51 protein-coding genes and 1 pseudogene (1 of these 52 cut by a window edge) are annotated in these 57,493 nt (G+C 58.4%); 11 read left to right on the plus strand and 41 right to left on the minus strand.

The window, feature by feature from the left end:
- Nucleotides 1–135 precede the first annotated feature (135 nt).
- Together oadA and QMX84_RS05870 are read right to left on the minus strand one after the other, a co-directional pair.
- Nucleotides 136–1,944, minus strand: a complete 1,809-nt coding sequence (gene oadA / locus QMX84_RS05865; protein WP_123750586.1) for a sodium-extruding oxaloacetate decarboxylase subunit alpha — start codon at nucleotides 1,942–1,944, stop codon at nucleotides 136–138.
- Between the two features lie 11 nt (nucleotides 1,945–1,955).
- The gene (locus QMX84_RS05870; protein WP_048373732.1) at nucleotides 1,956–3,371 is read right to left on the minus strand and encodes an acetyl-CoA carboxylase biotin carboxylase subunit; all 1,416 of its coding nucleotides are present in this window, start codon (nucleotides 3,369–3,371) and stop codon (nucleotides 1,956–1,958) included.
- 192 nt (nucleotides 3,372–3,563) lie between these two features.
- Between QMX84_RS05870 and QMX84_RS05875 the strand changes: the two genes are divergently transcribed.
- Entirely contained in the window at nucleotides 3,564–4,526 is a 963-nt protein-coding gene (locus QMX84_RS05875; RefSeq protein WP_262124155.1) for a LysR family transcriptional regulator, read from the plus strand.
- On the opposite strand, the gene QMX84_RS05880 is transcribed toward QMX84_RS05875, so the two are convergent.
- From QMX84_RS05880 to QMX84_RS05890, 3 genes and pseudogenes are all read right to left on the minus strand, one after another.
- Nucleotides 4,468–4,680 (minus strand): hypothetical protein, encoded by a 213-nt coding sequence (locus tag QMX84_RS05880; RefSeq protein WP_153336114.1) that lies wholly within the window; start codon nucleotides 4,678–4,680, stop codon nucleotides 4,468–4,470. The two genes, QMX84_RS05875 and QMX84_RS05880, sit on opposite strands and share 59 nt — an antisense overlap.
- Before the next feature lie 192 nt (nucleotides 4,681–4,872).
- Nucleotides 4,873–5,739, minus strand: a complete 867-nt coding sequence (gene hexR / locus QMX84_RS05885) for a transcriptional regulator HexR (RefSeq protein WP_048373728.1) — start codon at nucleotides 5,737–5,739, stop codon at nucleotides 4,873–4,875.
- Nucleotides 5,740–5,895: 156 nt separating this feature from the next.
- A pseudogene (locus QMX84_RS05890) lies at nucleotides 5,896–7,602 on the minus strand (EAL domain-containing protein); the annotation flags it as partial.
- Nucleotides 7,603–8,021: 419 nt separating this feature from the next.
- Here QMX84_RS05890 and uvrD point away from each other — a divergent pair.
- From uvrD to QMX84_RS05905, 3 genes are all read left to right on the plus strand, one after another.
- Entirely contained in the window at nucleotides 8,022–10,202 is a 2,181-nt protein-coding gene (gene uvrD / locus QMX84_RS05895; protein ID WP_262124153.1) for a DNA helicase II, read from the plus strand.
- A 209-nt stretch (nucleotides 10,203–10,411) separates the two neighbouring features.
- Nucleotides 10,412–11,266, plus strand: a complete 855-nt coding sequence (locus tag QMX84_RS05900) for a Tim44 domain-containing protein (protein ID WP_048373724.1) — start codon at nucleotides 10,412–10,414, stop codon at nucleotides 11,264–11,266.
- Between the two features lie 136 nt (nucleotides 11,267–11,402).
- Nucleotides 11,403–11,810, plus strand: a complete 408-nt coding sequence (locus QMX84_RS05905) for an SMI1/KNR4 family protein (RefSeq protein ID WP_048373723.1) — start codon at nucleotides 11,403–11,405, stop codon at nucleotides 11,808–11,810.
- Nucleotides 11,811–11,893: 83 nt separating this feature from the next.
- On the opposite strand, the gene QMX84_RS05910 is transcribed toward QMX84_RS05905, so the two are convergent.
- Nucleotides 11,894–13,654 carry a cation:proton antiporter gene (locus QMX84_RS05910; RefSeq protein WP_048388241.1) on the minus strand — a complete coding sequence of 587 codons (1,761 nt, stop codon included), beginning with the start codon at nucleotides 13,652–13,654 and terminating at the stop codon, nucleotides 11,894–11,896.
- A gap of 287 nt (nucleotides 13,655–13,941) precedes the next feature.
- Here QMX84_RS05910 and QMX84_RS05915 point away from each other — a divergent pair, with 287 nt between their 5' ends.
- Nucleotides 13,942–14,427, plus strand: a complete 486-nt coding sequence (locus tag QMX84_RS05915; protein WP_048373808.1) for an acyl-CoA thioesterase — start codon at nucleotides 13,942–13,944, stop codon at nucleotides 14,425–14,427.
- 109 nt (nucleotides 14,428–14,536) lie between these two features.
- Here the strand turns inward: QMX84_RS05915 and pdxY are convergent, their stop codons facing one another.
- Nucleotides 14,537–15,409 (minus strand): pyridoxal kinase PdxY, encoded by an 873-nt coding sequence (gene pdxY / locus QMX84_RS05920; RefSeq protein WP_048373495.1) that lies wholly within the window; start codon nucleotides 15,407–15,409, stop codon nucleotides 14,537–14,539.
- A gap of 113 nt (nucleotides 15,410–15,522) precedes the next feature.
- Between pdxY and QMX84_RS05925 the strand changes: the two genes are divergently transcribed.
- Entirely contained in the window at nucleotides 15,523–15,930 is a 408-nt protein-coding gene (locus QMX84_RS05925) for a DUF3301 domain-containing protein (RefSeq protein ID WP_262124151.1), read from the plus strand.
- A gap of 223 nt (nucleotides 15,931–16,153) precedes the next feature.
- On the opposite strand, the gene QMX84_RS05930 is transcribed toward QMX84_RS05925, so the two are convergent.
- The 3 genes from QMX84_RS05930 to zigA are packed head-to-tail and all read right to left on the minus strand — an operon-like array spanning nucleotide 16,154 to nucleotide 19,024.
- Nucleotides 16,154–17,128 carry a CobW family GTP-binding protein gene (locus QMX84_RS05930; protein WP_282363404.1) on the minus strand — a complete coding sequence of 325 codons (975 nt, stop codon included), beginning with the start codon at nucleotides 17,126–17,128 and terminating at the stop codon, nucleotides 16,154–16,156.
- Between the two features lie 40 nt (nucleotides 17,129–17,168).
- Nucleotides 17,169–17,819: a DUF1826 domain-containing protein gene (locus QMX84_RS05935; protein WP_048373498.1), complete on the minus strand. Its 651-nt coding sequence runs from the start codon at nucleotides 17,817–17,819 to the stop codon at nucleotides 17,169–17,171.
- The gene (gene zigA, locus QMX84_RS05940) at nucleotides 17,816–19,024 is read right to left on the minus strand and encodes a zinc metallochaperone GTPase ZigA (RefSeq protein WP_153328747.1); all 1,209 of its coding nucleotides are present in this window, start codon (nucleotides 19,022–19,024) and stop codon (nucleotides 17,816–17,818) included. Before zigA ends, QMX84_RS05935 begins: the two co-directional genes overlap by 4 nt.
- 149 nt (nucleotides 19,025–19,173) lie before the next feature.
- Between zigA and folE2 the strand changes: the two genes are divergently transcribed.
- Nucleotides 19,174–20,070, plus strand: coding sequence for a GTP cyclohydrolase FolE2 (folE2, locus tag QMX84_RS05945; protein WP_262124150.1), 897 nt, complete (start codon nucleotides 19,174–19,176; stop codon nucleotides 20,068–20,070).
- Nucleotides 20,071–20,120: 50 nt separating this feature from the next.
- On the opposite strand, the gene QMX84_RS05950 is transcribed toward folE2, so the two are convergent.
- The gene (locus QMX84_RS05950; RefSeq protein WP_048373504.1) at nucleotides 20,121–20,639 is read right to left on the minus strand and encodes a DUF3617 domain-containing protein; all 519 of its coding nucleotides are present in this window, start codon (nucleotides 20,637–20,639) and stop codon (nucleotides 20,121–20,123) included.
- Between the two features lie 133 nt (nucleotides 20,640–20,772).
- Here QMX84_RS05950 and cls point away from each other — a divergent pair, with 133 nt between their 5' ends.
- Together cls and QMX84_RS05960 are read left to right on the plus strand one after the other, a co-directional pair.
- Entirely contained in the window at nucleotides 20,773–22,212 is a 1,440-nt protein-coding gene (gene cls / locus QMX84_RS05955) for a cardiolipin synthase (RefSeq protein WP_262124149.1), read from the plus strand.
- 135 nt (nucleotides 22,213–22,347) lie between these two features.
- Entirely contained in the window at nucleotides 22,348–22,830 is a 483-nt protein-coding gene (locus tag QMX84_RS05960) for a hypothetical protein (RefSeq protein WP_262124148.1), read from the plus strand.
- Here the strand turns inward: QMX84_RS05960 and cfaB are convergent.
- From cfaB to QMX84_RS05990, 6 genes are all read right to left on the minus strand, one after another.
- Nucleotides 22,821–24,002 (minus strand): C17 cyclopropane fatty acid synthase CfaB, encoded by a 1,182-nt coding sequence (gene cfaB / locus QMX84_RS05965; RefSeq protein WP_153334488.1) that lies wholly within the window; start codon nucleotides 24,000–24,002, stop codon nucleotides 22,821–22,823. The two genes, QMX84_RS05960 and cfaB, sit on opposite strands and share 10 nt — an antisense overlap.
- A 116-nt stretch (nucleotides 24,003–24,118) precedes the next feature.
- Nucleotides 24,119–26,032, minus strand: coding sequence for a cation-translocating P-type ATPase (locus QMX84_RS05970; protein ID WP_282363390.1), 1,914 nt, complete (start codon nucleotides 26,030–26,032; stop codon nucleotides 24,119–24,121).
- A complete protein-coding gene (locus tag QMX84_RS05975; RefSeq protein WP_048373514.1) occupies nucleotides 26,029–27,087 on the minus strand; it encodes a protease modulator HflK in 1,059 nt (352 codons plus the stop codon). Before QMX84_RS05975 ends, QMX84_RS05970 begins: the two co-directional genes overlap by 4 nt.
- The gene (locus QMX84_RS05980; RefSeq protein ID WP_282363391.1) at nucleotides 27,084–28,118 is read right to left on the minus strand and encodes a protease modulator HflC; all 1,035 of its coding nucleotides are present in this window, start codon (nucleotides 28,116–28,118) and stop codon (nucleotides 27,084–27,086) included. Before QMX84_RS05980 ends, QMX84_RS05975 begins: the two co-directional genes overlap by 4 nt.
- 11 nt (nucleotides 28,119–28,129) lie before the next feature.
- Nucleotides 28,130–30,067, minus strand: coding sequence for a protease modulator HflK (locus tag QMX84_RS05985; protein ID WP_153328738.1), 1,938 nt, complete (start codon nucleotides 30,065–30,067; stop codon nucleotides 28,130–28,132).
- 133 nt (nucleotides 30,068–30,200) lie between these two features.
- Nucleotides 30,201–30,674 carry an Lrp/AsnC family transcriptional regulator gene (locus QMX84_RS05990; RefSeq protein WP_048388257.1) on the minus strand — a complete coding sequence of 158 codons (474 nt, stop codon included), beginning with the start codon at nucleotides 30,672–30,674 and terminating at the stop codon, nucleotides 30,201–30,203.
- Between the two features lie 140 nt (nucleotides 30,675–30,814).
- On the opposite strand from QMX84_RS05990, the gene QMX84_RS05995 reads away from it, so the two are divergent.
- On the plus strand, nucleotides 30,815–31,441 hold the full coding sequence (locus tag QMX84_RS05995) for a LysE family translocator (protein WP_153334496.1): 627 nt from the start codon (nucleotides 30,815–30,817) through the stop codon (nucleotides 31,439–31,441).
- Nucleotides 31,442–31,450: 9 nt separating this feature from the next.
- Here QMX84_RS05995 and QMX84_RS06000 read toward each other — a convergent pair whose 3' ends face one another.
- From QMX84_RS06000 to QMX84_RS06065, 14 genes are all read right to left on the minus strand, one after another.
- Nucleotides 31,451–32,788 carry a serine hydrolase gene (locus tag QMX84_RS06000; RefSeq protein WP_282363392.1) on the minus strand — a complete coding sequence of 446 codons (1,338 nt, stop codon included), beginning with the start codon at nucleotides 32,786–32,788 and terminating at the stop codon, nucleotides 31,451–31,453.
- 220 nt (nucleotides 32,789–33,008) lie between these two features.
- Complete coding sequence (locus tag QMX84_RS06005; protein WP_153328732.1) at nucleotides 33,009–34,082, minus strand: ABC transporter substrate-binding protein; 1,074 nt, start codon at nucleotides 34,080–34,082, stop codon at nucleotides 33,009–33,011.
- Nucleotides 34,083–34,112: 30 nt separating this feature from the next.
- Nucleotides 34,113–35,171 carry an amidohydrolase family protein gene (locus QMX84_RS06010; RefSeq protein ID WP_153334502.1) on the minus strand — a complete coding sequence of 353 codons (1,059 nt, stop codon included), beginning with the start codon at nucleotides 35,169–35,171 and terminating at the stop codon, nucleotides 34,113–34,115.
- 3 nt (nucleotides 35,172–35,174) lie between these two features.
- The gene (gene metC / locus QMX84_RS06015; protein WP_123750603.1) at nucleotides 35,175–36,389 is read right to left on the minus strand and encodes a cystathionine beta-lyase; all 1,215 of its coding nucleotides are present in this window, start codon (nucleotides 36,387–36,389) and stop codon (nucleotides 35,175–35,177) included.
- A gap of 2 nt (nucleotides 36,390–36,391) precedes the next feature.
- Nucleotides 36,392–37,144: an amino acid ABC transporter ATP-binding protein gene (locus QMX84_RS06020; RefSeq protein ID WP_218580269.1), complete on the minus strand. Its 753-nt coding sequence runs from the start codon at nucleotides 37,142–37,144 to the stop codon at nucleotides 36,392–36,394.
- On the minus strand, nucleotides 37,126–37,929 hold the full coding sequence (locus QMX84_RS06025; RefSeq protein ID WP_153390795.1) for an amino acid ABC transporter permease: 804 nt from the start codon (nucleotides 37,927–37,929) through the stop codon (nucleotides 37,126–37,128). The genes QMX84_RS06020 and QMX84_RS06025 overlap by 19 nt, the downstream gene beginning before the upstream one ends.
- Entirely contained in the window at nucleotides 37,926–38,669 is a 744-nt protein-coding gene (locus QMX84_RS06030) for an amino acid ABC transporter permease (protein ID WP_048373535.1), read from the minus strand. The genes QMX84_RS06025 and QMX84_RS06030 overlap by 4 nt, the downstream gene beginning before the upstream one ends.
- Complete coding sequence (locus tag QMX84_RS06035) at nucleotides 38,666–39,634, minus strand: transporter substrate-binding domain-containing protein (RefSeq protein ID WP_282363393.1); 969 nt, start codon at nucleotides 39,632–39,634, stop codon at nucleotides 38,666–38,668. Before QMX84_RS06035 ends, QMX84_RS06030 begins: the two co-directional genes overlap by 4 nt.
- A complete protein-coding gene (locus tag QMX84_RS06040) occupies nucleotides 39,588–40,466 on the minus strand; it encodes a hypothetical protein (protein ID WP_282363394.1) in 879 nt (292 codons plus the stop codon). The genes QMX84_RS06035 and QMX84_RS06040 overlap by 47 nt, the downstream gene beginning before the upstream one ends.
- Before the next feature lie 59 nt (nucleotides 40,467–40,525).
- The gene (locus tag QMX84_RS06045; protein ID WP_282363395.1) at nucleotides 40,526–43,291 is read right to left on the minus strand and encodes a TonB-dependent receptor; all 2,766 of its coding nucleotides are present in this window, start codon (nucleotides 43,289–43,291) and stop codon (nucleotides 40,526–40,528) included.
- A gap of 120 nt (nucleotides 43,292–43,411) precedes the next feature.
- Nucleotides 43,412–44,092 carry a class II aldolase/adducin family protein gene (locus QMX84_RS06050; RefSeq protein WP_153390799.1) on the minus strand — a complete coding sequence of 227 codons (681 nt, stop codon included), beginning with the start codon at nucleotides 44,090–44,092 and terminating at the stop codon, nucleotides 43,412–43,414.
- A gap of 93 nt (nucleotides 44,093–44,185) precedes the next feature.
- Nucleotides 44,186–45,166: a FecR domain-containing protein gene (locus tag QMX84_RS06055; RefSeq protein WP_282363396.1), complete on the minus strand. Its 981-nt coding sequence runs from the start codon at nucleotides 45,164–45,166 to the stop codon at nucleotides 44,186–44,188.
- Nucleotides 45,167–45,234: 68 nt separating this feature from the next.
- Nucleotides 45,235–45,735: a sigma-70 family RNA polymerase sigma factor gene (locus tag QMX84_RS06060; protein ID WP_053225304.1), complete on the minus strand. Its 501-nt coding sequence runs from the start codon at nucleotides 45,733–45,735 to the stop codon at nucleotides 45,235–45,237.
- Between the two features lie 168 nt (nucleotides 45,736–45,903).
- Nucleotides 45,904–46,269, minus strand: a complete 366-nt coding sequence (locus QMX84_RS06065) for a hypothetical protein (RefSeq protein ID WP_282363397.1) — start codon at nucleotides 46,267–46,269, stop codon at nucleotides 45,904–45,906.
- A gap of 221 nt (nucleotides 46,270–46,490) precedes the next feature.
- Between QMX84_RS06065 and QMX84_RS06070 the strand changes: the two genes are divergently transcribed.
- Nucleotides 46,491–47,402 carry a bifunctional GNAT family N-acetyltransferase/nucleoside diphosphate kinase regulator gene (locus QMX84_RS06070; protein ID WP_282363398.1) on the plus strand — a complete coding sequence of 304 codons (912 nt, stop codon included), beginning with the start codon at nucleotides 46,491–46,493 and terminating at the stop codon, nucleotides 47,400–47,402.
- Between the two features lie 143 nt (nucleotides 47,403–47,545).
- Here QMX84_RS06070 and glmS read toward each other — a convergent pair whose 3' ends face one another.
- The 10 genes from glmS to atpE form a co-directional block, all read right to left on the minus strand.
- Entirely contained in the window at nucleotides 47,546–49,381 is a 1,836-nt protein-coding gene (glmS, locus tag QMX84_RS06075; RefSeq protein WP_282363399.1) for a glutamine--fructose-6-phosphate transaminase (isomerizing), read from the minus strand.
- 9 nt (nucleotides 49,382–49,390) lie between these two features.
- Entirely contained in the window at nucleotides 49,391–50,158 is a 768-nt protein-coding gene (locus QMX84_RS06080) for a DeoR family transcriptional regulator (protein ID WP_282363400.1), read from the minus strand.
- A gap of 347 nt (nucleotides 50,159–50,505) precedes the next feature.
- Nucleotides 50,506–51,873 (minus strand): bifunctional UDP-N-acetylglucosamine diphosphorylase/glucosamine-1-phosphate N-acetyltransferase GlmU, encoded by a 1,368-nt coding sequence (gene glmU, locus QMX84_RS06085; RefSeq protein WP_262124109.1) that lies wholly within the window; start codon nucleotides 51,871–51,873, stop codon nucleotides 50,506–50,508.
- Nucleotides 51,874–51,985: 112 nt separating this feature from the next.
- A complete protein-coding gene (locus QMX84_RS06090; RefSeq protein WP_153338308.1) occupies nucleotides 51,986–52,414 on the minus strand; it encodes a F0F1 ATP synthase subunit epsilon in 429 nt (142 codons plus the stop codon).
- 44 nt (nucleotides 52,415–52,458) lie between these two features.
- The gene (gene atpD / locus QMX84_RS06095) at nucleotides 52,459–53,835 is read right to left on the minus strand and encodes a F0F1 ATP synthase subunit beta (protein WP_017135118.1); all 1,377 of its coding nucleotides are present in this window, start codon (nucleotides 53,833–53,835) and stop codon (nucleotides 52,459–52,461) included.
- A 27-nt stretch (nucleotides 53,836–53,862) separates the two neighbouring features.
- The gene (gene atpG, locus QMX84_RS06100; protein WP_048373555.1) at nucleotides 53,863–54,723 is read right to left on the minus strand and encodes a F0F1 ATP synthase subunit gamma; all 861 of its coding nucleotides are present in this window, start codon (nucleotides 54,721–54,723) and stop codon (nucleotides 53,863–53,865) included.
- A gap of 50 nt (nucleotides 54,724–54,773) precedes the next feature.
- Nucleotides 54,774–56,318 (minus strand): F0F1 ATP synthase subunit alpha, encoded by a 1,545-nt coding sequence (atpA, locus tag QMX84_RS06105; RefSeq protein WP_048373556.1) that lies wholly within the window; start codon nucleotides 56,316–56,318, stop codon nucleotides 54,774–54,776.
- 21 nt (nucleotides 56,319–56,339) lie between these two features.
- Nucleotides 56,340–56,876, minus strand: a complete 537-nt coding sequence (locus tag QMX84_RS06110; RefSeq protein ID WP_048373558.1) for a F0F1 ATP synthase subunit delta — start codon at nucleotides 56,874–56,876, stop codon at nucleotides 56,340–56,342.
- Nucleotides 56,877–56,888: 12 nt separating this feature from the next.
- Nucleotides 56,889–57,359, minus strand: a complete 471-nt coding sequence (locus tag QMX84_RS06115) for a F0F1 ATP synthase subunit B (protein ID WP_262124104.1) — start codon at nucleotides 57,357–57,359, stop codon at nucleotides 56,889–56,891.
- Nucleotides 57,360–57,416: 57 nt separating this feature from the next.
- Nucleotides 57,417–57,493, minus strand: partial view of a F0F1 ATP synthase subunit C gene (atpE, locus tag QMX84_RS06120; protein ID WP_002555987.1) — the 3' portion only. 181 nt of this gene lie beyond the right edge of the window; 77 of the gene's 258 nt are visible here — the last part of the coding sequence; its start codon lies off the right edge, out of view; it ends in the stop codon at nucleotides 57,417–57,419.

Raw genomic sequence — 57,493 nt, forward strand, 5'->3', positions numbered from 1 at the left:
AGCTTGCCTCGCGATCTTTTGATCTTAAAAAGATCGCGAGGCAAGCTCGCTCCTACAGGTCGGGGTCAAATCTCGGGTAAAAAAAAGGGGAGCACATGCTCCCCCGAGGTTTAAAGCGTTTGAATCAATGGCGTATCAGGCTTCGATTTCGATCAGGATTTCGCCCGGGTTGACGCGGTCGCCTTTGATGACGTGGATGGTGACGATTTTGCCGGCGATGGAGGCCTGTACTTCGGTTTCCATTTTCATGGCTTCGGTGATGAGCACCGATTGGCCCGCCTTGACGGTGTCGCCCACGCTGACCAGCACGTCGACGATGTTGCCCGGCATGGCGGTGCTGACGTGGCCCGGCTCGCTGGCTTGTTTGCGCTTGCTGGAGGCCCCGCCGACGAATTCGTTGAGCGGCTCGAACACCACTTCTTCCGGCATGCCGTCGATGGACAGGTAGAAGTGGCGCTTGCCTTCGGCCTTGACGCCTACACCGGTGATGTCGACGCGGTAGCTTTCGCCGTGGACGTCGATCACGAATTCGGTCGGCACGCCTTCGCCGCCCGCTTTGCTCACGCCACCCGCTTCAGGGATCGGCAGCAGCACTTCTGGAGCCAGGGTGCCCGCAGCACGCTCTTCAAGGAATTTACGGCCGATGTCCGGGAACATGGCGAAGGTCAGCACGTCTTCTTCAGACTTGGCCAGTGCGCCAATTTCGCCACGCAATTTGGCCATTTCTGGCTTGAGCAGGTCAGCCGGACGCACGTCGATCAGTTCTTCGTTGCCAATGGCCTGACGACGCAGTTTTTCGTTCACCACGCCCGGCGCTTTGCCGTAGCCACCTTGCAGGTAGAGCTTCACTTCGTTGGTGATGGTCTTGTAGCGCTCGCCAGCCAAGACGTTGAAGAATGCCTGGGTGCCCACGATTTGCGAGGTCGGGGTCACCAGCGGCGGGAAGCCCAGGTCTTCACGCACACGCGGGATCTCGGCCAGCACTTCGCTCATGCGGTTCAGCGCGCCCTGCTCTTTGAGCTGGTTGGCGAGGTTGGAGATCATCCCGCCCGGCACTTGGTTGACTTGTACACGGGTGTCGACGGCGGTGAATTCGCTTTCGAACTGGTGGTACTTCTTACGCACGGCGTAGAAGTACAGGCCGATTTCCTGCAACAGCGCCAGGTCGAGGCCGGTGTCGTATTCGCTGCCTTTAAGGGCCGCGACCATCGACTCGGTGCCCGGGTGGCTGGTGCCCCAAGCGAAGCTGGAGATCGCGGTGTCGATGTGCTCGGCGCCGTTTTCAACCGCTTTGAGCTGGCACATGGCAGCCAGGCCGGCTGTGTCATGGGAGTGAATAAAGATCGGCAGGCCGATTTCAGCCTTCAGCGCTTTGACCAGGTCGCCAGTGGCGAACGGTGTCAGCAGGCCAGCCATGTCTTTGATTGCGATCGAGTCGCAGCCCATGGCTTCCATCTGCTTGGCCTGCGCCACGAACGCCTCGACGGTGTGCACCGGGCTGGTGGTGTAAGCGATGGTGCCTTGGGCATGCTTGCCAGCGGCTTTTACCGCTTCGATGGCCACGCGCAGGTTACGCACGTCGTTCATGGCGTCGAAGATACGGAACACGTCGATACCGTTAACGGCTGCCTTGGCGACGAATGCTTTAACCACGTCGTCGCTGTAGTGGCGATAGCCCAGCAGGTTCTGGCCGCGCAGGAGCATTTGCAGGCGGGTGTTAGGCAATGCCGCACGCAGTTGGCGCAGACGCTCCCACGGGTCTTCTTTCAGAAAACGCACACAGGCGTCAAACGTCGCGCCGCCCCACACTTCCAGCGACCAGTAGCCGACTTTGTCGAGCTTGTCGCAGATCGGCAGCATGTCTTCGGTGCGCATGCGGGTGGCCAGCAAGGACTGGTGGGCGTCACGCAGGATGGTGTCGGTTACGAAAATTTTCTTGGACATTGTTTTATTCCTCACAGGCCCGCGTGGGCGGCAATGGCGGCGGCGATGGCCAGGGCCAGCTCTTCGGGTTTGCGCTTGATCGAGTAGTTGGTCAGTTCTGGATGGCTTTCTACGAAGCTGGTGTTGAACTGGCCGCTACGGAATTCCGGGTTACGCAGGATTTCCTGGTAATACGCGGCGGTGGTTTTGACCCCTTGCAGACGCATGTCGTCGAGGGCGCGCAAACCACGGTCCATCGCTTCTTCCCATGTCAGTGCCCACACCACCAGTTTCAGACACATGGAGTCGTAATACGGTGGGATGGTGTAGCCGGTGTAGATCGCCGTGTCGGTCCGCACGCCAGGCCCGCCGGGCGCGTAGTAACGGGTGATCTTGCCGAAGCTGGGCAGGAAGTTGTTTTTCGGGTCTTCAGCGTTGATCCGAAATTGCAGGGCATAGCCACGGTGCTGAATGTCTTCTTGTTTGATCGACAGCGGCAGGCCAGAGGCGATGCGGATTTGCTCACGAACAATGTCGATACCGGTGATTTCTTCGGTGATGGTGTGTTCCACCTGCACCCGGGTGTTCATCTCCATGAAGTACACCTCGCCTTCGGCGAGCAGGAACTCCACAGTACCGGCGTTTTCGTAGCCCACGGCCTTGGCTGCGCGCACGGACAGGTCGCCGATGTAGGCGCGTTGTTCCGGGGTCAGTTGCGGGCTTGGAGCAATTTCGATGAGCTTTTGGTTGCGACGCTGGATCGAGCAGTCGCGCTCAAACAAGTGCACGACGTTGCCGAAGCTGTCACCGAGGATCTGCGCCTCGATGTGCTTGGGGTTAACGATGCATTTTTCGAGGAAGACTTCAGCCGAGCCAAACGCTTTGGTGGCCTCGGAGATCACACGCGGGAACGCTTGTTCCAGCTCTTCGCGGCTGTTGCAGCGACGAATACCACGACCGCCACCGCCTGAGGTGGCTTTGAGCATGACCGGGTAACCGATACGGTCGCCTTCGATCAGCGCTTCGTGGATATCGGCAACGTTGCCTTCGGTGCCCGGCGTTACCGGCACACCGGCCTTGATCATGCTGCGGCGGGCTTCGGTCTTGTCGCCCATGCGGCGAATGACTTCGGCGGCCGGGCCGATGAACTTGATGCCGCGTTCGGCACAGATATCCGCCAGCTCGGCATTCTCTGACAAAAAGCCATAACCGGGATGCAACGCATCGCAGCCGGTTTCAACGGCCAGGTTCACCAACTTGCGCGGGTTCAAGTAACCGGCCAGCGGGTCTTCGCCAATGCTGTGTGCTTCGTCCGCACGCTTGACGTGCAAAGCGTGGCGATCAGCCTCGGAATAAACCGCTACGGAGCGTATGCCCATCTCTGCGCAGGCACGCACGATACGGACGGCAATTTCTCCGCGGTTGGCGATCAGGATCTTTTTTATCACTTGGATTTTTCCCTAAAGCCCATGGAACAAACGACCTGCTAGACCAGGTCCGCACGTGTCCAAATGTGTCTGAACCGTTGCGTTGTCACACTAGTCCTACGCATGAATAAACAAAAATCAATAATTCTTGGGCCTGCCATAAGCAAAGACTTATAGTCAGGCAACTCACTTGCCTTAAGAGAAATCAATAAAATGCGTAAGTCATTGATGCGTATAACTTTTCGCCAACTTCAGGTGTTCAATGAGGTGTGCGATTTGCGCTCTTACAGCCGCGCAGCAGAAGAAATGTCGCTGACGCAACCCGCCGTAAGTCTACAAATTCGTCAGCTGGAAGAGCTGATTGGCCAGCCTTTGTTCGATTATGTGGGCAAAAAGCTCTACCTCACTGAAGCGGCTGAAGCGCTTCAGCTGGCGAGCCGGGATATTTTCGGACGCCTCGAAAACCTCGATATGCAGCTGTCGGACATGCTGGGCTCGTTGCAAGGCCAGCTGAAACTGGCCATCGAATCGAGCGCAAAATATTTCGTGCCGCATTTGTTTGCCGCCTTCAAGCGCCAGCACCCAGAGGTCAATTTGCAGCTCACGGTGGTCAATCGGGCGCAGGCCGTGCGCAGGCTTTCGGACAACCGCGATGACCTGGTGATCATGTCGATGGTGCCGCTGGACATGGGCCTGGAGTTTCTACCGTTCTTGAACAACCCCATCGTTGCCGTCGCCCCGGCCGGGCATCCGCTGTGCGAGCGTGGCCCGCTGCGTTTGCAAGACCTTGAACCGTATACCTTGCTGATGCGCGAGCAAGGTTCGGGTACGCGCATGGCGTGTGAGGAATACTTCAAGGAAAAGCGCGTGCACTTCAATCAAACCCTGGAAGTGTCATCGAACGAGTCGCAACGTGAGTGCGCAGTGGCCGGGTTAGGCGTGGCGCTGTTAACGCGCCACGCCGTCAGCCTGGAGCTGGCGACCGGCCTGCTGCATGAGCTGCCGGTCGAAGAATTGCCGCTGTATCGCAGTTGGTGCCTGGTGCAGGCCAAAGCCAAACGCCTGTCACCGGTGGCGCATGCGTTCCTGGAATTTATTCGCAGTGAACGCCAACAAATCAGCGCGCTGGTTGAGCGGTTCGACGGCCACTTGCCGACGGGGTCTGCCAGTAATTGATTGCAGCGATATCAGGGTAATCGGCTGTTTCCAGGCGCAGCTGACGCTGGTCCGTAAGGTCTTCAATCGCACGACGAAAGGCCATGCGACGCTGGTCTTCTTGTTGACGGCGGGTTTTGACGGCGCTGTTGCGTTCTTCGTAAGGCTGGGCCATTTCGAGTCTCCCAAGGCGTGTACGGGAGTTTCACGATGGACTTTGTTTGTGACGACTTTGCGAACGTGCAGTGACAGGGGGATGAAACTGTGGGAGCGGGCTTGCTCGCGATTCAGACAACACGGTTTACCTGAATGATCGCAGCGATTCCATCGCGAGCAAGCCCGCTCCCACCGTGGATCTTCAACGCTCTTAATCTTCGTGGCTTTTCAGCGATTTTGGCGACAGGCGCAGGCTGCGAAGGCTGCGTTTAACGCTTTTAAGGTGGTTGACCAGGCTCGGGCCGCGGGCCATGGCAACGCCCATCGCCAACACGTCAATCACCACCAGATGGGCGATACGCGAGGTCAGCGGGGTATAGATTTCGGTGTCTTCGTGCACGTCGATCGCCAGGTTCACCGTCGCCAGTTCAGCCAAAGGCGTTTGGCTTGGGCACAGGGTAATCAGCGTCGCGCCACTTTCACGCACCAGGTTGGCGGTGATCAGCAAGTCTTTGGAACGCCCGGACTGCGAGATGCAAATGGCCACGTCTGTCGGCTTTAGGGTTACCGCCGACATCGCCTGCATGTGCGGGTCGGAATACGCCGCCGCCGTCAGCAACAACCGGAAAAACTTATGCTGCGCATCCGCCGCCACAGCGCCCGATGCACCAAAGCCATAAAACTCCACCCGTTGCGCTTGCGACATGGCGGTCACGGCCTGCTGCAACGCCACCGGGTCGAGCTTCTCGCGCACGTCCATCAAGGTGTGCAGCGTGGTGTCGAAGATTTTCAGGCTGTAATCGGCAACCGAATCGTCTTCATGAATCGCAAACTGACCAAAACTGGCACCCGCTGCCAGGCTTTGCGCCAGCTTGAGTTTTAGGTCCTGAAACCCCGAACAGCCGATCGCCCGGCAAAAGCGCACGATGGTGGGTTCGCTGATACCCACGCTGTGAGCAAGGTCGGCCATGGAACTGTGCATTACAGCCGCAGGATCAAGCAGCACGTGATCGGCGACCTTGAGTTCCGATTTACGTAACAAGTGGCGTGACTGGGCGATATGTTGCAGCAGGTTCAAAAGGCAGGACTCGGTCTGGAAGCGGCGGGCGCCGGGGATGTAGCAATCTTGTAGTTATACTACAAGAATTCGTTTTTTGCCCAACCAATACGTCGTAGTCTCGCAAGCCTTATCAGCAAAATGCCGTGTTTTCAGGGCATGTAGCCTTTCTCACCACTACCAAATGGATACACCCGCCCGCAATAAATCAGCCATGGCCTGAGCGTTGGTCGGGCTGCTGATCAAGTAACCCTGCACTTCGTCGCACTGATGCTCCTTGAGAAACGCCAGTTGCACTTCGTTTTCAACGCCCTCGGCCACCACTTTCAACTCCAGGCTGTGGGCCATGGCAATGATCGCCTTGGTGATGGCATCGTCCTCAACACAGGTGCCCACGCCACGGATAAACGTCTGGTCAATTTTTACGTAGTCCACCGCAAAGCGCTTGAGGTAGCTGAGCGATGAGTAGCCGGTGCCGAAGTCATCAATGGCCAGTTTCACGCCCAATTCATGCAATTGCTGGAAGGTGGCGATCACGTAGTCGACATTTTCAAGCAACTGGCTTTCGGTGATCTCAAGCTCCAGGCAGTGCGGCGCCAGACCGGTATCTTCCAGCACCTGGCGCACCAGGCTGACCAGGTTGCCCTGGCGCAATTGATGCCCCGACAAGTTCACCGACACCCGTATCGGCGCCAGCCCCGCCTGTTGCCATTGCGCGGCCTGACGACAGGCCTCACGCAGCACAAACTCACCGATAAGCACGATGAGGCCGGTTTCTTCAGCCAGCGCAATAAAGTCGCTCGGCGACACGCTGCCCAGCTCCGGGTGATCCCAGCGCACCAAGGCTTCGGCAGAATCCAGACGGCCGTTTTTCAGGCAAAGCTTGGGCTGATAAAAAACGCTGAGTTTGCGTTCGCCAATGGCTTTGCGCAGTTGATTTTCCAACTGCAAACGCTCAAGGGTGCTGTGTTGCAGGCTGTGGCTGAAAAACTGAAACGTCCCGCCGCCCATATGTTTGGCCTGTTGCATGGCTTTGTTGGCCTGGCTGACCAACTGGGCGATGTCTCGCGCACCATCGGGCAACAGGCTGATGCCCATCGATGCGCTGACCACCAACTCGTGACCATCGACCACTATCGGCCGGCTCAGCTTGCCCAGCAGCCGGGTGGCAACCCGCGCCAGGCTGGTCAGGCTGCCGTAGGCATCGAACAGCACGGCAAACTCATCGCTGGAGAGACGCGAAATGGTGTCGGCTTCGGGCAATGCCTTGGTCAGGCGCTCTGCAATCTTTTGCAGCACTTGGTCCGCCAGCTCCGGCCCGAGGCTGTCGTTGAGCAATTTGAAGCGATCCAGGTCGATGTGCAGCAATGCCAGGTTTCTCGACGTGCCTTGGCGAATGCGCTGATTGGCCTCTTCCAGACGCTCTTTAAATAGCAGCCGATTGGCCAGCCCCGTCAGCTCATCAAAATGCGTCAGGTGGCGTACCCGCGCCTCAACGATACGCCGCGCCGACAGGTCGGTAATAAAGGCCACGATATGGCTAACCTGCGCGGCGTCGTCACGCACCACTTTGAGTTGCAGCCATTGCGGGTAGAGTTCGCCGTTCTTGCGGGTTTCAACCAGTTCACCCAACCAGCTGTCGTGCTCTGCCAGCGAGGCCTGAATGATCGGAAAATGCCGCCGCGCATCACGGCTGCAGGCCAACTCATCGACCCGGCGACCCACCAGCTCTGCCACGTCATACCCGCTGATCCGGCTGAACGCCTGGTTAACCGTGAGCATCTTATAGGTGGGATCAAGAATCACGATGCCTTCGCTGGCAGCCTCGAACACCGTCGACGCCAGCCGACGCTGCTCGACCTCACGGGCGAGCTCAGCGTTGAGCTGTTCACTGCGAAAATTGGCGTCCTGCAGTTCTTCGAACACGCTTTTGAATTTTTTACGGCGTACTTTGCGACGCTGATTAATCAGATCAATTCGCCAGACGAATGCCCCCAGCAGAGCCAGAAAAAGCCCGAATCCTAAGCCGGAATAAATCCCCAGGGAGGTAAAACTCTGATTCATCGGCAACGTTCTTATTCAAGGGAGATGAGCCAAAAAAGTCGCCCGAGCATACACAAGCAGCGCCCACGACCAAACGATGAGACGTCAAAAAATAGACGACATTATTGCAGTTAACCAAATCAATGACGTAACAGCCTGTAGACACTCTTTTTTGACGTTTGGCACAACGCCACGACAGACGGCCCAACAGAACTGGATTGGTGTTTGCCCGGTTAGCCCCGGCACCCTAGAATGCGTCGATGCGCGAAGATCTCTCTCTCTTGTTAAATTCCCTCAACGATGCCCAACGTCAGGCCGTCACGGCCAGTATTGGGCGTCAGTTGGTCCTGGCCGGCGCAGGTTCCGGCAAAACCCGTGTGCTGGTGCACCGTATCGCCTGGTTAATCCAGGTCGAAAACGCGTCCCCGCACTCCGTGCTGTCGGTGACCTTCACCAACAAGGCCGCTGCCGAGATGCGTCATCGTATCGAGCAGCTTATGGGGATCAACCCGGCCGGCATGTGGGTGGGCACCTTTCACGGGCTGGCACACCGCCTGCTGCGGGCTCACTGGCAAGAAGCCGGGTTGAGCCAGACGTTCCAGATTCTCGACAGCGACGACCAGCAACGCCTGGTCAAGCGTGTCATCCGCGATCTGGGGCTCGATGAGCAGCGCTGGCCGGTGCGTCAGGCCCAATGGTTTATCAACGGCCAGAAAGACGAAGGCCTGCGCCCACAGCACATTCAAGCCAGCGGCGATTTGTTCCTGGGCACCATGCGCAGCATTTATGAGGCCTACGAGGCCGCCTGCCAGCGTGCAGGCGTGATCGACTTCTCTGAGCTGCTGTTGCGTGCCCTCGATCTGTGGCGCGACCACCCGGGGTTGCTGGAGCACTACCAAAAACGCTTCCGGCACATCCTGGTCGACGAATTCCAGGACACCAACGCCGTGCAATACGCCTGGCTGCGTTTGCTCGCCAAAGGTGGCGACAGCTTGATGGTGGTAGGCGATGACGATCAGTCGATTTACGGCTGGCGCGGCGCCAAGATCGAAAACATCTACCAGTACTCAACCGACTTCCCGGACGCCGAAACCATTCGTCTGGAGCAAAACTATCGCTCCACGGCCGGCATCCTCAAAGCCGCCAACGCCCTGATTGCCAACAACAGCGGGCGCATGGGCAAAGAGCTGTGGACCGACGGAGGTGATGGCGAAGCGATCAATTTGTACGCGGCCTTCAACGAGCATGATGAGGCGCGCTATGTGGTCGAAACCATCCAGAGCGCGTTGAACACCGGTTTGGCCCGCAACGACATCGCTATTTTGTACCGCTCCAACGCCCAGTCGCGGGTGCTGGAAGAAGCCTTGCTGCGCGAACGCATCCCGTACCGTATTTATGGCGGCCAGCGCTTCTTTGAACGCGCTGAAATCAAAAACGCCATGGCCTATATGCGCTTGCTCGAAGGCCGCGGCAACGATGCGGCACTGGAGCGGGTGATCAACGTTCCGGCGCGGGGCATCGGTGAAAAAACCGTCGAGGCCATCCGCGAGCACGCCCGTCACAGCAATGTGTCGATGTGGGAAGCCATGCGCCAGCTGATCGCCAATAAAGCCTTGCCGGGCCGTGCCTCTGGCGCCATCGCAGGCTTTATCGAGCTGATCGAGAACCTCGCCGCCAAAGTCATGGACATGCCGCTGCACCTGATGACCCAGACCGTGATCGAGCAAAGTGGGCTGATTGCCTACCACGAGGCGGAAAAAGGTGAAAAAGGCCAGGCCCGGGTAGAAAACCTTGAGGAACTGGTGAGCGCGGCGCGCAACTTTGAAAGCAATGAAGAAGACGAAGAGCTGTCGCCTCTGGCCGCCTTCCTCGGTCATGCCTCGCTGGAAGCCGGTGATACCCAGGCTGAAGAACACGAAGACGGTATCCAGCTGATGACGCTGCACAGCGCCAAAGGCCTGGAGTTCCCGTACGTGTTCTTGGTGGGCATGGAAGAAGGGCTGTTCCCACACAAGATGAGCCTGGAAGAGCCTGGCCGCCTTGAAGAGGAACGTCGCCTGGCCTACGTGGGCATCACCCGGGCGATGCACAACCTGGTCATGACCTATGCAGAAACCCGACGCCTCTATGGTGCTGAAACCTACAACAAGGTTTCGCGCTTCGTGCGTGAAGTACCAAAAGGTCTGATCCAGGAAGTTCGTCTGTCCAACAGTGTCAGCCGCCCTTTCGGCGGCCAGAAACAAAGCGCCAGCACGCTGTTCGGCGGTTCGGAGATTCCCGAAACCGAATTCAAGCTGGGCCAACTGGTGAAGCACGCCGTGTTTGGTGAGGGCGTGATCCTTAATTTTGAAGGCGCCGGCGCACAGGCCCGGGTACAGGTGAACTTCCCCGACGGCAGCAAGTGGCTGATGATGGGCTACGCCAAGCTAGAGGCCGTATGACACGTTAATAGCCTGTAGGGCGAGCTGGCCTCGCGATCTTTTGAGCGTCAAAAAGATCGCAAGGCAAGCTCTCTCCTACATGTATTACGTGACTTCAGGATCCGTCCTACACCCAATCAGGCAAAAGCCCGAAACATTTCACTGCTAGCCAGTCACACCTCACCTGTGCAACATGGCGCGCGTGTCATCCACAAATGGGAATTCCCTTTATGAAACGTTTTCTTAGCATCGCCATGGCGTTGTGCATCGGTTTAACGATGAGCCTCGACGCGAACGCCAAACGCTTCGGCGGCGGCAAAAGCGCCGGTTCAGCGCCAAGCCATCAAACTCGCCAAGCGGCTCCAGCCGCAGCAGCTCCTGCTGCCGCAGGCGCTGCGGGCGCCGCTGCCAAAGCCGGCGGTGCTTCGCGCTGGCTAGGCCCTCTGGCTGGCCTCGCGGCTGGCGGCCTGCTGGCCTCCATGTTCATGGGTGGCGGCTTCCAGGGCATGCAGTTCTTCGACATCCTGATCATGGCGGTCATCGCCTTTGTGATCTTCCGCTTCATTGCCGCGCGTCGACGCAAGCAACAAGCTGACATGGCGCCAGCTGGCCATGCGCCGATGCAGCGCGAAGTGTTCGAGCAAAAGCCAGCCTTGAACTCGATCTTCGGCGGTTCGGCTGCTCCTGCCGCAGCCCGTCCGGTGATCAACGCACCGGCCTGGTTCAACGAACAAAGCTTCCTGGAAGCTGCGCGTAACCATTTCCAATCCCTGCAACAGCACTGGGATGCCAACGAAATGGACAAAATCGCCGAGTTCGTGACCCCGCAAATGCTTGAGTTCCTCAAGCGCGAGCGTGCTGAGCTGGGCGACGGCTTCCAGTCGACCTACATCGACGATCTGCAGGTTCAACTTGAAGGTGTGGATGATCGCGCCGACAAGACGATCGCCACCCTGACCTTCAGCGGCATCTCGAAGAACTCGCGTTTCGACCAAGGCGAAGCGTTCAGCGAAAGCTGGAACATGGAACGCCCACAAGGCGAGAACCAGCCTTGGCTGGTTGCCGGTATCCGCCAGAACGGCTGATCCCTCAGGTATTACATGCTGTAACCAAAGCCCCGGACTTGTCCGGGGCTTTGCATTTCACGATTGCACTTATAACGAGCTACTGTATAAAGCCCGTCATATAAACCGCGCCATACAGAGCATGAGGATTGAGGTCGTGGAAGAAATTATCGAACAATTACGTGAAGCCAACGAACCGGTACCTGTTCCTCTGGAACTGCCTGACGAGGACCTGCTGGTCGAAATCGAAGAACAATTGTTCATCGATATTCCTTTTGTCTTCCGGGAGTTTTTGCTGACTGTCAGCGACGTTGTCTATGGCAGCCTGGAGCCGGTCACCGTGACCGACCCTCAGTCCCACACCTACTTGCCGGATGTGGCAGCGAACGCCTGGGATGCCGGCGTTGATCGCAGCCTGATCCCCATCTGCCAGGACGGTGACGACTTCTACTGCGTCGAAGAAGACGGCACCGTGGTGCTGTGGTCCGCAGAAGAAGAGCTGGTCACCGAAGAAACCTGGGAGTCGGTTTGGCACTGGGCCCGCGACGTCTGGCTGGAAAGCTGATAAACACCCTGCAGGAGCGAGCTTGCCTCACGATCTTTTAAACGATCAAAAGATCGCGAGACAAGCTCGCTCCTACACAGTTTTCAGTGGCTGCCTTCCTTGTGGTTATCCAGCGTCTCCAGCAGCGCCACCTGCATACGCGTGTGAATACGCACAAACCAGCGCCACAACACCGCCGCAACGCCCGCTGCCACCACGGCAATCACGATCAGCAGTTCGTTGGTCGGCAAGATGCTCGCCGACAAGGCTGACAGCAGCAGAAAAATCACCAGCAACGACAGAATCGGGATCACTTCAGCGATCACCCGACGCACACGCTGTGTGTGCCGCCCGGCCATTTCCGGTTTAACGCCCATCTCGGCCAGCAACATCGACAGCGCTTTGAGCTTGCGATACGCCGCGATCAAAAACGGCAGCGACAGAAGCAAGGCAAGGCCCCAGATCATGCCTTTTTGCCAGCTCGGCTCCAGGATCCAGCCCTGAAGGTAACGCGCGATCCGCGGGGCGAAAAAGCCGCCGGCAAAGAAAATAGCGATCACCAGGGCCAAATTGACGCCCACCTGCAGCAAGATCTTGCGGATCATCGCCGCGAGCAAAGCCCCCTCGCCTTGCGGCTGAATGCTGCGCAGCCATTCCCCATACAACCCAAAGACCCGCGACACACGCCCCGGCACCACATGGGACAGCTTGAGCGAGAGCGGGTCTGCGGCGCGAATCAGGTAAGGCGTCATCAAAGTGGTCAGCACCGATACGGCGACCGCTACGGGGTACAGGAAGCTGCTGGTGACCTGCAAAGTCATGCCCAGCGCCGCAATGATGAAAGAGAATTCGCCAATCTGTGAAAGGCCCATCCCGACACGCAGTGAGGTGCGTCCGTCATTGCCAGCGATAAAAGCGCCAAGCCCGCACGAAAGCATCTTGCCCAGAACCACCGCGACGGTGATCACCACGATCGGCAGGGCGTATTCCATCAAAATGGCCGGGTCGAGCATCAGCCCGATGGCGACAAAAAAGATCGCGCTGAACAGATCACGTACTGGCTCGATCAAGCGTTCGATTTTCAGCAACTGGCGCGATTCGGCCATGATCGCGCCGATCAGGAAGGCGCCCAGCACCATGCTGTATTCCAGCCGTACCACCAGCAGGCAGAAGCCAAAACACAGGCCCAGCACGGTGATCAGGAGCATTTCGTTGCTTTCAAAACGGGCCACATAGGCCAGCACGCGCGGCACCAACAAGATGCCGATGACCAGCGCGACGATCATGAACAGCGACAATTTGCCGACCGTCGAAAAGACTTCTTCCGGGCTCACACTGCCGCTCACGGCGATGCTCGAGAGCAAGGCTATGATCCCGATGCCCAAGATGTCTTCCACGATCAGCACGCCAAAAATCAGCTGCGCGAAGCGCTCGTTTTTCATCTTCAGGTCGTTAAGCGCTTTCACGATGATGGTGGTCGAGGAAATCGCCAGGATCGCGCCCAGGAAGAGCGAATCCATGGTGTTCCAGTCGAACCAGCGGCCAATTTCGTAGCCGATCCAGATCATCAGCGTAATTTCCATAAACGCTGCGATAAACGCGGTGGCCCCGACCTTGAACAGTTTGCGCAGGCTAAATTCCAGCCCCAGGCAAAACATCAAAAAGATCACCCCGAGTTCAGCCAGGGTCTTGATGGTTTCTTCATCGTGAATCAGGCCAAAAGGCGGGGTGTGCGGACCGATAATAAAACCTGCCACGATGTAACCCAGCACCACCGGCTGCTTGAACCGGTGGAACAGAATAGTCACCACGCCTGCGACCAGCATGATGACTGCCAAATCCTGGATAAAGCTGATGGCATGCATGGCGTGACGCTCCTTTATAATTTTTGCCCGGCAACAAAACGACAGACCCAGCTTGATACGCTGCGCATCTCGATAGTTTTAAGTGTAGGAATTGTCCGAACGAAGGACATTTGCACGCTAACAGCGCGACTTCTGGCTGAAAGGCGGTGCAATATATGGAAACAGATACAACAGAGCGTGACGACAGCCAAAGCGACAGCGTCCCGTTATTAACTGTTTCAAAAAATCACAAAGCGTCCGCAGAGATGCCCACTTCACTGCTGCAACACAACCGCGAGCCTGCTGCTATGGAACCCGGAAACTCCCAATTGTCGATGACGGTCTTGATGACCCCGGACATGGCCAACTTCTCTGGCAATGTTCACGGCGGAACCCTGCTCAAGTACCTCGACGAAGTCGCTTACGCCTGCGCGAGCCGCTATGCAGGGCGTTATGTGGTCACCTTGTCGGTGGACCAGGTTATTTTCCGTGAGCCGATTCATGTCGGCGAGCTGGTGACCTTCCTGGCGTCGGTCAACTACACCGGCAACACGTCGATGGAAGTCGGGATCAAAGTGGTCACCGAAAATATTCGTGAACGTTCAGTGCGCCACACCAACAGCTGCTTCTTCACCATGGTGGCGGTTGATGACGACCGTAAACCGGCGGCTGTACCGCCTTTGCAACCATTGAACAGCGAAGATAAACGCCGCTTTATCCAGGGCAAGCAACGTCGCCAGATCCGCCAGGAACTGGAACAACGCTATCGCGAATTGAAAGACGAAACGCTGTAAACCACACCGCCCAACCTCTGTAGGAGCGAGCTTGTCTCGCGATCTTTTAAACGATCAAAAAGATCGCGAGACAAGCTCGCTCCTACAGGGCATTGGCGAAAGTGGCAGCTTACAAACTGATCGGCACCGCCTCAAACCGCACACGCGGGTGGGCAATGCGGTCTTGTGCACGCACCAGTTGCAACTCATAGCTGCTACAGGCCTGGGTTTCGAGCAGCACTTCATGCACCGCTGCCGCCGCGAACTCAAAGGCCGCCACCAAGCTGTCACCCAGCAGCACGCGCGCCAGGAACAACCCGGACGTCAGATCGCCCACGCCCACTGGCTGGCGCGGGAAGGCCAGCAGCGGGCGGCGCAGGTGCCAACTGCCCTCGGCAGTCACCAGCAGCATCTCAAAGCTTTCTGCAGGCTTGCCGGGATACGACAAATGCTTCACCAGCACCGCTTTTGGCCCCCGCGCCAACAGGCTGCGCGCCATCGCCAGGCAATCGAAGAGTGATTGCGGCGCACGGCCACAAAAGCTGTCCAGCTCCAACTGATTAGGGCACAAGAAGTCAGCGACGGCGGCCGCTTCGTCGAGCAAGAAATCACTCACTTCCTGCGGCACGATGCAGCCCTTCTCCGGGTGCCCCATCACCGGATCGCACAGATACAGCGCATGCGGGTTGGTGGCCTTGATGCGGGCCACGCCGCGCAGAATCGCCCGCCCTTGCGCGGCGCTGCCCAAGTAGCCCGACAGGACGGCATCACAGTTGCCCAGCTCGCCAATCGCAGCAATGCCATCAACCAGTGCAGGAATTTGTTCTGGGGCCAACACTTCGCCCGCCCACTGACCATACTGAGTGTGGTTAGAGAACTGCACCGTGTTCAGAGGCCAGACATTCACGCCAACACGCTGCATAGGAAACACAGCTGCGCTGTTGCCGGCATGGCCGAAAACCACGTGGGATTGGATGGCGAGTAAGTGAGGTGTACGTTTCATGCCGGATTCCAGACTGCTAGTGGATTCAAGCCACGCAGTATGCGACTAAACATGACCTGTACGACAGGCTGAAGACACAGTTAAGCTGAACCCAATCTGTTGGAGCGCATTGAATGCTGACCCTGGGAAATATGTTTGTGCTGATGCTGCTGGCAACGGGCGCTGCCTGGCTGTGGCACAACCACGGCCTGCGTGAGCGTGCGCTCGAACGGGTCAAACAGCATTGTCGAAAACTCGATATTGAGTTGCTCGATGACAACGTGGCGCTGAAAAAAATTGGCTTTATCGCTGATGCCAATGGGCAAAAGCGCTTGGCCCGTGTGTATAACTTCGAATTTACGGTCACCGGCGATCAGCGCCATACCGGGACCATCACTCAGTTCGGCGCGCACAGCGCCAAAATTGACCTGCCGCCCTACCCGGTCAGGGCCGAGGAAGAACCTGAGCCAACGGTCGTGCACAGCGCTCAGGTGATTGAACTCAGCCAATGGCGCCAGGAACACAGCAAGACCCGCCACTGAGCCGCCTCTATAACGCCCACGTCTGCCTGCGATGCCTCGCGATCTTCTGGTTGTCCAGATAATCGCGAGTTAAGTACGCCTGTGGATAACTCCGCTGAAACCCTTGATTTAGACGCCTCGCGCAGATTTTTAAGCGTCATAACGGCTGCACACAGTTTAAATTGTAAGACAATTTTACCAGCACAAAATCCCCGTAATCACTGGGCTTTAGGCCCTTCTTGGCTCACCCCTGTTCCTTTATCAGGCAACTTTGCAGCCCGGCGCGGAGCACCTCGAGGTCTTGCGGCTGCTCAAAGATCAATTCCAACCGTGAATCCTGACACCACTCGCTGGGTTTCCAGGATTGCAGCGAGTTATCCACAGAATTACTCGAAAACCAGCCCTCTGAAGCCCTGACAACCAGCTTGGCGCGCCGCCAATCGAGGCTTTTCAACCACTGCTGCAAGCGACTCAAATCAAATTGCCGCGAGGCATGCCAGCGCCACCCCACACTCCAGCCTTCAGGTTGAAGCTGAGCCTGCTGTATAGGGATTCCGGGGTCAGTAAAAATGCTGACAACCTGAATAATATCCTTATAAATCAATGACTTATCCACAGGATGAATATCTTTCATGTCGGCTACAGGCAGCGATTTTAAAGGGATTCGGCCATTCTCGACCCACAAAATCGGGCACCTTGGCAGGCCGTATGCAATCTGCTCACGTTGCTCTTTTTGCATACTATGAGATTTATTCATGACCAATAAACCGGCACTTTTCAGGGCCGTTTGCTGAGTTTCGGGGAGCGTTTTTCCCTGAGCCATCGCCTGTGCATCGAGCACCATCACGCACGGCTGCAACGCCAAAACCCCCAACCAGGGCGCTTCACTGAGCTGTTTTAAAATTTGCGCGGGATGCCCCAACCCCGACGGCTCGATAAACAACCGATCAGGGCGGGCCTTGCGCAAGAGACGGCTCAAACCGATTTGAAATGGCGCACCGTTGACGCAACACACACAACCACCGGCCACTTCAGCAATGGCTATGGCGTCGCTTCCAGCGCCCATCAGGGCCGCATCCAGACCAATTTGGCCGAACTCATTGACCAGTACAGCCCAGCGTTCGTCGGCGGGCTTTTGCGTCATCAGGTGCTGAATCAGGCTGGTTTTGCCGGCACCCAAAGGTCCGGCAATTACGTGGGTAGGAATGTTCTGCAACATCATCGCCAGCTTCTGTTTTGATCGAAAGCAGCAATATGCCTCAGGCCAACCAATCCAGGGTCAAAATCAGTCGCCGTTCACCGTCTGCCAGGGCCGGAGAACGATGAATCAACCCCGCGCCCTCGTTGCCTTGCCATTTCTCGCCCTTGAGCAACGCCACATCACCGGTGTTCACCTGCTCAATACGCGATGGCTCGGCGGGTTCTGCCTGGGCCTGACCGAGATGACGACGGTTCATCACGCCTTCCTGCAACCACTGGCTCCCAAGCCCTGCGTACGTGGTAATAAGCCTTACAGGCACATGGTCGACGTGAAACCGTGGGCACATGGCCTTATCCAAGGCCCTGAGACGCAGGCCCACGCGTTTTGCGCCTAATAAACAGGCGTAGGCACTGACCAGCCAGGAAATATCAGCAATGAAGCCCTCATAGCCGTCCAGATCGTTAAACCGGGAAGCCAAGCCCTTGAGGTTGGGCTGGGCATTTTCATCGCCCATCTCAAGCACCAAGGCATCCGCCAGCGGTTCACCGAGCGAGAGCAACAGCTCTGCAAAATGGCTGATGTGCACTGGTAATTGGCGCTGCCAAATAGCCAGATTGACCTCATCGTCGAGGATTCGCGTCATGGTTTCGGGCGTTTGCCCACTGACATGTCCGACCAACGGCCGGATAAGTCGTACAACGTTACTCATGCCGCCACCTCGTCATACCAGTCGCCGAACGGATCATTCAGTTGCTGCCAGCCCTCTACGCCGAGGGCCATTTCCTGGTCCGTGAGCAGGCAGGCATCCAGCTCGGCCGAAAGCAGGGCAAAGTCGATGTGCTGCCCGATAAACACCAGTTCCTGACGGCAATCTGCAGTCTCCGGCAGCCATTTTTTAAGAATTTCGGCCTTGGTTTCTGCGTCTTGCGGCCATTGCTCACGGGGCACAAATCGCCACCAACGCCCGGCAAATCCGTAGCGCATCAGGCCACCGGCCTGTGACCAACTGCCCGCTTCCTGGTACTTGCTGGCCAGCCAGAAAAAGCCCTTGGAACGCAGCAATTTGCCGTTGGTCCAGGGCCGGTCAATAAAGTTAAAAAAACGCTCGGGATGAAACGGACGGCGCGCGCGATAAGCCGTAGAAGCAATGCCGTATTCCTCGGTTTCAGGCACGTGCTCACCGCGCAATTCTTGCAGCCAACCCGGTGCTTGAGCTGCGCGTTCAAAGTCAAAACGGCCGGTATCGAGGATCTTTTTCAGCGGGATTTCGCCCATCACCATCGGGATGATTTCGGCGTGTGCATTCAAACGCTCAAGAATGGCGATTAATTCCTGGCGCTCGACACTGCTGATCAGGTCAATTTTGCTGATCAAAATCACATCAGCGAATTCAATTTGTTCAATCAGCAGGTCAGTGATTGAGCGCTCATCGTCCTCGCCCAAGGTCTCGCCACGTGACGCCAGGCTTTCTGCGGCTTGATAGTCATGCAGGAAATTCAGGCCATCGACCACCGTCACCATCGTATCCAGGCGAGCGATATCGGCCAGGCTTTGGCCCGACTCATCGCGAAAGGTAAAGGTTTCAGCCACTGGCAACGGTTCTGAAATGCCCGTGGATTCGATCAATAAATAGTCAAAGCGGCCGTCATTGGCCAACTTGCTGACCTCTTCCAGCAGGTCCTCACGCAAGGTGCAGCAGATGCAGCCGTTGCTCATTTCGACCAATTTTTCTTCGGCTCGGTTCAGGCTGACGTCTCGCTGAACTTCGCCACCATCAATGTTGATTTCACTCATGTCATTGACGATAACCGCCACGCGCAAATCTTCGCGGTTTCGCAAAATGTAATTCAAAAGGGTGCTTTTTCCTGCACCGAGAAAACCAGACAACACGGTCACTGGTAGACGTTTACGCATGGGACTTCCTCATCAGGGTTGGCAGGTCAAAGCGCCCGCTTGAAGACTGACCCTATTCGGGCTCGTCGATAATGATACATTATAACAATACAAAGCATCAGAATTGTTATCTTGTAACATTAAGCCCAACCTCCCGATGGAAGACCTTTATGAATGCTTTAACCCTTCCGGACATTGCTTCACAAAACGCCCGACAAATTGTTCCACTGGATTGGGTCGGGATGTGTGGCATTGCCTTGCCGATTGTTATTGAAGGCCAGCGGCTAACGGCAACAGCCGACGCCGGCGTGAGTTTGGACGACGGCGAGGCGCGTGGCATTCATATGTCACGACTTTATTTAGCGCTCGAAATGCTCGAGTCGCAGGACCTGAACCCGCTACTTTTGAAAAAAATTTTGCAGCAATTTCTCGACAGTCACGATGATTTATCGATCTGTGCCTACCTGCGAATCCACACCCAGATGCTGTTAAAACGTCCCGCATTGGTCAGCCCACTGAGTGGTTGGAAGACCTACCCGGTGAGCATCGATGCGTCTCTGAAAAACGGAATGTTCCACGTGGAACTAAAAATTGATGTGAACTATTCATCGACGTGCCCTTGCTCGGCGGCCTTGGCTCGCCAACTTATCCAGCAGCAATTTGTGAATGACTTCGCCAACAAGCCGTTAGAACACGCCGATGTTTTAGCCTGGCTAGGCAGTTCGCAGGGCATTGTGGCGACGCCTCACAGCCAAAGAAGTACGGCGATTTTGCAAACCCAGCTCAGCAACGATCAGCGAGCGCTGCCGATTGAAGTGATCATTGATGAGGCCGAAGCAGCGTTGGGCACCGCCGTACAAACCGCTGTGAAACGTGCTGACGAACAAGCCTTCGCTTTGGCCAATGGGCAGAACTTGATGTTTTGTGAGGACGCGGCGCGGCGATTGAATGTGGCACTGAAGGCAGTGCCTGGGGTGCAGGGTTTTAATCTGAAGGTGGTTCACGCTGAGAGTCTGCACAGCCATGACGCTGTGGCAGAGAGTCGCTGGAACTGGAAAGCGCGTTAATCCAATGGAGGGTCCGCGCGGCGTGGAACACGTTGCGCGGCCCCTCTGAATTACGTGCGGGGTTTAACGGCGCCGCAGTTTTGCCCCAGCCACACAGCACGCGTGTCCATGCTGCCTTTTTGCGCAACGCCCGTTGCATTGAATGAGCCGATCACCGCCGTGGTGAACTCACGGTCACTGGCAAATGTGGCGACTCCAGCCCCCTGAGCATTTGGGCAACTAAAGCGAAACTTCCACTGATTTCCACTACGCTCAGTGATCTGCTGATTGCACCCGGACTTGGGGTCAGCCAACGGAATATCATCCGACTGCACCTGTTCGGGTGTCAGGCATACACGGATACCTTTACCGCCCAGGGTGACGCCTTGGCTTTCCAGCTGAGCTTTCATCTCTGGGGTCATCATGTTCTGAAACTGTCCTAACATTACCTGCAGGTCTGGCAACTGTTGGCCGTCTACCTGCATATTGCTCGAGGTCACTTCCCAGAGACCCGGCTGCAGCATTTGCGCTTGGGCCACAGGGATCGAAAAACCACACGCTAGAAACACCCCTAGCAGACGAACATTCATTAAGTCACTCCTATGGAATTGTCAGCGTTAGACGCCGAATGATCGCGAGTGTTGCACTCGAAGCTGAATAGCACATTCGCATCAGAACACGGTCTGTTGTAATAGCGTTGGACATTGAGGAGTAAGGATACGCATGGATTTTTTAGGCCCGCACGTCATTGGATACCTGATTTTACTGCTCCACAGTTTAGGCTTGATTGCCGCCGTGCACGCAGTGTTAACCGTCAGAACAGCACAAGGCGCCATTGCCTGGGCCATGTCATTGTTCTTTATTCCCTACGTGACGCTCATCCCGTATCTGATCTTTGGCCGCAGCACCTTTGACGATTACATCAAAGCGCGCCGCGAAGCCAATCAGGAAATGCGTGAAGCCATCAGTGACTTGAACTGGCGCCCCTGGGTAGAAGAAGCCCTTACCGCTCGAAACTCCAAAGCCTATGGCTCGTTGCGCGCCATGCCTCGATTGGGGCGGATGCCGTGCCTGGCGAATAACAGCGTGCGTTTGTTGATCAATGGCACCGCCACCTTCGAAGCGATTTTCAAAGCCATTCGCGCCGCTGAAAAAGTCGTGCTGGTGCAGTTCTTCATCATTCACGACGACGACCTCGGCAAAAAACTCCAGGCGCTCTTGCTGGAAAAAGCCGCCGAAGGCGTCGCGGTGTATGTGCTGTACGACAGCATCGGCAGCCACGCCTTGCCCAAAAGTTACGGCGAAACACTGCGTGCCGGTGGCGTGCAAACCTACGCCTTTGCCACACGCGGCAGCTGGATCAGCCGCTTCCAGATCAACTTCCGCAACCACCGCAAAGTGGTGGTCGTAGACGGCCTGCTGGGTTTTGTTGGCGGGCATAACGTGGGCGATGAATACCTTGGGGCCAAGCCTCCGCTCTCGCCATGGCGAGACACCCATGTCGAAGTCAGCGGCCCGGTGGTTGCCTGCTTGCAGGAATCTTTTGCTGAAGACTGGTTTTGGGCATCGCGACAATTGCCGCCGTTGATCCTGCCCAAGAGCTATCCCGAGACAGGCGTGCTCTGCCAATTCATGGCCAGCGGCCCGGCCGATCCTTACGAAACCTGCTCGCTGTTTTTCGTCGAAGCCATCCATGCCGCCAATGAAAGGGTGTGGATTACCAGCCCCTACTTTGTGCCCGACGAGGCGGTGTTCTCCGCTTTGCGCCTCGCCGTGTTGCGCGGCGTGGATGTGCGCATCCTGATACCGTCGCGCCCCGACCATAAAATCGTCTTCGCCGCGTCCAGTCTGTATGCCTTCGAAGCGGTTCGCGCAGGGGTGCGGGTCTTCCGTTATCAGCCCGGTTTTATCCATCAGAAGGCCGTATTGGTAGACAACGAGATCAGCGCAATTGGCAGCGCCAACATGGACAACCGCTCGTTCCGTCTTAACTTCGAGGTGATGCTGCTCACGGTAGACCAAGCGTTCGCCGCCGACGTGGAACACATGCTCATGGATGACTTCGCGTTGAGCCGCGAAATCACCAGTGAAGACATCAAGTCGACTCACCGCCTGCAGCAACTGGGCATGCGAGTGGCGCGCCTGGTTTCACCGGTTTTATAAATCCACGTAAGACATGTCTGAACCTGCGATCGGCCATGTCTGAAAAGCCTCCCGCGTTGAGACAGTCTCTTAACCTCTCCTTAAGCTGCGTAGCTCGGTGCAATGCCGAGCTACTTACTATAAGGATCAACACGCATGAAATTTTCGCTGATGGGTTTGCTGTTCAGCATCACTTCGCTGGCCCAAGCTGAAACCACCCCGCCGCCCGTCGTCCCCGCCATTACCGTCGAGTTCGGCAAGCCAACGTACATTCATCGATTGCACTACAAGAAGATGTACAGCGAAAAACCGTTTGAAGAAGCCATCCTGTACTACTACGACAATGGCTTGTACAAGATCATTTCCCCGGGCGAAAACCACTACGGCGCCTATGTGGTTGAAGGGGCGTTTACCGATGAAGAGTACAAGATCAGCTACATCTCTTTGCCCTCCGCTGACTGGGGAGGAAACGTAGCGCGTCATGATCTTGTGTTTAAAAAGAAGGGACTGACTTTCGACCAGAAGGCCGTGGCACAGGTTGATCAAAACATCCCACTGCAACATGGGCTTTACCTCCAGGAAATAAACCCTGAAGTAAGCCCTGTTGCAATTACGTGGGATTCACACGGTCAGCGATAAATATCGGCGCGTGTCGGTGGCAATTCAATGGAGCCATCGGCATGCGGTTTGGTCGCCAGGATCTGATCGATGTTGATCCAGCCATGGGCAAACGCGTAGGCACAACCTGCCAGGTACAGGCGCCAGATACGCAGGGTTTTCTCCGGGACCATTTTCGCCGCAGTCTCCAGATTGTTTTCCAGACGCTGACTCCAGTGATCCAGCGTGCGCGCGTAATGCAGACGCAAGCTTTCGACGTCGACCACTTCCAGACCGGCTTCGCTAATCTCGGCGGTGATCATCGACAGGTGCGGCAACTCACCGTTCGGGAACACATAGCGGTCGATAAAATCACCGGCCCCGCGACCTACCGGGCGGCCATCAGTGTGCTTGGCGGTAATGCCGTGGTTCATCACCAGGCCGCCTTCACGCACTGCATTGAAAAGGATGTTGCAGTACTCATTGAGGTTGGCGTGACCCACGTGCTCAAACATGCCCACGCTGACGATTTTGTCGAAGCGGCCGTCTTGCGGCAGATCGCGGTAGTCGAGCAGTTGCAGGTCGACCTTGTCTTGCAGGCCTTCAGCTTTGACGCGTTCACGGCCCAGCGCCAGTTGCTCTTTGCTCAGGGTAATGCCAAAGACTTTGACCCCGTACTCGCGTGCGGCAAAACGCGCCAACCCGCCCCAGCCACAACCAACGTCGAGCAGATACTCACCCGGTTTCAGGCGCAGCTTACGGCACAGCAGGCGAAACTTGGCTTGCTGAGCTTCATCAAGGGTTTCTTCACCGGTCTCGAAATAGCCACACGAATAGGCCATGTCGCGGTCAAGCCACAGCTGATAAAACTCATTGGACAGGTCGTAGTGGTAAGAGATGGAAGCGGCGTCGATTTCTTTGTCGTGGTGAATACGCGTAGGTCGAGTGTCCTCTTCCTCCACCAGCGCCTGGCTCAACTCATCACACACACGAATCACTTCTTTGACGGAGCCTTCCAGCTCAAGCTTGCCCTCAACAAAAGCGGTGCCCAGCAGGTCAAGGCTGGGGTGGGTAAACTCGGCAACCAGTTGCGGGTCTTTGACCACAATCGTGACACTAGGCTCTGGCCCTAGATCAAACTGGTTTCCATCCCAAAGTTTAAGGCGTAATGGAAGATGAAGTTTCTGTAAAGCCGGTGGCAGTTGCGCGAGCATCAGTAAGTCCTCCTTCAATTCAGACATCGAAACTATAGGGTAGTCGATTAACCGAAACTGTCAGCTCAGTGAGCTGACAGCCAGAAGCCAGAGCGTGCGTGATGCGTTTCAGACCCTTACTGCGGCGTTTCTGACGCCACCAACGGCTCATGAAAACGAAGCAAACGTCCAGCATTCCCCAACACCAATAACGTACTCAAGTTGTGCAGCAGCGCGGCAATCATGGCGCCAGCCGCCCCCAACCAACCAAACGCAGCGGCGGCAACAATCGCCAATGTCCAGCCCAGCCCGATGACCACATTGACCTGCAAGGTGTGGCGGCATTCACGACTCAGTCGCACGCACGTCCCCAAACGCCGCAAGTCACTGCCGATCAACACGATGTCGGATGACGCCAGGGCAATGTCCGCACCGCCCGCCCCCATCGCCACCCCGACCACGCCGGCTTTAAGCGCCAGCGAATCGTTGATCCCGTCACCGACCACCATGGGCCTGAAGCCACTGTCGATTTCGCCCAGCACACGCTTCAATTTATCTTCGGGCAAGGCTTGGGCTTGTACTTCACTGATGCCCACCGCCTGCGCCAAATGATCCGCCACACTTTGCCGGTCACCCGTCAGCAAGACCTGACGCCCCAGCCCCAGTTCGCGCAATTCGCGCAACGCCTGTTGGGCTTCGGGCTTAACGCTGTCTGCCAACAATAACCAGCCAAGAAACTGTGTGTCCAATGAAAGACCTGCAATAGGGCCATCATGGTCCGGCACCGGGGTTGTGGTAATAGTCAATTGGTCGAATAACTCCGGCCGCCCCAACGCCGCTTCGCCCTGCTCGGTTCTGGCGACAACACCCAAACCCTGGCGCTCGCGCACATCCTCAAGCGTCAGCAATTGGTCATGGCTGACCAGGCCGGCCAACGCCCGGCTCACCGGATGGCTGCTGGCAGCGCCCAAACTGGCAGCCAGTTGCAGCAACGGCTGATGCTCCGTGAGCGGTGTGTCGATGGCTTGCAGACGCAACGTGCCGTAGGTCAGGGTGCCGGTTTTATCCACCACCAAGGAGGTTAAATCCGCCAGTTCTTCAAGGAACGCCGAGCTGCGAATCAAGATCCCGTGACGCGCCGCCACGGCGATCCCGGCAATGGCGGTGGCCGGTGCCGACAACACCAACGCGCATGGGCACGCCGCCACCAACACCGCGAGCATGGCTTGGGCATCGTTGGTGATAAACCAGGTGACGGCGGCGATCATCAACACCAGCACCATGTAGCCGCCCGCATAGCGTTCAAGCAATCGGGTAATCGGCGGCTTGGCGCGCTCGGCGTTTTGCATCAGGGCAATGACTTTACCCAGCGTCGACTCTTCACCGGTGCGTGTCACCTCAACGCGCAGCAGGCCGTCCAGGTTGATCGCGCCACCGTAAATGGGCATGCCTACGCTGACTTCCAGCGGCACCGACTCCCCGGTGATCGACGCCGTGTCGAGGCTGGCCTGGCCCGACAACACCACACCATCGGCCGGTACACGATCCCCGGCGCGTACTTCAACCTGGTCCCCGGTCTTGAGGGTGCTGTTGTCGACCTCCAGCAAACGGCCGTCGGCCTGAAATAACCGCGCCTGGCTGCGGGTCAGTTTGCCCAGCGCATGAATGGCTTCTTGCGAACCGATCACGCTGCGCTCTTCCAGCACGTGGCCAAAAATCATGATGATCGGCAACAGTGCAGCGGTGAGTAAATCGCCGGTGGCCCACGCGCCCAACATCGCCAGGGCGATCAGTTGATCGGTGATGCCGTGCAGGCTCGGATAACGCAGGCTGTACCACGCCGAACGCATCACCGGCACCGCCACCAACAACGAGGCAAACCCCAATAACAATTGGCTGGTGCCCACTTGCAGGGGCATGAACCAGCGCCACACCAGCCCCAAGGCCAGCAACCCCAGCGCCAGCATCGCCAGCGTCAGTTGCCGCGCAGCGCTGCGTTGCTCGGCGCTGCTCAGCATGCTGACCACGGGTTGCGTTGCAGACGTACTCATTGTTCGGCTCCCTGAATAATCAGACGGGAATCATCTTTAGGATCAACGGTGGTCACAGAGCCCGCCTGCCCGAGAATTTTTGGCACCCGCTCGCGGTATAAACGCAGCAACAAACCAGGGTCATTACCGGCCTGTTGTACCTTGGCCAAATTGACGATGGCCGCGGTGTCCGATTGCGCCAAGGCCAATCGTTCACTGGCTTGGGCATGGGCTTGCTCAACCGTGCGGTCGGCTTCCTGGGTGGCGTTTTGGGTCGTTTTAGCGGCATCGTTGCGCGCGTTGGCCACGGCTTTGTCGGCTTGCTGGCTGGCCGTCAGCACCGCGTTAAACGCGTTGACGGCCGGGCCCGGCAAACTCGATTGCACATCGACCCGCACCACCTCCAGACCAATGCCCTGCCCCGTTGCCGTGAGCGCCGCCAGTTGCTGATTGATGCCTTGCACCAAATCACCGCGCAAACGCTCACGGCGTTCCGCCGACTGTTTATCGCTGCCGAGCAGCTCCGGGCGCGCCACTAAAATAGTGTCCAGATCCCGTGCGGCGGTCAGCGCCACTGCGCTGCGGGTGACCACACGATCCAGCGCTGGCAACACATGCTCCGCTTGCAGCACGTAGGCATAAGGATCGGTGACGTTGTAAAACACCCGCACATCCAGTTGCACAACGCCCGCATCACCGGTCAGCAAATAGCCAGAGCCGGCCAGGGCATCGTTAATGGGCGTGGCAAAAGTGGCCACTCTATCCGCCTGCAGGGCGCTGTCCGAGCGCAGCAAGTTTTCGATACGACGCTCACTCACGCGGTCGGCAGCGGGCACAATCACCACTTGTTCAAAAGGCCGCGGCCAGGCCAACAGCAACCCGGCATTCTGGATGCGGTCCAGCGCGCCAAAGCGCAGCACCACTGCACGGTTCTGCGGATCAATCTGCCGCACATTGGACACACCCCACGCCACGGCGGCGAACACCGTCACGGCATACAAGCCCAAAAACGCTAAACGCCCCGCTTGTTGCCACGGGCTGCTGACACGTGGCGTGTCTTCAGATGAGCCACTCATGGATGCGACCCAGCCTTGTTATCCATCGACGGCGGGCCATCGACCAACACCCGGAACGGCGCCGCGTCGGTGCGCAAAATCACCTTGGTGCCGGGGTTAACCATGGTCCCCAGCGTGTCGAGTGAGCGCAGCATGTTGTACAGCTCTGGCGAACTGGCGTACGCCTGGCCATAAATCTTCGCCGCCTCGACCCGCGACTGCGCTTCGATGTCCGCTGCTTTCACACTGGCATCGGCTTGCAGAATGCGCGCATCGCGCTCGGCCGCCGAACGGATTTGCGCCGCTTCACGCTTGCCCACCGCAGTGCGTTCAGTGGCGATGGTTTCACGCTCGGCGCGCATGCGGTCGACCGTGGCGGTGAGCGTGACCGACGGCAACGTCAGCCGCTCAACCCCCACTTGCAGCACACGCACGCCATAGGTGCTGAGCAATTGCTGTTCGATTTGCTGGCGCAGTTGCGCTTCGAAGTCGGCAATTTTGACTTGGCTGGCATCGGTGTTGACCAAGCTGGACAGGTCAAAACTGGCGGCTGTGGTTTCCAGCGCCGAGCCTACAAAGGTACGAATTTGCCGGGCGGCTTCATCGGGCTGGTTCTGCACCGCGCGCATAAAACGCTGCACGTTCTCGGCATCGCCCTGCACCTGCCAGGCCACGTAGGCCTGCACAATAATGCGCAGGCCGTCGCGGGTGCCGACGTCTTGCAGACCGCTGGAGGTGGTGCGCAAACGCAGGTCGACCGGCACGCTGACTTCAAACGGTGCAGGCCAGCGCCAGCTCAATCCAGGCTCCAGCAGCACCCGCGCCGGGTTACCGAAACGGGTAATGACAGTGGCTTCGCCGGAACGCACTTGCACCAGGCTGGCGGCTGCTACGGCAAATAAGACCAGCAAGGCGGCCCAGCCCATGCGCCGCCATGGGAACGGGCTCGGCTCATGTTCGTCACCATGATGGTGGTGATGATGATGATGGCCGTGATGCGCGTGGCCGTGGTGGTGGCCGCCGTGCGCGTGATGATCGTGTGAGTGGCTCAAAACAAAGCTCCTTACTGAACAGCTTTACGCGGCGCGACAGGATCGGCCGGCAGCGTGAAAGAACGCAGATCGAGGGTTGGCGCGTTGCCGTTGCCCCCAAGGCGGTGGTCGAGAATCAAAAGTTTGGCGTTGTTCATGCCTTGGCTGAGCTGGCTCAAATACTGCTCAAGAACAAAGGCGTGACCGGCCTCGCGGTAGGCTTTTTGTTCGGCGCCAAAACGCAGGTCCGAGGTCTGCGCCGTCGCGTTCACTTCACGCGCCGAAGCATTGGCCTGGTCCAGCGCCATGCTGGCCTGCAATTGCGCAACGTTGGCTTGCTCGCTTGCCGCGCCACGCTCGCGGGCAATCAAGGCCTGGGCGCTGATTTGTGCCGCCTGAACGGCGTGATACGCGTTGGCCGCCCCGGCAGGCGGATGGATAGCCTCAACCACCGTGGCCAGAATCTCGACGCCGCTGCCCAGCGAATCCAGATCGGCCTGCACGGCGCGGCCAATGTCACTGGCCAACTCGGTACGTTGTTCGCCGAGCAAATCATCGAGGGTGCGCGAGGCAAAGTCGTGCACCAGGATGCGGCTCGCGGTACTGCGAATCAGCGTCGGCACATCGGCACTGTGGTACGTCGCGGCAATCGCGGCTTGATCGCTCAAGCCGATGCGGTACACAAAACGCACGTCCATGTTCACGATCTGAAAGCCCTGCTTGTCACCGCCACCGCTGGCAATGACCTGGGATTTGTCGTTCACATGCGTCGCGTCCCACAAGCGGTTGGCAGTCAACGGTGGCAGGCCGTCAGCCGACGCCAGCACGGGATCCGCCGCCGACTCGGTGCTGGTCGCCAGTTCATGCACCACCCCGTTTTCGACCATCAACACCCGGCCCAATGGCCAAGGCAGCCCTGCGTGCAAACCCGGCCCGAATACTTCAACCGGCTTACCAAAACGTTCATAAATGCCGCGCCCTTGCAGCGGGACTTCATTCACACCGCTGAGTATCCAGCCCACCGCGACGATCACCGCCAGCACCGGCAGGAACGCTTTGCGCATGTAACTGAACGCCCAGATTTGCCGCAGGTCGATGCCAAACCGGTTATGCAATTCGTGCTGCAGCGCCAGCAGCGGTTGCGGTGGCCAGCGCAGCATCCCGGCAATAAAACTCTGCGCGATCATGCGCGGTTCAAGCCGGTCGCGGCGTGGACTGAAAATCGCCGCCACGGCCCGAAGGATTAACTCAATCGCCACCGCCGCGGGCAGCACGCCCAGCAATACCGCAAGGCGAGCGGGCCATTCGGCCTCGGCGCTGCTGAACAGCAGACATAACGCACTGAGCAAAAAAGTGAGGATCGGCACACGCACCAGCGGCGCCAGTAAGCGGGCTTCCGGCCAGCGCGCTTCGGGTTGCTGCGCCAGGTAGCGTTCGAACACCAGCAATACAAACGCCAGCAACACCGCCACTCCGGCGGCCACTCGCCCGCCCGTGCCTAAATCGGCACCGGCCAGCGACACGTCCCAACTGTGCTGCACACACCACACGGCCAGGCCGCCGACGCCCGCCAGCCAAAAGACCGGCGCACCGATCGAGGCCAAAAACCGATGCGACCCGCGACTCAACCGTTGGCAAAAACGCTCGTAGGCACTGAGCGGCTCAGCGGGCTGTTCTTCGATCAATTCAGGTGCAGGATTGAGCGCTGCCTTGCGCCAGTCCGCCACCCAAAACGCCGATTGCGCCCCTGCCGCCACCACTAACAACGCGGCGACGTTGTTATTGAGCAGCGCAGGCCACAACGAACTCGGGGCAAACAGACCAATAAAAAAACCGACCGTCCAGAGCATGATTGCCAGGGCGGCCAGTCCAACGCCTAACTGAAAAAGTTGACGCGCCTGAACGGTGGCACTTTGAAAACGAGACAAAGACTCAAGGCCACCCTCCTCGGCATCTAAATCGACACGCATGGAAGCTCCACTGTTTGATGAATATAGTTACGATATAACAAACAGTGTGAAACTTCTGCGGGCGGCCAGCGATCTTCATCTTGGCGCGGAGCCGTAGATAAACAGTCCCAAACGTGGGCCGTATTTAAAGCGGCTAAACCGGTAAATGATTGAGCGGCAGGACAGCAGGCGCCTTGACCGTCTGAATTGCAAAGTTACTGCGAATATCACTGACACCCGGCAACTTGAGCAGCACGCCGGTTAAAAATCGCTCGTACCCGCGTAAATCTGGCACTACAACCTGCAGTAAAAAATCAGATTCTCCTGACACTAAAAAAGCCGAAATCACTTCTGGCAATGCCGTTACAGCGACACGAAACGCCTCCGCCTCATCTTCGTGATGGCGCTCAACCTTGATCCCGATAAACACCGTTAAACCCAAACCGACCTCATCGCGATCCAGATTGGCCTGGTACCCGCGTATCACCCCCGCCTCTTCCAGCAACCGAACTCGACGCAAACACGGCGACGCAGACAGGCCAATTTCGTCGGCCAAGTCCACATTGCTCAAGCGCCCATCACGCTGCAAGGCGTCGAGAATGCGTCGGTCAAAAGCATCCAGTTTTATTTTTGGCATATTCAAATTCTTTTGATGATCAAAAAGGTGGTTTCTGCCAAGACTAGACCTTCTTGAGGCTGAATACGCAACCACCTGCGCGTGCCTTCGCCCCTAAAATCGTGGCTCACCTGCTATCGAGATGGGTCGCCATGGGGATGTTTCTGATTGCGCTGGTTGTGATTTACCTGATGCCCGGGCCGGACATGATATTGCTGCTGCAAACCGGTGCCCGACATGGGCGTGCGTTGGCCCTCAGCACCGCGTTGGGCTTGGGCATTGCCCGGGCCTGCCATGTTTTTCTGGCCGCCGTGGGCTTGGCTGCACTGTTTAAAACAGCGCCCTGGACCTTTGATGGCGTGCGTTTGATCGGCGCGGCTTATTTAGTGTGGCTGGGCGTGCGCATGCTCAAACCCGGCATGCTCACCCACTTGACCCTCGCCACCGGCGTGGTCAAAGAACCTGAATTGACCTGGGCTGGCGCGCTGCGACGTGGCTTGTTGACCAACCTGCTCAACCCCAAGGCTTTGCTGTTTTGCTCGGTGCTGCTGCCGCAATTTATCGACAACCAGGCAGGCACCGTGGGCGCGCAGTTTTTTGGCTTGGGCGTGGTGCTGGTGATCGTCGGCCTGATGTTTGACAGCCTTTACGCCATGGCCGGGGCCTCGTTGGGTCAATGGCTCAACAACAGCCCCCGGGCACAGCGTGTTCAACAGTGGTTATTTGGCAGCCTGTTGATCGGTTTCGCCTTGCGCCTGGCGTTCGTTCAACAGGCCTGAGCCGCAGGTTTACGGCTGCGGGTGGGCAATCAAGTGCTTGGCCAGCGCCTCGAATGCCGGGATGGTCACCGGGTCGTTTGCCGCGTTGCCGGCAATCGGGTTGGACGCATAGCGCACGATCACCATTTCGGCTTTAGGGTCGATGTAGGTGCGCTGCCCATACACACCCCGCGCCATAAAGGCGCCATCGGCGTTGTGGGTCACCCACCACATGTCGCGATAACTGCCACCTTTGAGCAGGTCATAACCGGCCTTGGCAAACGCAGCTTTATCGCCACCGGCGCGAATATCATCCACCACGGCCTTGGGCACAATTTGCTCGCCCAGGTACTGGCCGTTATTGCGGATCATCTCGCCAAACCGCGCCATGTCCCGCAGCCCGGTGTTTAACCCGCCACCGGCAAAGGGCGTACCGATGGAGTCCACAGAGAAGTACGCATCTTGTTCTGCGCCCAAACGCTGCCAGATTTTTTCTGACAATAGTTGCGCCACGTTTATCCCGGTGACCCGGGCAATCACCCAGCCCAGCACATCGGTGTTCACTGTTTTATAGGCGAAGGCTTTACCGTGTTCACCCTCAGGCTGCACGGTCTGCAAGTACTCCATATACGTTTGCGGGCCGGTGTAATCCTTGGGCTTGGGCAGCGGGTTACCCGCCTGTGCGTGCTTCCAGACTTCAGCGTTGGGGTCGGCATAGTCTTCGCTGTATTTAAGCCCGGTGGTCATGTCCAGCACCTGGCGCAACGTCGCGCTGCCAAAGGCGGACTTGGCCAACTCGGGCACGTAATCCGCCACTTTTTTATTGGCGTCCAGCGTGCCATCGGCCACCAGCATGGCGCCCATTGTGCCCACCACCGATTTGGTCATGGACATGGCAGCATGCTGGCCTTGGGGGCTCAACACGCCGAAATACCGCTCATAGACAATTTTGCCGCGGTGCAGCACCACAATGCCGTCGGTGTAATTGGCCGCCAGCGACTGCTCCCAGGTCATCGGTTTTTGCCCACCGAGGGGCGTAAACGTCAGGGCATCGATATCGCTGCGCAACGCCTGCGCCAACGGCACGGGCGCGCCCAAGCCACGGGACACATTGGTGGTAGGCATCAATTGGCGGAAGTTGGAAACGCTCCAGCGCATGGCCGGAAACTTGAAATAACTGCCATCGGCAAACCGCACGATGCGGTCAGGCGGTGGAGGCGCGCCGACCATCCAACCCAGGGTCTTGGGGTCACTGGCGGCGGCATCGGGGTAAGTCGTTTTATCGCCCGCACAGGCGATGGACGCTGCCAGGCAAGACAGCAAGAACACCACGCTTGTGCGTGCGGGTTTGAACAATTGCTTAAGCATACAAACGCCTCAATAAAGGAACGAGACCCGGCCAAGCGCTGAGTTGATTGTTCCATTACCAACCCATAGCCGCGCACTACCCTGCGGTATGAGAGGTTAGCTTGTATACCCGTGCGTGTTTTTTACCTGACTGAAATCAGAGGTTAATGGCTTCAATCAACGCTTCGAATTGAAGGAAATCACTGTGGGAGCGCGCAAGCTCGCTCCCACGCGTTGCAGATTAGTCCTGCAACGAGGCGTGCGCCTGTTCCAGGAAGCTCGCATCAGCCCAATCGGTCACGCGGAAGTCGCCTTTGATGTAGCCGTGCTCGCGCAGGAATGTCTTTTTCAATTCCAGCGCAGCGAGGTTTTGCGCCGACAGTTGCGGCACAAAATCACGCCCGTGCAGGGCCGCACGTACCAGCGCCGGGTCGCTGTTAAAGGTCACTCGGGTGAACAGTTCAGCGGCAGCGTCCGGGTTGGCGTTGATCCAACGACCGGCCCGAATCGCGGCGCGCAAGAAGGCCACCACCAGTTCAGGATGCTGGCGGGCGAAGTCAGTGTTAACCGCAGTGGTGTACGGCCCGTTGGAGATTTTCAGGGTCCAGTCGGTGTAGCGCTCCAGGTCTTCGATCACTGTGTATTTGCCCGTCGCCACCAGCGATGCGGCGGTGCTGGCCTGTACCAGAATCGCGTCGACGCGGTCATCGGCCAGGGCCTGAATATCCACAGGCGGCTGACCACGATGAGCCTTGATTTGCGTCCAGAGCTCAACCGGACGCTGCGACGGTTGCAGGAAGCTTGGGTCATCGTCGTCGGCCAAATCCACCCACTGCACCTGCTCGGCGCTCAAACCGGCCAGCTCCAGCACCAGCAGCAAACCGTGCTGGGCTGTGGCGCGGGCGAAGTCGATCTTGTCGTCGTTCTGGCTTTTGAACAGGCCGATACGACGCCCGGCCAGATCCTGCACCCGGCGGATCCCCGAACCTGCACGCACCACCACTTGGCCGGCGCGCTGGCTGGCGGTGGTGGCGATCAGCGTGGTGTCGGTCAAATCCGCCTTAGCCCACAGGGTCGGAATGGCCCCGCCATCGCGAAACAGCGGGTTAAACGAGTGACGGTAATGCGGCAGCCAGCCGCCATTTTCAGGCAACGAACGCAGGAAGGTGGCCTTGCCGCCAGCGCGCTTGAACTCTTCATCCAGCCAACCCAGCTCCACGGCAATATTGGACGCGACCAACACCGGGCAGATGGTGTAGTAGGCCTCTACCGGGTCAGCGACCAGACGCGGTTTTTCATGCAGTACGGTACTCATTGCGACACTCCTTGGGGCAGAGAGGTAGCCTTAGCTACCCAGGGAAATACCTTTGCTGGCCAACAGGCGTTGCCCGTTGCCTCGCAGGATCAACTCGCGCTCGGCCGCCGAAATCGGCGCGGCCAGCACTTGGGCGATACCCGGTGCGATGTCAGGCACCGGGGCATAGTCAGAACCAAACACCAGTTGCTCGGCGCCCAGCACGCGGGTTGCCAGGGCGATGGCCTGGGCCCCTCGGCCAGCGGCGCCGGTGTCGAATAACAAGCGCTGATAACGCGGGCTGTGGCCGACCGCATCGAAGTGGCCGGGCACCTGGCTGAGTTCCACCAGGTTGGCGATGATGCCGGCGCCGCCGAGCATGGCGATTTGCACCGTGACGTCGGGGTAACGGTCCAGCAGGTCGCTGTGGGCCAAGGTGATGGTGGCCGAGGCAAACTGCCAGGCGATGTCCAGCACCCGCCGCGCTTCGATGGCGTCACTGTGCAACAGCACCGGTGGCTGGCCTGGCACCTGTGGGTGGGCGTAACCGGTGTGCAAATAAATATGGCTGCCCAGCTCCTGAGCTTTGGCCAGCAACGGCTCAAAACGGCTGGCGGCGGCCAGGCTGGCGAAGGCATTGACCGGCAGCACCGCACCGATCAGCCCCAGCTCTTCATGGGCGCGCTGCAACTCGCCCACCGACCACTGAATGTCCGAGGTCGACAACGCCGCCACGGCGCTGAGCCGCGTGGGGTACTGGCGCACCACGCCCGCCAGTTCATTGTTGTAGTCGCGCCACAGGCCCAACGATTCGCTGGCAGACAGCGCCGCGTCGATGCCCAAAGTGGTCGGCCAGGACAGCAATTGATGCGCCACCCCGACCTGATCGAAATGCTCAATGCGCGCGTCCAGATCAAACCAGTGGTTGCCCAGCGCAAACGGTTGGGCCGTGGTGCCAGCACCGGAGCGGTGCAAATTCGGTGCGCCATCGGCGCCCGGTAAAAGGCGCGGGCTGCTCTGGCGCTCACTCAAAAAGCGCAGCGAGCTGGGTGAAAACCAATGGCTGTGCAGGTCGATCACACCCTGCACAGAAGGTTGGATTTGGCTCATGGTTCAGGCCTCTTCAGGTGAAAAGTGATGGGCAATACCGGCCAGCCCTTGGTCGAGGTCGGCGAGCAAATCGTCCACCGCTTCAAGGCCGACATGAATGCGAAACAGCACGCCCGGCACCTGCCACGGCGTGACCGCCCGTTGCGGTGTCTGGCGGCCAATCAGGCTCTCGAACCCGCCCCAACTGGCGCCCATGGCAAACAATTTGAGGCTGTCGAGGAAGGCATTGACCGCCTCGTCGGGCAGCGGCTTGAGCACGAACGCAAACAGGCCTGACGAGCCCAAAAAGTCACGCTTCCAGATCTCATGCCCAGGGCTGCCGGGCAGCGCCGGGTGGCGCACTTCAAGCACCTCGCTGCGTTGCTGCAACCAGTGCGCCACGCGCAGCGCCGACTGTTGATGCTGACGCAAGCGCACGCCCAGAGTGCGCAGGCCACGCAGGCCCAGATACGCATCGTCGGCGCTGGCGATATAGCCGAGGTCGCGCACCACTGAACGCACTTGGGCATAGAGCGGCTGGGTGGTCACGATGACGCCGAGCATCGCGTCGGAATGGCCCACCAAGTACTTGGTGGCCGCGTGAATGGAGATATCCACACCATGTTCAAAAGCCCGGAAGAACAGCGGCGTGGCCCAGGTGTTGTCCATCAACACCAGCGCGCCGTGGGCATGGGCGGCCTTGGCAATGGCCGGGATGTCCTGGACTTCGAAAGTGGTGGAACCTGGCGCCTCGACAAACACCACTTTGGTGTTGGGGCGCAGTTGGCCGGCGATGTCGGCGCCCAGCTCGGGGTCGAAATAGGTGGTTTCAATGCCATAGCGCGACAGCACGTCGTCGAAGACTTTGCGCGCATGCCAGTAGCAATTGTCGGTAACCAGCACGTGGTCACCGGCCTTGGCCACGGCCAACACCGCGCCGGTGATTGCTGCCAGCCCCGACGGCATGATCAGCCCGCGATAGCCGCCTTCCAGCTCGGCCACCGCATCTTCAAACGCTGCGGTGGTGGGGTTGCCGTTGCGCCCGTAGGCATTGCCACGAAACTCCGGATCGGCCGACTTGCGCCGGAACTCGGCGAGCGCCTGGGTGTTTTCCCAGACGTAAGTCGACACGCGATAAACCGGGGTGTTGACCGTGCCCTCGTGGCTCGCCGGATTACGCCCCAAATGGGTCAGCTGGGTGTCGGCCAGCCAATGACTACGCGATTCTCTTGTGGACATCTTCACAGTACTCGTTCGAGGAAACGTTGGGTTCGGGGGTCGGCGGGGCGGCTGAAAATCAGCTCGGGGTCGCCCTTTTCGACGATTCGCCCGCCATCGGTGAAATACACCGTGTCGGCGATTTCGCGGGCGAAGCGCATCTCGTGGGTGACGATCAGGCAGGTCATGCCGCTGGCGGCAACATCGCGGATGGTGTTGAGCACTTCCTTGACCGTCTCCGGGTCGAGGGCCGCGGTCACTTCGTCAAACATCATCACGTCGGGGCGCATCGCCAGACTGCGGGCAATCGCCACGCGCTGCTGCTGGCCGCCGGACAACTGCCCTGGGAAGGCACCCTGTTTGTTTTCCAGACGCACCTTGGCCAGCAGCTCAATGGCGTAGGCTTCGGCCTCTTGCCGTGACTGGCCGAGCACTTGAATCGGCGCCAGGGTGATGTTGTCCAGTACGCTGAGGTGCGGGAACAGGTTGTAGCTTTGAAAGATCATGCCGACGTGGCGGCGCAGGCCGGGCACGTCGAGTTGCGGATCATCGACGCGGATCCCGCAGACCTCGATGCGCCCGCTGTCCACCGGGGTCAAGGCGTTGAGGGTGCGCAACAGGGTGGACTTGCCCGAGCCGGACGGGCCAATCAGGCAGGCGATTTCCGAGCGCCGAACCGACAGTGAAATGCCCTGCAAAATGGGCTGGTCACCGTAGGATTTGTACACGTCCTCCAACTGGATTTGCAGCGGCTGGCTCATGAGTACAGGCTCCATTTGCGCTCCAGGTACCGTGAGTAACGGGAGATCGGGTAGATATAAATAAAGAAGGCGACGAACACGTAGAGGTAGGCAGGCAGCAGCAGGTCCGGGCGGGTCTGGCCGGTGAGGCGCAGTTGCAGGCTGGTCATCAGTTCTTCTACGCCCATCAAATTGGCCAGCGAGGTGGCCATGGTCACGGCGCAGTACAGGCTCATCCATGGCGGTACCATGCTGCGCAGGGCCTGGGGCAGAATCACCAAACGCAGGCTTTTGCGCCGGGGCAGCGCCAGCGAGGCGGCGGCTTCCCACTGGGCCACGGGGATCGAACGAATGCCGCCGCGCACGATCTCCGAGACGTAACCGCTGCCCGCCAAACCGAGCCCGAGGGCGGCCTTGAGCCAATCAGGAATCTGCCACCAGCGGTCCAGCGCCTGGAACTCAAACGGCAGCAGGTTCATCACCAAAAACACCACCACCAGCCACGGCGCATTGCGCAGTAACTGGGTCAGCAGCACCGCCACCTGACGCAACCCGCGATGCAGCGAGACCTGCAAGCACCCCAGCAGCGTGCCGAACACCGTCGCTGCCAGCATCGCCACCACGCCCATCAGAATGTTCAGGGCAAAACCGCGGGCCAGCGCGGGTGTCCAGTTCAGCAACAGCGCAATGATGTCGCGATAGGCCCAGGCCACCGCCCCCACGCCGACACCCGCCGCCAGCCACAACACGCCCAGCGCGATAAAGCGCGAGGCGTTGAGCGGTGGGCGGATGCGTTGAGACAACAGAGTCAAAGGGCTCATCGGCTGTGATACCCCGGCAGGCGAAAGCGCGCTTCGATCCGCGACATCAACAAGGCACAACCGCCGAGCAGGATGAAGTACATGAGCAGCAACACCTGCATCATCTCGGCGACGTTAAAGTTGTCAGTCCAGATGCGGTTACAGGCGTAGAGCAACTCCGGCACTGCGATGGCGTAGGCCACCGAGGTGGACTTGACCGCCTGCGCCAGGCTGTTGCCCAACGCGGGCAAACTGTTGCGCAGCGCCAGCGGCAAGATCAGATGGCGAAACAGTTTGCGCCCGTGCAAGCCCAAGGCTTGCGCGGCCTCAATGGTCGAGCGCGGCACGGCGTCGATGCTGCCGCGCAGCGCCTCTATCTGAAAGGCGCCCGAGTGCAGCCCGAGCACAATGACTGCCCACTGGAAGTTACCGATCATGCGCACCGCATGGCCATCGGCGTCCTCGACCATCGGCAGCAGCGAACCCAGGCCGAAATAGAAGAAGTACAACTGAGCCAGCAACGGCGTATTACGAAACAGCTCGACATAGGCGGTGACCGCCTGACGCACTGGCCGCCACGGTGAAGACTTCAACGCCACGCCCAGCACGCCGATCACCAGCGACAGCAGCACGCTGGCAATCGCCAGGCCCAGGGTGAAACCCAGCCCCAACAGAAAACGCTGGGCGTCGGTCGGGTCCCAGAGAATACTCAGGTGAAAGCCCTGGCCCTCAAGCCACGGCCGCACATAGCGTTCAATCACTGGCCAGCACTCCCCTGCGCATAACGGGCGTGCTGCTCGGCCACCCAAGGGTTGGCTTCGATGCCGTATTTTTTCTCAAGCTCAATGATCAGCCCCGAGCGATGCCAGCCTTCAACCACTTTGCCGAGCAAGGCTTGCAGCTCAGGTTGGCCCTTGCGCAGGGCGATGCCCCAGGGGGCGGCATCCTGGCTGGGCAACTTGATTTCGTAGTCTTGCCAGTTCGGGTCTTTGGCCAGCTCGCGGTAAAACACGTCATCGGCAAGGGTGCCCAGGCAACGCCCGTCGGCCACGGCTTTGCGCACTTCGGCGTTGCCGGTGTAAGAGGCAAAACGTACGCCGTAACGCTCCTCGTAAGGGCGCACCCAAACGCTGGCAGGGTTGGAGCACAGCACCTTGCCGCGCAGGTCTTCCCAGTGTTCGAGGCGAGTGGTTTTGGGGGCGAAAACCGTGGCCGCCGAGCTGTAATAACCCGGCTCGACAAAGTCCACTTCCCGGCGACGGCTCGGGGTGTCCAGCAGCGAGGTCACCAACAGTTCACAGCGCCCCTGATTGAGGAACGCCAAGCGGTTGACCGGGGTGACCAACACCAGTTGCAGGCCCAGGTCCTTGCCGGTGGCCTGCTGAAGCTGGTGCTGCAGATCCAGCACCAGGTCGTAGATCAAGCCGCTGTGGTTGCCCTCGGCATCGATGAACTTGAAAGGCGGGAATTCCTCGCCGGTGCAAACGCTCAGGCTGCCACGGGACACCGCCCGCTCCAGCAGCACCTCGGCCTGTGCCACGCTCCAGCCGAGCAGTGCCAACAGGCCAAGACTCAGGCGCAGCAGCGTGCGGCGAACGGATAGAAACTCGAGTACAGCGCGCACATGGTGCATGTTGAGGCCCTCGCTAAAGAAGTGGGTGAAGGTGAGTTGGCGAGGGTTAGCCCGCCGCAAGCTCGGCGGCGTCCAGACGCACGGCCGTGGCATACCCGGCGCGGGCGAGGCGCTCGGCGACCACTTCCACAGGCTCGGCGTCGCCGATCAGCACCAGCACGTGATGCGTGTCCGCAGGCAGCCCGGCGGGCAAAACCGCGCCCTCGGCGCTGCTCACAGGCACGGCTGGGGGCAACTCTTCTGGCAATTGCACGGCGTGGTCCACCGCAAAAAAGGCCAGCGGTTTGGCCTGGTGAGCCTCGACGACTTGCGCCAGTGACACCTGCTGTACCCCAAGGCTTAGCGGGCCACGGTTGTTCACGTCGTAGGCTTCGCTGTCCGGGCCACGAAACACCGGCGCGCCACGGTTTTCCGGGCCATCGACGCCGATGCCATAGATGTGCAGGTGAACGGCCAGCTCATCGCCGTCGACCTGGATGGTGTGGTAATCGCCTGCGGGCATGTACAGCACATCGCCCGCCACGATCGAGTGCTCGCCGCGCTTGCGCAGTTTGCCTTTGCCCGGCTCCGAGCCATCGTCGATGCGCTCAAACAGTACGTTGTGTTCGTTGCCAGACACCCCGGCAATCAGCGCCCACGACGGGTGCCGATGCGGCGAATTGCTGGCGCGTGCTTTACCCACCAGCACGTACAAAGCGTTGCGCCGGTCGGCGTCTTCGCCCAGGCGGTAGAAGCCGCTGGCCAGTTCGCTGCGAAACGGATACTGCTCGGTCGGGAACAATTCGGGCTGTGCGGCGAGATTGCGTAACGCCTCGCGGGCGGCGTCGATCTGCTCGGCAGTGTTGTGCTCGGCGCCCAGGCCTGCGGCCCAGACAGCGTCGAGGGTGTGGCGAACGGCGGTGGCACGTTGATGAATCAAGGACATCACTCAGGCTCCATGCATCACCGTCCGATCTGCTCGGACGGCGCATTGAAAAGGGGGCGTCAGAACTTCACGTTGAGGTTGGCGTAGTAATAAGCGCCTTCGTATCCGCCGGGTGACAGCAGCGAGTAAACGGTCCGGCTGTTGGTGTTCAGCCGCTGTTTGTTGACCTTGTCCGGGAAGCTGTCAAAGATGTTGTTGCCACCCACATCCACCCGTACGTTCTTGGTCACCTGGTAGCTGACGCTGGCGTCGGTCACCCATTGGGCGCCGAACGTCTGGTCGTATCCGGGGCGTGGCGGCTTCTGGGCATCGGCCGATTTGAACTCGCCAAAACGTGTTTCCGAGATGCGCAGGCCCCAGTCGCCGTAGCTGTAATGCGCGGTCAGGTTGAGCTTGGAGCTGGGCGCGGCGTCGGTGATCAAGTACTCCGTCTCGCGGTTGACCAACACCGCGTTGGGGTTGATGGCCAGCAACTGCGAAGGCGTTTGCGGCAGCTTGAGAATCTCGGTGTCGTTCCAGTTGTAACCGCCGCTGAAGGCCAACCGGCCGTATTGCTTGAGGTCGAACACGTAGTTGCCCACCACGTCGACGCCTTTGGTTTTGGTGTCCAGGCCATTGGTGTAGAAGCTCGCCGCGCTCACGTCATAGCCCAGTGGGTTGAGGAAACCGCCCAGGTTGGTCTGGTTCTCGGACAGGGTGACGCGGTCACGCAACTTGATCTGATAAACATCCACAGTCAGCGACGCATTGGGCAACGGGGTGAACACCGCGCCCAACGAGAAGTTGGTCGACTTCTCGGGCTTGAGGTCCTGGGCGCCAAGCAGACGCGCAACCGGGTGGTCGACCGGGAAGGTACGGCTGTCGTACATCACGCTGCCGTTCCAGGTGCTCTGGGTGTACGAGTGGCCGATCTGCCCAAGGCTGGGGGCGCGAAAGCCTGTGTTGGCGGTGGCGCGCAACGCAAACATCGGGTTGAACTCATAGCGCGCCGACACCTTGCCGGTGCGGGTCGAACCGAAGTCGGAATATTTTTCGTAGCGTGCTGCTACGCCCATTTGCAGCTTTTCGGTCAGGTTGTTTTCCAGGCTCACATACAGCGCCTTGACGTTGCGGTCGTAACTGCCGGCATCCCCGGGCTGGTAGCCGGGGAAGCTCTGCGAGCCGACGCCCGCACGCACGTCATAACCCGGCGCCGCAGGGCCAAAGCCTGCGTTGGGATTAGGGCCCGGGTCTACACCAGGACCACGGCGCGGCACGTCAGTGAACTCGTAAGGCCCACGGGCCCAGGACTGGTACTCACCGGCGTTGACGTCATAGTTTTCCTTGCGCCAGGCCGCCCCCGCAGCGAGGGTCACGGGGAAGTCCGTGAGTGACCATTGCAGATCCTTGACGTAGTCGAGGGTCAGACTGGTCTGGTCGGAGGTATACTCGCCGGCGTGAAAACGGCGCTGGCTGTCGGGGCCGAACGAAGGGTTGATGGAGTTATTGAGGATGTATTCGATGTCGCTGCGCCCGTAGCTGGCGGCCAAATCGAACTTGCCGATATCGTCATCGCCAAAGCGCGAACCGAAGGTGGCCTCGTAGTCTTCGCTTTTGAGGTCCAGCCACGGCTGGAAGCCTTCCGGGTACACCGACAGCCAGTTACGGCCTTGCTGGTCATACGGGTAGCGATAGGCGTTTTGCGAATGGCTGATGCGGTGCCCGTAGGTGGCGAAGCCATAGAGCTGCACCTGGTCGGTCACGCTGCTCTCGGCGTTGAGCGCCAGGTTGTAATCATCCAGCGCGGGCGAGCCGGTGGCGTATTCGCGGTTGGCCGTGGCTTCGCGCGGGTCGTTGGCATTCCAGAAGTACACGCTGTCATCGGTCTTGCCGCTGGGGTAGGTGCGCTTCTTGTTGCTCCAGTCGCCGCTCAGGGTGAGGAAACCATCGCCCGGCAAAGTGAAGCCTTTCCAGGTCTCGACGTTTTTGCTGAAGCCATCGCCTTTGGTGAACTTGCCCATCGTCGTGTTGACTTCGCCGCCGCTGTCGCGCTCCTTGAGCACGACGTTGATGACCCCGGCAATCGCGTCCGAACCGTATTGCGCCGACGCACCATCACGCAGTACTTCGACGCGCTCGATGGCGCTGATCGGGATGGTGTTGAGGTCGGCGGCGTTCGAGCCGCGACCAAAAAACGGTTTGTTGTTCACGAAGGCCGAAACGTGCCGACGCTTGCCATTGATCAGCACCAGCGTCTGGTCAGGCGACAGCCCGCGCAAGGCGGCAGCCCGGAAGCTCGACAGGCCATCCACGCCGTTGACCAGCGGGTAGTTGAACGACGGCACCAGCGCTTGCAGGGCTTGGCTCAAGTTGGTGAAGCCGGTCTCCTGAATCGCATTGGCGCTGATGGTGTCGACTGGCGAAGAACTTTGCAGCGCGGTCAGGTCAGTGCGTCGGGTCCCCACCACCACGACCTGATCCAGCTGCGGTGGCACCTGCGCTGCCGAAGGCGCCAGGGCATAAATCACAAAGCTGCCTTGGGCGGTCTGGCGTGCGGCCAGCCCCGAGCCTTCGAGCAGCTTGTTCAGCGCTTGCTCCACCGACAGGCTGCCGCGCACCGAACGGCCCTGCTTGCCCGCCACCAATGCCTGGGGCGCCAGCACGTTGGTGCCGGTTTGTTCCGCCAGTTGGTTGAGTGCTTGTTGCAGAGGTTGTGCGGGCAGGTCGATGCTCTGCGCCACGGTGACAGCATCACCGGCTTGCGGCGCGGCGTAGGCGACGCTCCCGAACAGAAGACCACCAGACAGAATCGCAGTACTTAACAGCGTTAATTGAGGTTGAAACATTTATGAGCTCCCTGGCCATCATTTGTGGTCCTCGAAACAAATGACGTCCAGGTTTCAAACAGCCTCAGGTTATAAAACAACAATCGATAAGATCATTTTGATCTTTATATATGCCCGTGGTCAGGGCGCTTGCCAACCGCGACGGGCCAACTCGGCAGCGCCTGCGGGCAATGCCTGGGCGCCACCCAATTGTTCGGCGAGCAGTGCCAGGTGGGCGGCATCTTCCAGGGCGACCAGCAAACGCGCAGCCCCCAACACGCCCTTTTCACTCCAGGCGAACGGGCCGTGGTTGGCGAGCAACACCGCTGGCGCGGAGGTGTCGTCGCGCAACAAATCGATCACCGGCTGAGAGGCATAACGCGGGCCCCACTCGCTCACCGGGATCTGCTGGTCTTCACGCAGCAGGCCCAACAGACCGGAGCTGTACGGGCGCAACGGGCGGCGGGCAATCGCATGGGCGGTGAGGTACAGCGAGTGGGTGTGGATAACTGACGTGGCCTGTGGGCGCTCGCGCAAGATCGCCACGTGCAGCGCTGCGACTTCCTGCAGATTGGCGGACAACGTGCCTTGGTGCGTGCGCAAATCGAAATCCAGCAGGACCGCCGTGCCGGCGTCAGGGCCAGCCAGAGAAGCAATCAACAGCTTCTCTTGATCCCCTACACGCAGGCTGATATTGCCCGCATGGGTCGGCGAAAGGGTTTGCGTATCAATCAGCAATTGGCGTGCTTGGGCGAAGGCTTGTTCAAATTGTTGCAACGCCAGCAAAGGGTCAGAGACAGGCCGGGATTCTTGAAGGGTCATAACGGTTCCTGAAGGTTCAGGGAGGGTGAAATTACCCCCCTTGATTCAGGGACGTTTAATCAGCGGATTGCCTCAGGTCGGCTGCGCAAACTCTTAGCGGGCGCGGATATCCACACTCTGATCAGGATTGATAACCAGATTCAGCGCAAACAACTCCGGCAGCAAATGCAGCAGCTCATCAGGCTTGGCCAGTGAGAACGACCCACTGATGCGCAACGCCCCCAGCTTGCTGTCATGAATACGAATACGCCCGCTGCGATAGCGTTGCAGTTCGGCCACCGCTTCGGCCAGGGTCTCGCCAGAAAACACCAGACGCCCGTCACGCCAGCTCACTGCCTGGGTGGCGTCCACATCGCGGATGCCATCGACAAACAACCCATGCCGCGTGCGCAACTGCTGGCCACGGGTGATTTGCAACGAATCGGCTTCGTGATCCGGCGTCACCTGAACCCGCCCTTCAAGCACGGTGACTTGGTTACCCTCCTGCCACTGACGCACGTTGAACACCGTGCCGAGCACCCGCACCCGGGTGTCCAGAGACGTGACTTCGAAGGGAATATTGGCCTGGTGAGTGACTTCGAACAGGGCCTCACCCTGAACCAGTTGCACCTCTCGCGAACGCAGCCTGCGCACGAAATCCAGATGGGTATTGGTATTGAGCTGCACCCGGCTGCCGTCGCTGAGAGACACCTCACGGTGCTCGCCCAAGCCGGTCACGTATTCGCCCTGGGACAACACCGGGTTGACCCACCACAAGGTCAGGCCAACCCCGAGCATCAGCACCAGCGCACTGCTCCATGTGGGCCAGGCCCAGCCACGACGGGGGTTGCGAACGGCCGGGGCCTGCGCAGCAGACGCCGGGGCCAGGTGGCGCGGGTAGCGCTGGCGCAAACTGTCGAGTGAGGCATCCAGCGCGACAACGGTTTGCCGCTGGGCTTCATAGCAGCGCCGATTGTCGTCACTCACGGCCACCCACTGCTCTAATTCCAGGCGAGCGTCCGCTTCGCGTTGTGGGTCGCCGCAACGGCTGCGCGCCAGTAAGCGATTAACGTAATCCGAGTCATTTAAAGGCAAGTTCATCGCCTGATTAGAGTGCTAGCAAAGCAGCAATTAAAGACAAGTAACCCACCTCGGTACGCGCATTAATCCATAAACTCCCGGCAAATTTTTAAACCCAACGCCACATGCTTCTCCACCATGCTGGGCGAAATGCCCATGCTGGCGCCAACCTCGTTATGCGCCAGCCCGTGGATGCGCGAGAGGATAAACGCCTCGCGGCAGCGCGCCGGCATGCTATCAATGGCTTTGGACAATAGCTCCACCCGCTCCTGCCCCAAGGCAATGCGCTCCGGGTCAATGTCGTGGGACAGCGCCGGCAACGACTCGGCATCCACCCGCGACTCCAGAGATTCCATAGGCAAGCGCCGACGATGACGCGCAAGGTCGATTTTCAAATTACGGGCGATTTGCCGAAGCAACCCCGCAGGTGATCGAACCTCTTGCTCAGCGGGCAGCTTAAGCAACCGCTCAACACTGGCCTGCGCAATATCCCCGGCATCCTGGCGAGAGCTGCTGTCACGGTCCATGGATTTATAAAAGTCGGTGTAAATCGGATTTATATTTTTTAAGAGTTTATTGCTCATTAATCACGGCATCGTCAGTGCGATGCGGCTCCTGCTGGAGCAGGCAGAACCGGCCATCGGAAAATGAAAAGTGCATATCCGGCGGCCCGGTTTTTATAGCCTAACGAGCATTTTTTTAGATATGAAATAACTGTTTGGCCTAGCCGTGTTGATTTAGCTCATAACGCCTTACTCATCCAGCTCCACGTAGCTCGACTCCCCGCCCCCGGTCGCACCCGATAACCAGCCCCAGACAAACTCCAGTGTGGTGCGCCCGGCGTGATCCACACCGACTGTGCCCCGCGACCAACCGGCCAGCAACTCGCCCTCTGCGGTCAGGCATTGGTACAGCAACTCGATAGTGTCGGGGCCGGTGGCGCGACCGACCAAATGCCCCGTGCGGATATGCCCGCCCTGGTAAGTCCCGGTGATCGCATTGCCATCGACGTGGTAGTGGAACACCGTGCTGGCGTCGGATAACCCGCTGGCGTTACTCGCCACGGCAAACCGGCGATTGTTCATGCGTTGGCTGATGTTTTTAAAGGTGCTGTCCATCGATTTTCGAGCTCCTGATTGCCTGCGATCTGCATAAAGTGGGTCGAAGGGTTTGAACGTAGAAAGTTGGGTAAAACAACCAAAAAACCGTAGCCATCCCTCGAAAAGCGGCTTTGGATTCGGCTTTACAGGCGTCATGCCATAAAATGGCCGGTTGCCGAAGAACCGTCATGACTCTGGCCATGAAGGGCTTCCATCCTTAACAAATAAGTGTGGTCAAGATGAACAAGCCTTTCATTTCGCTGTGCCCTGAAATTACTCGGGCGCACGCGCTGACGTTGATGGATTGGTTGGAGGATGAACGTGTCACCTGCTACCTGAGCGATTCTCGTCATGTTTCGCGCTCCATTGGGCACGCCATTGATCGGACACAACTGCCGATCCTGACTCATCTATTCAACCAGGGCGGCCGGTTCTTCATGGCCTTTGACAGGCATGACGCTCCGGTCGGCTTTGTCCGTCTGATCAAAACCGGCCCGGATTGCGAGATAGTCCTGGTCATCGGAGACAGCGACAAATGGGGCCGCAACCTTGGCGCCCGCACGATCCAGGAAGGCATGAAACTGGCCTTCCTCGACATGCGGGCCAAGAAGCTCATCGCCAAGATCCATCCGGACAACACGCGCTCGCTCAAAGCCTTTGTGCGCAGCGGCTTTGTGCTTGAGAGCGAAACGCCGACATTGAAGTCATTTTCCATGGCGGCGGGACGCTATCTCCAGCTCTTGCGCGAAGGTGCCGTGAGTAACGCCACCAAAATCTTCATTACTGAAATCGACAAGGCCAGACTCGAACAACTGATCGCGCTCGAACCAGGCCCCGCCGTCGTTGAGCTCGAACATGAGCTTGAGCGTGCCATTGTCGTCAAGCCGCAGCAGGTGCCATCCAATGTCGTCACGATGAACTCCAGAGCCTTGCTGCAGTTGGACGACGAAGAGATCGAAGTGGCCTTGGTCTACCCCGAAGACGCCGACAGCAGCAGCGGAAAACATTCTGTTTATTCCGACATCGGTGCCGCCATCCTGGGTTATCAGGAAGGGGACGCCATTGACTGGCGAATATCAGACAAGACCCGCCGAATAGAGATCAGGAAAGTGCTTTACCAGCCGGAGGCTGCGGGCCACTTCCACCTTTGATTGGGGCTTTTACTGCGTGTTGATCCATCAGGCGCGAAGGTTTACACACGCTTCGGGCCTGGCTGGTTTGTGGAAGTTTCAATGCTCAACATTCAACCCGCTGGGTGCGGGTTGAATGTGTTCACCCAATGCCGTGGAAAAACTTATTCCACCGTCACCGATTTAGCCAAGTTGCGCGGCTGGTCTACGTCGGTGCCTTTGAGCACGGCCACGTAGTAAGACAGCAGTTGCAACGGGATGGTATAGAGGATCGGCGCCAGCACGTCGTGGATGTGCGGCATGTTGATCACGTGGGTGCCTTCGCCGTTGCTCATGCCGGCTTGTTCGTCAGCGAAGACGATCAACTCACCACCACGTGCGCGAACTTCTTGCAGGTTGGATTTCAGTTTTTCCAACAGTTCATTGTTCGGCGCAACGGTGACCACCGGCATGTCGTTGTCCACCAGTGCCAACGGGCCATGTTTCAGTTCGCCCGCCGGGTACGCTTCAGCGTGGATGTACGAAATTTCTTTGAGCTTGAGCGCGCCTTCCATCGCCACCGGGTACTGCGCCCCACGGCCCAGGAACAGGGTGTGGTGTTTGTCGGCGAACAGTTCAGCGACTTTCTCAACGGTAGCGTCCATCGCCAGGGCTTCACCCAGACGGGTCGGCAGGCGGCGCAGTTCTTCAACCAGTTGCGCTTCAACACCGGCTTCGAGGGTGCCGCGCACTTGGCCCAGGGACAAGGTGAGCAGCAGCAGGCCGACCAATTGAGTGGTAAAGGCTTTGGTCGAGGCCACGCCAATTTCACGACCGGCTTGGGTCAGCAGGGTCAGGTCAGATTCACGAACCAGCGAGCTGATGCCGACGTTGCAAATCGCCAAGCTGCCGAGGAAGCCCAGCTCTTTGGCGTTGCGCAGTGCTGCCAGGGTGTCAGCGGTTTCGCCCGATTGTGAGATCGACACGAACAGGGTGTCTGGCTGTACCACCACTTTGCGGTAGCGGAACTCGCTCGCCACTTCGACCTGGCACGGGATGCCGGCCAGGCTTTCCAGCCAGTAACGGGCAACCATACCGGCGTGGTAGCTGGTACCGCAGGCCACGATCTGAACGTTGCGCACTTTGGCGAACAGTTCTTTGGCGTTTTGGCCAAAGGCCTGAACCAGAACGTGGTCCTGACCCAGACGGTTTTCCAGGGTGCGCTGGACAACACTTGGCTGCTCGTGAATTTCTTTGAGCATGTAGTGACGGAACTCGCCCTTATCGGCCGCTTCGGCACCGTCGCGGTATTGCACGGTTTCACGCTGAACGGTCTGGCCGTCCACATCCCAGATTTGCACGCTGTCACGACGGATTTCAGCGATGTCGCCTTCTTCCAGGTACATGAAACGGTCAGTCACTTGGCGCAGGGCCAATTGGTCGGACGCGAGGAAGTTTTCGCCCAGGCCCAGACCAATCACCAGCGGGCTACCACTGCGGGCAGCAACCAGGCGATCAGGTTGTTTGGCGTTGATCACGGCCAGGCCGTATGCACCGTGCAACTCTTTAACCGTGGCCTTCAGGGCTTCGGTCAGATCGCTTTGTTCTTTGAGTTTGTGTTGCAGCAGGTGGGCGATGACTTCGGTATCGGTGTCCGAGGTGAACACGTAACCCAGGCCTTTAAGCTGTTCGCGCAGGGCTTCGTGGTTTTCGATAATGCCGTTGTGCACAACGGCCAGATCCGAGCCCGAAAAATGCGGGTGCGCATTGCGCTCGCACGGCGCACCGTGGGTGGCCCAACGGGTGTGGGCGATGCCCAGACGGCCCACCAGCGGTTCACCGGCCAGGGCTTGTTCCAGTTCAGACACCTTGCCGTTACGGCGCGTGCGCTCCAGCGTACCGTTGTTGGTAAACACGGCAACACCGGCGCTGTCATAGCCACGGTACTCAAGACGTTTCAGGCCTTCGAGCAGAATGGCCGTGATATTACGTTCGGCGACTGCGCCAACGATTCCACACATAAATTTCTCCTAATCGAGGGCGGCGCATAACAGTGTTATACCCCGGGCCTGAATCTGTTCGCGCGCCTCTTTAGGCAGGCGATCATCTGTAATAAGGGTATGGACGCTGCCCCAGGGCAGTTCCAGGTTGGGTATTTTGCGGCCGATCTTGTCGGACTCGACCATCACAATCACTTCACGCGCGACATCGGCCATGACCCGGCTCAGACCCAACAACTCGTTAAAAGTTGTTGTTCCACGCTGCAGGTCGATCCCGTCAGCACCGATAAACAATTGGTCGAAGTCGTAAGAGCGCAGCACCTGCTCCGCCACCTGTCCCTGAAAGGACTCAGAATGCGGATCCCACGTGCCACCGGTCATCAACAGCACAGGTTCGTGCTCAAGTTCACTGAGCGCGTTGGCCACGTGCAAGGAGTTGGTCATCACCACCAGACCCGGTTGCAGGCCCAGTTGCGGAATCATCGACGCCGTGGTGCTGCCGCTGTCGATGATGATCCGCGCATGTTCTTTAATCAGGCCGACGGCCACACGGGCGATGGCTTGCTTATAGAGGGAGACAGGCTGAGGGACGTCACTCACCAGTTCTTGCGGCATGGTGATGGCGCCGCCATAACGACGCAGTAACAAGCCATTACTTTCGAGTGCCGCCAGATCCTTTCGAATCGTGACCTCGGAGGTTTCGAAGCGCTTGGCCAATTCATCCACACTGACTTCGCCCTGCTCGGTGAGCAAGGCCATGATGTTGTGTCTGCGTTGGGGGGTGTTGCGCTTCGACATGTTGGCTCTAAGTTTCGGTTCGAAAGATAACGAAAGCAATGAAACCCGATCTCGAAATTCACGTCAAGAATTTGTTGCAGATTATTTTGTGAATAACTCACTTTCGTCCCCTGCGGGCGGGGGTTTGGCGGGCGATAAATGGCAGATAAAACAAAGCCTTATCCACAGGTGATGGATAAGGCTTTGTGTAAGTCATTGATTTAAAACAGTTATACGATGACTTAAATGTGTAACAAAACAACCATTCTGAGCTGTGGATAACTGTTCTGTAGGCGCTGCCGAAGGCAGTGATCTTTCGATGAGTCAAAAGATCGCGAGGCAAGCTCGCTCCTACAGTGGGAGTTAACTTACGGCTTTGGTTGTTTCACCGGGCGTTTCCAGCCATCGATGTTGCGCTGGCGGGCACGGCCCACGGCCAATTGCTCGGCTTCAACATTTTGGTTGATGGTCGAACCGGCCGCAGTGGTGGCGCCATTAGAGATATCCACAGGTGCTACCAGCGAGTTGTTGGAACCGATGAACACATCCGCACCCAACACAGTTTTCCACTTGTTGGCGCCGTCGTAGTTGCAGGTGATGGTGCCCGCACCGATGTTGGTGCGCGGGCCCACTTCGGCATCGCCCAAATAGGTCAGGTGACCGCACTTGGCTTCTTCACCCAGGTGGGTGTTTTTCAACTCTACAAAGTTACCCACATGGGCGCGGGCGTCGAGCACGCTGCCCGGACGCAAGCGGGCGAAAGGACCGGCATCGCTGCCCTCGCCCAGTACCGCACCGTCAAGATGGCTGTTGGCTTTGACCACTGCACCTTTGCGCAAGGTGCTGTCTTTGATCACGCAGTTCGGACCAATCACCACGTCATCTTCGATCACCACGCGACCTTCAAGAATCACGTTGATGTCGATCAGCACGTCACGACCGACGGTCACTTCACCGCGCACATCAAAACGGGCCGGGTCACGCAGAGTCACGCCCAATGCCATCAGTCGACGGCCTTCACGCAACTGGTAATGACGTTCCAGCTCGCTGAGCTGTTTACGGTCATTGGCACCCTGCACTTCCATCGGGTCATGGGCATGTTCAGTGGCCACTACCAAGCCATCACTCACCGCCATAGCAATGACGTCAGTCAGGTAATACTCGCCCTGAGCATTGTTGTTCGACAGACGGCTCATCCAGTCAGCCAGGCGAGCGGTCGGCAAAGCCAGAATGCCGGTGTTGCCTTCGGTGATGGCTCGTTGCTCATCGGTGGCATCTTTATGCTCAACGATGGCGCTGACCTTGCCGGTGGCATCACGCACGATACGGCCATAACCCGTCGGGTCAGCCAGGTTCACGGTCAGCAGGCCCAGTTGCTCCGGGCTCACTTGCTTGAGCAGGCGCTGCAAGGTGTCGACTTCGATCAACGGTACGTCGCCGTACAGCACCAGCACATTTTCGGCGGTCAAAAATGGCAGGGCCTGCGCCACGGCGTGGCCGGTACCCAGTTGCTTGTCTTGCAGCACAAAGTTCAGGTCATCAGCGGCCAAACGCTCGCGGACCAATTCGGCACCATGGCCGATGACCACGTGAATACCGGTCGGCTTAAGTTGGCGGGCGCTGTGGATAACATGCCCAAGCATGGAATTACCGGCCACCGGGTGAAGGACCTTGGGCAGGGACGAACGCATGCGGGTGCCCTGGCCTGCGGCGAGAATAACGATATCGAGAGACATGACTGGCTACCAATCCTGGGTGGTCAGCGAATGCGACCAAAAGTAGTTCGCGGAAATGAAAAAAGGGTAGCCGAGGCTACCCTTTTTAATCAATCACACAATCAGCAACGGCTTAACCGCCGAACTTCTTGCGGATTTGCTGGACGGTGCGCAGCTGAGCTGCAGCCTCGGCCAGACGTGCGGCAGCAGATCCGTAATCGAAATCTGCGCCTTTTTCGTTCAGGGCCTTCTCGGCAGCCTTAACGGCTTCCTGAGCAGAGGCTTCATCCAGGTCGGCAGCACGTTGCACGGTGTCGGCAAGCACCTTGACCATGTTCGGCTGAACCTCGAGGAAACCACCAGAGATGTAAAACACCTCGGCTTCGCCACCCTGTTTGATCAGGCGGATCGGACCTGGGTTCAGACTGGTGATCAGCGGAGCGTGACCCAGAGCGATACCAAGATCACCCAGTGCACCGTGCGCAATCACCATCTCAACCAGACCGGAAAAGATTTCTCCTTCCGCGCTGACGATATCGCAATGGACTGTCATATTAGCCATCTGATTGCCTCAACCTGATTAGCGCCCGTTTCCGGGCGCCCGAATTACAGTTTCTTGGCTTTCTCGATCGCTTCTTCGATGCCGCCAACCATGTAGAACGCTTGTTCTGGCAGGTGGTCGTAGTCACCGTTGAGGATGCCTTTGAAGCCAGCAATGGTGTCTTTCAGGGAAACGTATTTACCCGAAGCACCGGTGAAGACTTCAGCCACGAAGAACGGCTGCGACAAGAAGCGCTGGATCTTACGAGCACGGTTTACCAACTGCTTGTCGGCTTCCGACAGCTCGTCCATACCCAGGATCGCAATGATGTCCTTCAGTTCTTTGTAACGCTGCAGCACGTACTGAACGCCGCGAGCGGTGTCGTAGTGCTCCTGGCCGATCACGTTCGGGTCCAGCTGGCGCGAAGTCGAGTCAAGTGGATCGACCGCTGGGTAGATACCCAGGGAAGCGATGTCACGGGACAGTACGACGGTGGCGTCCAAGTGGGCGAAGGTGGTCGCTGGCGACGGGTCGGTCAAGTCATCCGCAGGTACGTATACCGCTTGGATCGAAGTGATCGAACCTTCCTTGGTCGAAGTGATACGTTCTTGCAGAACGCCCATCTCTTCAGCCAGGGTCGGCTGGTAACCTACTGCCGAAGGCATACGGCCCAGCAGTGCGGATACTTCAGTACCGGCCAGTGTGTAACGGTAGATGTTGTCGACGAACAGCAGAACGTCGTTACCTTCGTCACGGAACTTCTCAGCCATGGTCAGGCCAGTCAGTGCTACGCGCAGACGGTTACCCGGCGGCTCGTTCATCTGACCGTAAACCAGCGCTACTTTGTCCAGTACGTTGGAATCCTTCATCTCGTGGTAGAAGTCGTTACCCTCACGAGTACGCTCACCCACACCGGCGAACACGGAATAACCGCTGTGCTCGATGGCGATGTTACGGATCAGTTCCATCATGTTTACGGTTTTGCCTACACCGGCACCACCGAACAGACCGACTTTACCGCCTTTGGCGAACGGGCAAACCAGGTCGATAACCTTGATGCCTGTTTCCAGCAGATCGTTGCCGCCAGCTTGCTCGGCGAACGAAGGTGCTGGACGGTGAATGCCCCAACGCTCTTCGGTGTCGATCGGGCCAGCTTCGTCAATCGGGTTACCCAGTACGTCCATGATCCGGCCCAGGGTCGCTTTACCGACCGGTACGGAGATGGCTGCGCCAGTGTCGACTACGTCCAGACCGCGCTTCAAGCCTTCGGTGGAACCCATCGCAATGGTACGAACTACGCCGTCGCCCAGCTGCTGCTGAACTTCCAGAGTAGTTTCCGCGCCTTGTACTTTCAGCGCGTTGTAGATGCTCGGTACGCTGTCGCGTGGAAATTCCACGTCGATAACGGCGCCGATGATTTGAACGATACGTCCGCTACTCATAGCTGGATCCTCTGAATATTTGAACCGTTAAACCGCGGCAGCGCCGCCGACGATTTCCGAGATCTCTTGGGTGATCGCAGCCTGACGCGCCTTGTTGTAGACCAGCTGCAAATCGCTGATCAGATCACCGGCGTTATCGGTAGCGTTTTTCATCGCGATCATCCGCGCCGCTTGTTCAGCTGCGTTGTTCTCGACCACCGCCTGGTACACCTGCGACTCCACGTAACGCACCATCAAGCCGTCAAGCAGCTCTTTGGCGTCTGGTTCGTAGAGGTAGTCCCAGTGGTGCTTGAGTTCCTGATCCGGGGTCGCCACCAGTGGAATCAATTGCTCCACGGTTGGCTGCTGGGTCATGGTGTTGATGAACTTGTTGGATACCACGGACAGGCGGTCAATCCGGCCTTCCAGGTACGCATCCAGCATCACCTTCACACTGCCGATCAGATCATTGATCGACGGCTCTTCACCCAGGTGGCTGATAGCTGCAACGACGTTACCGCCGAAGTTACGGAAAAAGGCCGCACCCTTGCTACCAACAACACACAGATCAATCTCGACGCCGTTATCGCGGTTTACCGCCATGTCCTTGACCAGGGCCTTGAACAGGTTGGTATTCAAACCACCGCACAAACCACGGTCACTGCTCACAACCACATAACCCACACGCTTAACTGCGCGGTCGATCATGAATGGGTGGCGGTATTCCGGGTTGGCGTTGGCCAAATGCCCAATAACCTGGCGGATGCGCTCCGCATAAGGACGGCTAGCAGCCATGCGCATTTGTGCCTTGCGCATTTTGCTGACCGCCACTTTTTCCATGGCGCTGGTAATTTTTTGCGTGCTTTTGATGCTCGCAATCTTACTGCGAATCTCTTTTGCGCCTGCCATGTAACACCTATCAGGTTAGCAAGCGGGAGCCTTGCGGCTCCCGCTGCGGCTTACCAGGTTTGGGTGGCCTTGAACTTCTCGATACCGGCTTTCAGGCCAGCGTCGATTTCGTCATTGAAGTCACCCTTCACGTTGATCTTGGCCAACAAGTCGGCATGATCGCGGTTGAAGTAAGCAATCAGCGCTTGTTCAAAGCTGCCGACCTTGGCGATTTCGACGTCAGTCAGGAACCCACGCTCAGCGGCATACAGCGACAACGCCATGTCAGCGATCGACATTGGGGCGTATTGCTTCTGCTTCATCAGCTCGGTAACGCGCTGACCATGCTCAAGTTGCTTACGGGTCGCTTCGTCCAGGTCAGAAGCGAACTGGGCGAATGCGGCCAGTTCACGGTACTGAGCCAGAGCGGTACGGATACCACCGGAGAGCTTCTTGATGATCTTGGTCTGAGCGGCACCACCCACACGGGATACCGAAACACCGGCGTTCACTGCAGGGCGGATGCCCGAGTTGAACATGGCCGATTCCAGGAAGATCTGACCGTCGGTGATGGAAATCACGTTGGTCGGAACGAACGCGGAAACGTCGCCAGCTTGAGTTTCGATGATCGGCAATGCGGTCAGGGAACCGGTTTTGCCGGTCACTGCGCCATTGGTGAACTTCTCTACGTAATCTTCCGAAACGCGGGATGCGCGCTCCAGCAGACGGGAGTGGAGATAGAACACGTCGCCTGGGTAAGCTTCACGGCCTGGTGGACGGCGCAGCAGCAGGGAAATCTGGCGGTAAGCCACAGCTTGCTTGGACAGATCGTCATAAACGATCAGCGCGTCTTCACCGCGGTCACGGAAGAACTCACCCATGGTGCAACCGGCGTAAGGAGCCAGGTATTGCAGCGCAGGCGATTCAGAAGCACTGGCAGCCACGATGATCGTGTTTTTCAGTGCGCCGTTTTCTTCCAGCTTGCGAACCACGTTAGCGATGGTCGATTGCTTCTGACCGATAGCTACGTAGACACAGAAAATGCCGCTGTCTTTCTGGTTGATGATCGCGTCGATCGCCAGAGCGGTTTTACCGATCTGACGGTCACCGATGATCAGCTCACGCTGGCCACGGCCGACAGGGATCATGGCATCGACAGCCTTGTAGCCAGTCTGTACAGGCTGGTCTACCGACTTACGCCAGATCACGCCTGGAGCAACTTTCTCGACCGCGTCGGTCTCGGTGTTGCCCAGAGGACCTTTGCCGTCAACTGGGTTACCCAGTGCGTCGACTACGCGACCCAGCAGTTCCTTACCAACAGGAACTTCCAGGATGCGGCCAGTGCACTTGGCGCTCATGCCTTCAGCCAGAGACTGGTAAGCGCCCAAAATTACGGCACCTACGGAGTCTTGCTCCAGGTTGAGGGCCATACCGAAGACGCCGCCCGGAAACTCGATCATCTCGCCGGACATTACGTCGGCCAGACCGTGAATCCGCACGATACCGTCAGATACGCTGACGACAGTGCCTTCGTTACGGGCTTGGGAGGTCACATCGAGCTTGTCGATGCGGCCCTTGATAATTTCACTTATTTCGGAAGGATTGAGTTGCTGCATTGCTCTGCTGCCCCTTCAAACTCAAGATTTCAATGCTTCGGCAAGATTCGCGAGTTTGCCGCGAATCGAGCCATCGATAACCAGGTCGCCGGCGCGAATGACAATGCCCCCAATGAGGGACTTGTCTTCCGCAACTTGCAGGCGCACTTCCCGGTCGAGTCGTGCACTGAGAACCTTGGCGAGTTTGTCTTGCTGTTCTTGGTTCAATGCGAAAGCACTGGTCACTTCAACATCTACCGACTTCTCTTGCTCGGCCTTGTACAGGTCAAACAGAGCGGCGATCTCCGGCAAAAGCAGGAGACGGTCGTTTTCTGCAACGACGTGGATGAAGTTCTGCACTTTCACATCAAACTTGTCGCCGCACACGTCAATAAACGTGGCGGCCTTTTCTGCGCTCGTCAGTCGCGGGGCCTTGAGCACGCGCTGCATCGTGTCGTCTTGCGACACCGCTGCAGCCAGGCCGAGCATGGCTGACCAAGAGGCCAGTTGCTGGTGGGCCTGGGCGTGCTCGAAGGCTGCCTTAGCGTAAGGTCGGGCCAACGTGGTCAATTCTGCCATGATCGCCCTCGCTTAAATTTCAGCAGCCAGTTTATTAACCAGCTCCGCGTGCGCGTTTTGATCGATTGTGGCACCCAGGATCTTCTCTGCGCCTTCAACAGCCAAGCCACCCAATTGGGCACGCAGGGCGTCTTTGACGCTGTTCAGTTCCTGTTCGATCTCGGCCTGAGCCTGAGCCTTCACACGGTCAGCTTCAACGCGAGCCTGTTCACGGGCTTCGTCTACGATCTGAGTACCGCGTTTCTTGGCTTGCTCAATGATTTCAGCTGCTTGAGCCTTAGCTTCGCGCAGTTGTTGACCCGCTTTATCTTGGGCCAACTCCAGGTCACGAGCTGCTCGGGTAGCAGCGTCCAGTCCAGCCGCAATCTTCTTCTGACGTTCTTGCAATGCCGCGATGACCGGAGGCCACACGAACTTCATGCAAAACAGTACAAAAATGAAGAACGCAACGGACTGGCCAATCAGGGTTGCATTAATGTTCACGCCAACACCTCGCTCGTTCGTTGTCCATCACTCTAATCAACTCGAAAATTCGAGTGATTAGCCAGCGAGTTGACCAACGAAAGGATTAGCGAAGGTGAAGAACAGTGCGATACCAACACCGATCATGGTTACGG

Origin of the sequence: Pseudomonas sp. PS01297, from assembly GCF_029959305.1 — a bacterium.
Lineage (GTDB): Bacteria > Pseudomonadota > Gammaproteobacteria > Pseudomonadales > Pseudomonadaceae > Aquipseudomonas > Aquipseudomonas helleri.

Bases quoted from the DNA above. Each gene is read 5' to 3' on its own strand.
- oadA (WP_123750586.1), bottom strand. From the start codon at position 1,944: ATGTCCAAGAAAATTTTCGTAACCGACACCATCCTGCGTGACGCCCAC.
- QMX84_RS05875 (WP_262124155.1), top strand. From the start codon at position 3,564: ATGCGTAAGTCATTGATGCGTATAACTTTTCGCCAACTTCAGGTGTTC.
- QMX84_RS05880 (WP_153336114.1), bottom strand. From the start codon at position 4,680: ATGGCCCAGCCTTACGAAGAACGCAACAGCGCCGTCAAAACCCGCCGT.
- uvrD (WP_262124153.1), top strand. From the start codon at position 8,022: ATGCGCGAAGATCTCTCTCTCTTGTTAAATTCCCTCAACGATGCCCAA.
- QMX84_RS05900 (WP_048373724.1), top strand. From the start codon at position 10,412: ATGAAACGTTTTCTTAGCATCGCCATGGCGTTGTGCATCGGTTTAACG.
- QMX84_RS05910 (WP_048388241.1), bottom strand. From the start codon at position 13,654: ATGCATGCCATCAGCTTTATCCAGGATTTGGCAGTCATCATGCTGGTC.
- QMX84_RS05915 (WP_048373808.1), top strand. From the start codon at position 13,942: ATGGAACCCGGAAACTCCCAATTGTCGATGACGGTCTTGATGACCCCG.
- pdxY (WP_048373495.1), bottom strand. From the start codon at position 15,409: ATGAAACGTACACCTCACTTACTCGCCATCCAATCCCACGTGGTTTTC.
- QMX84_RS05925 (WP_262124151.1), top strand. From the start codon at position 15,523: ATGCTGACCCTGGGAAATATGTTTGTGCTGATGCTGCTGGCAACGGGC.
- QMX84_RS05930 (WP_282363404.1), bottom strand. From the start codon at position 17,128: ATGTTGCAGAACATTCCTACCCACGTAATTGCCGGACCTTTGGGTGCC.
- QMX84_RS05935 (WP_048373498.1), bottom strand. From the start codon at position 17,819: ATGAGTAACGTTGTACGACTTATCCGGCCGTTGGTCGGACATGTCAGT.
- zigA (WP_153328747.1), bottom strand. From the start codon at position 19,024: ATGCGTAAACGTCTACCAGTGACCGTGTTGTCTGGTTTTCTCGGTGCA.
- folE2 (WP_262124150.1), top strand. From the start codon at position 19,174: ATGAATGCTTTAACCCTTCCGGACATTGCTTCACAAAACGCCCGACAA.
- QMX84_RS05950 (WP_048373504.1), bottom strand. From the start codon at position 20,639: ATGAATGTTCGTCTGCTAGGGGTGTTTCTAGCGTGTGGTTTTTCGATC.
- cls (WP_262124149.1), top strand. From the start codon at position 20,773: ATGGATTTTTTAGGCCCGCACGTCATTGGATACCTGATTTTACTGCTC.
- QMX84_RS05960 (WP_262124148.1), top strand. From the start codon at position 22,348: ATGAAATTTTCGCTGATGGGTTTGCTGTTCAGCATCACTTCGCTGGCC.
- cfaB (WP_153334488.1), bottom strand. From the start codon at position 24,002: ATGCTCGCGCAACTGCCACCGGCTTTACAGAAACTTCATCTTCCATTA.
- QMX84_RS05970 (WP_282363390.1), bottom strand. From the start codon at position 26,032: ATGAGTACGTCTGCAACGCAACCCGTGGTCAGCATGCTGAGCAGCGCC.
- QMX84_RS05975 (WP_048373514.1), bottom strand. From the start codon at position 27,087: ATGAGTGGCTCATCTGAAGACACGCCACGTGTCAGCAGCCCGTGGCAA.
- QMX84_RS05985 (WP_153328738.1), bottom strand. From the start codon at position 30,067: ATGCGTGTCGATTTAGATGCCGAGGAGGGTGGCCTTGAGTCTTTGTCT.
- QMX84_RS05995 (WP_153334496.1), top strand. From the start codon at position 30,815: ATGGGGATGTTTCTGATTGCGCTGGTTGTGATTTACCTGATGCCCGGG.
- QMX84_RS06000 (WP_282363392.1), bottom strand. From the start codon at position 32,788: ATGCTTAAGCAATTGTTCAAACCCGCACGCACAAGCGTGGTGTTCTTG.
- QMX84_RS06005 (WP_153328732.1), bottom strand. From the start codon at position 34,082: ATGAGTACCGTACTGCATGAAAAACCGCGTCTGGTCGCTGACCCGGTA.
- QMX84_RS06010 (WP_153334502.1), bottom strand. From the start codon at position 35,171: ATGAGCCAAATCCAACCTTCTGTGCAGGGTGTGATCGACCTGCACAGC.
- metC (WP_123750603.1), bottom strand. From the start codon at position 36,389: ATGTCCACAAGAGAATCGCGTAGTCATTGGCTGGCCGACACCCAGCTG.
- QMX84_RS06020 (WP_218580269.1), bottom strand. From the start codon at position 37,144: ATGGAGCCTGTACTCATGAGCCAGCCGCTGCAAATCCAGTTGGAGGAC.
- QMX84_RS06025 (WP_153390795.1), bottom strand. From the start codon at position 37,929: ATGAGCCCTTTGACTCTGTTGTCTCAACGCATCCGCCCACCGCTCAAC.
- QMX84_RS06035 (WP_282363393.1), bottom strand. From the start codon at position 39,634: ATGCCACGGCCGTGCGTCTGGACGCCGCCGAGCTTGCGGCGGGCTAAC.
- QMX84_RS06040 (WP_282363394.1), bottom strand. From the start codon at position 40,466: ATGTCCTTGATTCATCAACGTGCCACCGCCGTTCGCCACACCCTCGAC.
- QMX84_RS06045 (WP_282363395.1), bottom strand. From the start codon at position 43,291: ATGTTTCAACCTCAATTAACGCTGTTAAGTACTGCGATTCTGTCTGGT.
- QMX84_RS06050 (WP_153390799.1), bottom strand. From the start codon at position 44,092: ATGACCCTTCAAGAATCCCGGCCTGTCTCTGACCCTTTGCTGGCGTTG.
- QMX84_RS06060 (WP_053225304.1), bottom strand. From the start codon at position 45,735: ATGAGCAATAAACTCTTAAAAAATATAAATCCGATTTACACCGACTTT.
- QMX84_RS06065 (WP_282363397.1), bottom strand. From the start codon at position 46,269: ATGGACAGCACCTTTAAAAACATCAGCCAACGCATGAACAATCGCCGG.
- QMX84_RS06070 (WP_282363398.1), top strand. From the start codon at position 46,491: ATGAACAAGCCTTTCATTTCGCTGTGCCCTGAAATTACTCGGGCGCAC.
- glmS (WP_282363399.1), bottom strand. From the start codon at position 49,381: ATGTGTGGAATCGTTGGCGCAGTCGCCGAACGTAATATCACGGCCATT.
- QMX84_RS06080 (WP_282363400.1), bottom strand. From the start codon at position 50,158: ATGTCGAAGCGCAACACCCCCCAACGCAGACACAACATCATGGCCTTG.
- glmU (WP_262124109.1), bottom strand. From the start codon at position 51,873: ATGTCTCTCGATATCGTTATTCTCGCCGCAGGCCAGGGCACCCGCATG.
- QMX84_RS06090 (WP_153338308.1), bottom strand. From the start codon at position 52,414: ATGGCTAATATGACAGTCCATTGCGATATCGTCAGCGCGGAAGGAGAA.
- atpD (WP_017135118.1), bottom strand. From the start codon at position 53,835: ATGAGTAGCGGACGTATCGTTCAAATCATCGGCGCCGTTATCGACGTG.
- atpG (WP_048373555.1), bottom strand. From the start codon at position 54,723: ATGGCAGGCGCAAAAGAGATTCGCAGTAAGATTGCGAGCATCAAAAGC.
- atpA (WP_048373556.1), bottom strand. From the start codon at position 56,318: ATGCAGCAACTCAATCCTTCCGAAATAAGTGAAATTATCAAGGGCCGC.
- QMX84_RS06110 (WP_048373558.1), bottom strand. From the start codon at position 56,876: ATGGCAGAATTGACCACGTTGGCCCGACCTTACGCTAAGGCAGCCTTC.